This is a genomic window from Methanogenium cariaci JCM 10550 (genome assembly GCF_001315945.1).
Lineage (GTDB): Archaea > Halobacteriota > Methanomicrobia > Methanomicrobiales > Methanomicrobiaceae > Methanogenium > Methanogenium cariaci.
Window position 1 is genome coordinate 166,552 of sequence record NZ_BBBG01000002.1, and the last position, 55,079, is coordinate 221,630.

General features: G+C 53.2%; 69 protein-coding genes and 6 pseudogenes (1 of these 75 running past the window's edge). 50 read left to right on the forward strand and 25 right to left on the reverse strand.

From position 1 onward, the window contains the following. Positions 1 to 416, forward strand: the 3' portion of a protein-coding gene (locus JCM10550_RS03140; protein ID WP_218185089.1) for a hypothetical protein. Its footprint begins 109 nt before the window's first position; 416 of the gene's 525 nt are visible here — the last part of the coding sequence; the start codon falls outside the window, past its left edge; its stop codon occupies positions 414 to 416. 61 nt (positions 417 to 477) lie between these two features. Here the strand turns inward: JCM10550_RS03140 and JCM10550_RS03145 are convergent, their stop codons facing one another. From JCM10550_RS03145 to JCM10550_RS21690, 14 genes and pseudogenes are all read right to left on the reverse strand, one after another. Beyond that, the gene (locus tag JCM10550_RS03145; RefSeq protein ID WP_062396899.1) at positions 478 to 897 is read right to left on the reverse strand and encodes a hypothetical protein; all 420 of its coding nucleotides are present in this window, start codon (positions 895 to 897) and stop codon (positions 478 to 480) included. After that, positions 894 to 1,091, reverse strand: coding sequence for a hypothetical protein (locus JCM10550_RS03150; RefSeq protein WP_062396902.1), 198 nt, complete (start codon positions 1,089 to 1,091; stop codon positions 894 to 896). Before JCM10550_RS03150 ends, JCM10550_RS03145 begins: the two co-directional genes overlap by 4 nt. Beyond that, the gene (locus JCM10550_RS21675; protein WP_245618657.1) at positions 1,072 to 1,257 is read right to left on the reverse strand and encodes a hypothetical protein; all 186 of its coding nucleotides are present in this window, start codon (positions 1,255 to 1,257) and stop codon (positions 1,072 to 1,074) included. Before JCM10550_RS21675 ends, JCM10550_RS03150 begins: the two co-directional genes overlap by 20 nt. Further along, on the reverse strand, positions 1,254 to 2,528 hold the full coding sequence (locus JCM10550_RS03155; protein WP_245618658.1) for an aldo/keto reductase: 1,275 nt from the start codon (positions 2,526 to 2,528) through the stop codon (positions 1,254 to 1,256). Before JCM10550_RS03155 ends, JCM10550_RS21675 begins: the two co-directional genes overlap by 4 nt. A gap of 54 nt (positions 2,529 to 2,582) precedes the next feature. Beyond that, positions 2,583 to 2,807 (reverse strand): hypothetical protein, encoded by a 225-nt coding sequence (locus tag JCM10550_RS03160; RefSeq protein ID WP_062396904.1) that lies wholly within the window; start codon positions 2,805 to 2,807, stop codon positions 2,583 to 2,585. An 89-nt stretch (positions 2,808 to 2,896) separates the two neighbouring features. Next, positions 2,897 to 3,205, reverse strand: a complete 309-nt coding sequence (locus JCM10550_RS03165) for a proline dehydrogenase family protein (protein ID WP_245618684.1) — start codon at positions 3,203 to 3,205, stop codon at positions 2,897 to 2,899. Next, positions 3,202 to 3,417 carry a hypothetical protein gene (locus tag JCM10550_RS21680; RefSeq protein WP_062396908.1) on the reverse strand — a complete coding sequence of 72 codons (216 nt, stop codon included), beginning with the start codon at positions 3,415 to 3,417 and terminating at the stop codon, positions 3,202 to 3,204. Before JCM10550_RS21680 ends, JCM10550_RS03165 begins: the two co-directional genes overlap by 4 nt. A 7-nt stretch (positions 3,418 to 3,424) precedes the next feature. Beyond that, positions 3,425 to 5,002, reverse strand: a complete 1,578-nt coding sequence (locus JCM10550_RS03175; protein ID WP_157199882.1) for an aldehyde dehydrogenase family protein — start codon at positions 5,000 to 5,002, stop codon at positions 3,425 to 3,427. 163 nt (positions 5,003 to 5,165) lie between these two features. Further along, positions 5,166 to 5,474 (reverse strand): arginine deiminase family protein, encoded by a 309-nt coding sequence (locus JCM10550_RS21685; RefSeq protein ID WP_245618659.1) that lies wholly within the window; start codon positions 5,472 to 5,474, stop codon positions 5,166 to 5,168. A gap of 43 nt (positions 5,475 to 5,517) precedes the next feature. Beyond that, complete coding sequence (locus JCM10550_RS16755; protein ID WP_083475258.1) at positions 5,518 to 5,775, reverse strand: arginine deiminase family protein; 258 nt, start codon at positions 5,773 to 5,775, stop codon at positions 5,518 to 5,520. Next, on the reverse strand, positions 5,762 to 6,445 hold the full coding sequence (locus JCM10550_RS16760; RefSeq protein WP_172673746.1) for an arginine deiminase family protein: 684 nt from the start codon (positions 6,443 to 6,445) through the stop codon (positions 5,762 to 5,764). The genes JCM10550_RS16755 and JCM10550_RS16760 overlap by 14 nt, the downstream gene beginning before the upstream one ends. Then, positions 6,438 to 7,388, reverse strand: a complete 951-nt coding sequence (locus JCM10550_RS03185; protein WP_062396912.1) for a carbamate kinase — start codon at positions 7,386 to 7,388, stop codon at positions 6,438 to 6,440. The genes JCM10550_RS16760 and JCM10550_RS03185 overlap by 8 nt, the downstream gene beginning before the upstream one ends. Positions 7,389 to 7,439: 51 nt before the next feature. Then, positions 7,440 to 8,216 (reverse strand): ornithine carbamoyltransferase, encoded by a 777-nt coding sequence (argF, locus tag JCM10550_RS03190; RefSeq protein WP_245618685.1) that lies wholly within the window; start codon positions 8,214 to 8,216, stop codon positions 7,440 to 7,442. A 74-nt stretch (positions 8,217 to 8,290) separates the two neighbouring features. Then, positions 8,291 to 8,524: pseudogene (locus tag JCM10550_RS21690) on the reverse strand (ornithine carbamoyltransferase subunit F); the annotation flags it as partial. A 90-nt stretch (positions 8,525 to 8,614) separates the two neighbouring features. Here JCM10550_RS21690 and JCM10550_RS21695 point away from each other — a divergent pair. The 15 genes and pseudogenes from JCM10550_RS21695 (at position 8,615) to JCM10550_RS03250 (ending at position 16,068) form a co-directional block, all read left to right on the forward strand. After that, positions 8,615 to 8,914 (forward strand): HDIG domain-containing metalloprotein, encoded by a 300-nt coding sequence (locus tag JCM10550_RS21695; RefSeq protein WP_245618660.1) that lies wholly within the window; start codon positions 8,615 to 8,617, stop codon positions 8,912 to 8,914. After that, positions 8,898 to 9,314, forward strand: coding sequence for a hypothetical protein (locus tag JCM10550_RS03195; RefSeq protein WP_245618661.1), 417 nt, complete (start codon positions 8,898 to 8,900; stop codon positions 9,312 to 9,314). Before JCM10550_RS21695 ends, JCM10550_RS03195 begins: the two co-directional genes overlap by 17 nt. Continuing rightward, complete coding sequence (locus JCM10550_RS18050; RefSeq protein ID WP_157199883.1) at positions 9,314 to 9,451, forward strand: hypothetical protein; 138 nt, start codon at positions 9,314 to 9,316, stop codon at positions 9,449 to 9,451. The genes JCM10550_RS03195 and JCM10550_RS18050 overlap by 1 nt, the downstream gene beginning before the upstream one ends. Further along, positions 9,448 to 9,774, forward strand: a complete 327-nt coding sequence (locus tag JCM10550_RS24285) for a hypothetical protein (RefSeq protein WP_062396914.1) — start codon at positions 9,448 to 9,450, stop codon at positions 9,772 to 9,774. The genes JCM10550_RS18050 and JCM10550_RS24285 overlap by 4 nt, the downstream gene beginning before the upstream one ends. Next, positions 9,761 to 10,138, forward strand: a complete 378-nt coding sequence (locus JCM10550_RS24290; protein WP_062396917.1) for an SAM-dependent methyltransferase — start codon at positions 9,761 to 9,763, stop codon at positions 10,136 to 10,138. The genes JCM10550_RS24285 and JCM10550_RS24290 overlap by 14 nt, the downstream gene beginning before the upstream one ends. A 570-nt stretch (positions 10,139 to 10,708) precedes the next feature. Continuing rightward, positions 10,709 to 12,538 (forward strand): MASE3 domain-containing protein, encoded by a 1,830-nt coding sequence (locus JCM10550_RS03210; RefSeq protein ID WP_062396919.1) that lies wholly within the window; start codon positions 10,709 to 10,711, stop codon positions 12,536 to 12,538. Next, entirely contained in the window at positions 12,531 to 12,962 is a 432-nt protein-coding gene (locus JCM10550_RS03215; RefSeq protein ID WP_172673747.1) for a sensor histidine kinase KdpD, read from the forward strand. Before JCM10550_RS03210 ends, JCM10550_RS03215 begins: the two co-directional genes overlap by 8 nt. A 46-nt stretch (positions 12,963 to 13,008) precedes the next feature. Then, positions 13,009 to 13,620: a hypothetical protein gene (locus JCM10550_RS21705; RefSeq protein ID WP_062396923.1), complete on the forward strand. Its 612-nt coding sequence runs from the start codon at positions 13,009 to 13,011 to the stop codon at positions 13,618 to 13,620. Positions 13,621 to 13,647: 27 nt separating this feature from the next. Beyond that, entirely contained in the window at positions 13,648 to 13,926 is a 279-nt protein-coding gene (locus tag JCM10550_RS03225; RefSeq protein ID WP_062396925.1) for a hypothetical protein, read from the forward strand. Between the two features lie 61 nt (positions 13,927 to 13,987). Beyond that, a pseudogene (locus JCM10550_RS03230) lies at positions 13,988 to 14,330 on the forward strand (cupin domain-containing protein). A 216-nt stretch (positions 14,331 to 14,546) separates the two neighbouring features. Continuing rightward, positions 14,547 to 14,738: a hypothetical protein gene (locus JCM10550_RS18055; protein WP_157199884.1), complete on the forward strand. Its 192-nt coding sequence runs from the start codon at positions 14,547 to 14,549 to the stop codon at positions 14,736 to 14,738. Further along, on the forward strand, positions 14,675 to 15,046 hold the full coding sequence (locus JCM10550_RS03240; RefSeq protein ID WP_062396930.1) for a metal-dependent hydrolase: 372 nt from the start codon (positions 14,675 to 14,677) through the stop codon (positions 15,044 to 15,046). Before JCM10550_RS18055 ends, JCM10550_RS03240 begins: the two co-directional genes overlap by 64 nt. Positions 15,047 to 15,114: 68 nt before the next feature. Then, positions 15,115 to 15,255 (forward strand): hypothetical protein, encoded by a 141-nt coding sequence (locus tag JCM10550_RS18060; RefSeq protein WP_157199885.1) that lies wholly within the window; start codon positions 15,115 to 15,117, stop codon positions 15,253 to 15,255. A gap of 144 nt (positions 15,256 to 15,399) precedes the next feature. Further along, positions 15,400 to 15,738 carry a cupin domain-containing protein gene (locus JCM10550_RS03245; RefSeq protein WP_062396932.1) on the forward strand — a complete coding sequence of 113 codons (339 nt, stop codon included), beginning with the start codon at positions 15,400 to 15,402 and terminating at the stop codon, positions 15,736 to 15,738. A gap of 57 nt (positions 15,739 to 15,795) precedes the next feature. Next, complete coding sequence (locus JCM10550_RS03250) at positions 15,796 to 16,068, forward strand: hypothetical protein (RefSeq protein WP_062396935.1); 273 nt, start codon at positions 15,796 to 15,798, stop codon at positions 16,066 to 16,068. Positions 16,069 to 16,271: 203 nt separating this feature from the next. Here JCM10550_RS03250 and JCM10550_RS03255 read toward each other — a convergent pair whose 3' ends face one another. Then, positions 16,272 to 16,607, reverse strand: a complete 336-nt coding sequence (locus tag JCM10550_RS03255) for a multidrug efflux SMR transporter (protein WP_062396937.1) — start codon at positions 16,605 to 16,607, stop codon at positions 16,272 to 16,274. Between the two features lie 122 nt (positions 16,608 to 16,729). On the opposite strand from JCM10550_RS03255, the gene JCM10550_RS03260 reads away from it, so the two are divergent. After that, positions 16,730 to 17,137 (forward strand): carboxymuconolactone decarboxylase family protein, encoded by a 408-nt coding sequence (locus tag JCM10550_RS03260; RefSeq protein ID WP_062396939.1) that lies wholly within the window; start codon positions 16,730 to 16,732, stop codon positions 17,135 to 17,137. 147 nt (positions 17,138 to 17,284) lie between these two features. Here JCM10550_RS03260 and JCM10550_RS21710 read toward each other — a convergent pair whose 3' ends face one another. The 3 genes from JCM10550_RS21710 to JCM10550_RS03275 all read right to left on the reverse strand — a co-directional run bounded on the left by JCM10550_RS21710 (position 17,285) and on the right by JCM10550_RS03275 (position 19,385). Continuing rightward, a complete protein-coding gene (locus tag JCM10550_RS21710) occupies positions 17,285 to 17,464 on the reverse strand; it encodes a ChaB family protein (RefSeq protein ID WP_245618662.1) in 180 nt (59 codons plus the stop codon). Positions 17,465 to 17,591: 127 nt separating this feature from the next. Beyond that, complete coding sequence (locus JCM10550_RS03270; RefSeq protein WP_062396941.1) at positions 17,592 to 18,560, reverse strand: hypothetical protein; 969 nt, start codon at positions 18,558 to 18,560, stop codon at positions 17,592 to 17,594. A gap of 162 nt (positions 18,561 to 18,722) precedes the next feature. Continuing rightward, a complete protein-coding gene (locus tag JCM10550_RS03275; RefSeq protein ID WP_062396942.1) occupies positions 18,723 to 19,385 on the reverse strand; it encodes a phosphoribosyltransferase in 663 nt (220 codons plus the stop codon). A 279-nt stretch (positions 19,386 to 19,664) separates the two neighbouring features. Between JCM10550_RS03275 and JCM10550_RS03280 the strand changes: the two genes are divergently transcribed. Genes JCM10550_RS03280 through JCM10550_RS03305 form a run of 6 tightly spaced genes read left to right on the forward strand, consistent with a single transcriptional unit; the run spans position 19,665 to position 22,799 of the window. Continuing rightward, complete coding sequence (locus tag JCM10550_RS03280) at positions 19,665 to 19,973, forward strand: FeoA family protein (RefSeq protein WP_245618663.1); 309 nt, start codon at positions 19,665 to 19,667, stop codon at positions 19,971 to 19,973. A gap of 11 nt (positions 19,974 to 19,984) precedes the next feature. Then, on the forward strand, positions 19,985 to 20,593 hold the full coding sequence (locus tag JCM10550_RS03285) for a FeoB small GTPase domain-containing protein (RefSeq protein ID WP_062396944.1): 609 nt from the start codon (positions 19,985 to 19,987) through the stop codon (positions 20,591 to 20,593). Then, positions 20,574 to 20,795: a hypothetical protein gene (locus tag JCM10550_RS03290; RefSeq protein ID WP_062396946.1), complete on the forward strand. Its 222-nt coding sequence runs from the start codon at positions 20,574 to 20,576 to the stop codon at positions 20,793 to 20,795. Before JCM10550_RS03285 ends, JCM10550_RS03290 begins: the two co-directional genes overlap by 20 nt. Next, positions 20,792 to 21,823 (forward strand): nucleoside recognition domain-containing protein, encoded by a 1,032-nt coding sequence (locus tag JCM10550_RS03295; RefSeq protein WP_062396948.1) that lies wholly within the window; start codon positions 20,792 to 20,794, stop codon positions 21,821 to 21,823. The genes JCM10550_RS03290 and JCM10550_RS03295 overlap by 4 nt, the downstream gene beginning before the upstream one ends. Position 21,824: 1 nt before the next feature. Beyond that, the gene (locus JCM10550_RS03300; protein ID WP_062396950.1) at positions 21,825 to 22,298 is read left to right on the forward strand and encodes a hypothetical protein; all 474 of its coding nucleotides are present in this window, start codon (positions 21,825 to 21,827) and stop codon (positions 22,296 to 22,298) included. 51 nt (positions 22,299 to 22,349) lie between these two features. Continuing rightward, a complete protein-coding gene (locus JCM10550_RS03305; protein ID WP_062396952.1) occupies positions 22,350 to 22,799 on the forward strand; it encodes a metal-dependent transcriptional regulator in 450 nt (149 codons plus the stop codon). Positions 22,800 to 22,899: 100 nt separating this feature from the next. On the opposite strand, the gene JCM10550_RS03310 is transcribed toward JCM10550_RS03305, so the two are convergent. After that, positions 22,900 to 23,187, reverse strand: a complete 288-nt coding sequence (locus tag JCM10550_RS03310; RefSeq protein ID WP_218185092.1) for a CGGC domain-containing protein — start codon at positions 23,185 to 23,187, stop codon at positions 22,900 to 22,902. Positions 23,188 to 24,384: 1,197 nt separating this feature from the next. Here JCM10550_RS03310 and JCM10550_RS16770 point away from each other — a divergent pair. The 8 genes from JCM10550_RS16770 to JCM10550_RS21720 are packed head-to-tail and all read left to right on the forward strand — an operon-like array spanning position 24,385 to position 26,889. Continuing rightward, positions 24,385 to 24,492: a FeoA domain-containing protein gene (locus JCM10550_RS16770; RefSeq protein WP_083475267.1), complete on the forward strand. Its 108-nt coding sequence runs from the start codon at positions 24,385 to 24,387 to the stop codon at positions 24,490 to 24,492. After that, a complete protein-coding gene (locus JCM10550_RS03325) occupies positions 24,492 to 24,725 on the forward strand; it encodes a FeoA family protein (RefSeq protein ID WP_062396955.1) in 234 nt (77 codons plus the stop codon). Before JCM10550_RS16770 ends, JCM10550_RS03325 begins: the two co-directional genes overlap by 1 nt. Before the next feature lie 60 nt (positions 24,726 to 24,785). Further along, on the forward strand, positions 24,786 to 25,121 hold the full coding sequence (locus JCM10550_RS24295) for a FeoB small GTPase domain-containing protein (RefSeq protein WP_062396956.1): 336 nt from the start codon (positions 24,786 to 24,788) through the stop codon (positions 25,119 to 25,121). Next, positions 25,094 to 25,369 carry a FeoB small GTPase domain-containing protein gene (locus tag JCM10550_RS24300; RefSeq protein ID WP_157199886.1) on the forward strand — a complete coding sequence of 92 codons (276 nt, stop codon included), beginning with the start codon at positions 25,094 to 25,096 and terminating at the stop codon, positions 25,367 to 25,369. The genes JCM10550_RS24295 and JCM10550_RS24300 overlap by 28 nt, the downstream gene beginning before the upstream one ends. Beyond that, positions 25,370 to 25,567, forward strand: coding sequence for a hypothetical protein (locus tag JCM10550_RS03340; protein WP_062396958.1), 198 nt, complete (start codon positions 25,370 to 25,372; stop codon positions 25,565 to 25,567). Continuing rightward, a complete protein-coding gene (locus tag JCM10550_RS03345) occupies positions 25,564 to 26,280 on the forward strand; it encodes a nucleoside recognition domain-containing protein (RefSeq protein WP_062396959.1) in 717 nt (238 codons plus the stop codon). The genes JCM10550_RS03340 and JCM10550_RS03345 overlap by 4 nt, the downstream gene beginning before the upstream one ends. After that, on the forward strand, positions 26,277 to 26,600 hold the full coding sequence (locus JCM10550_RS03350) for a nucleoside recognition domain-containing protein (RefSeq protein WP_062396961.1): 324 nt from the start codon (positions 26,277 to 26,279) through the stop codon (positions 26,598 to 26,600). Before JCM10550_RS03345 ends, JCM10550_RS03350 begins: the two co-directional genes overlap by 4 nt. 1 nt (position 26,601) lies before the next feature. Then, complete coding sequence (locus JCM10550_RS21720) at positions 26,602 to 26,889, forward strand: hypothetical protein (RefSeq protein WP_245618664.1); 288 nt, start codon at positions 26,602 to 26,604, stop codon at positions 26,887 to 26,889. A 59-nt stretch (positions 26,890 to 26,948) separates the two neighbouring features. Here JCM10550_RS21720 and JCM10550_RS21725 read toward each other — a convergent pair whose 3' ends face one another. Then, positions 26,949 to 27,110, reverse strand: coding sequence for a hypothetical protein (locus tag JCM10550_RS21725; protein ID WP_245618665.1), 162 nt, complete (start codon positions 27,108 to 27,110; stop codon positions 26,949 to 26,951). A 44-nt stretch (positions 27,111 to 27,154) separates the two neighbouring features. Here JCM10550_RS21725 and JCM10550_RS03360 point away from each other — a divergent pair, with 44 nt between their 5' ends. The 14 genes and pseudogenes from JCM10550_RS03360 (at position 27,155) to JCM10550_RS03415 (ending at position 44,035) form a co-directional block, all read left to right on the forward strand. Then, positions 27,155 to 27,604 (forward strand): metal-dependent transcriptional regulator, encoded by a 450-nt coding sequence (locus tag JCM10550_RS03360; RefSeq protein ID WP_062396963.1) that lies wholly within the window; start codon positions 27,155 to 27,157, stop codon positions 27,602 to 27,604. Between the two features lie 234 nt (positions 27,605 to 27,838). After that, entirely contained in the window at positions 27,839 to 28,720 is an 882-nt protein-coding gene (locus tag JCM10550_RS03365) for a radical SAM protein (protein WP_245618666.1), read from the forward strand. Between the two features lie 143 nt (positions 28,721 to 28,863). Further along, the gene (locus JCM10550_RS18065; protein WP_157199887.1) at positions 28,864 to 29,163 is read left to right on the forward strand and encodes a hypothetical protein; all 300 of its coding nucleotides are present in this window, start codon (positions 28,864 to 28,866) and stop codon (positions 29,161 to 29,163) included. 206 nt (positions 29,164 to 29,369) lie between these two features. Continuing rightward, a pseudogene (locus JCM10550_RS03370) lies at positions 29,370 to 29,781 on the forward strand (pyridoxamine 5'-phosphate oxidase family protein). A gap of 608 nt (positions 29,782 to 30,389) precedes the next feature. Continuing rightward, on the forward strand, positions 30,390 to 30,797 hold the full coding sequence (locus tag JCM10550_RS21730) for a ParA family protein (protein WP_245618667.1): 408 nt from the start codon (positions 30,390 to 30,392) through the stop codon (positions 30,795 to 30,797). A gap of 38 nt (positions 30,798 to 30,835) precedes the next feature. Beyond that, positions 30,836 to 31,174, forward strand: coding sequence for a hypothetical protein (locus tag JCM10550_RS21735; RefSeq protein ID WP_245618668.1), 339 nt, complete (start codon positions 30,836 to 30,838; stop codon positions 31,172 to 31,174). A 44-nt stretch (positions 31,175 to 31,218) separates the two neighbouring features. Next, the gene (locus JCM10550_RS03380) at positions 31,219 to 32,340 is read left to right on the forward strand and encodes a PAS domain-containing protein (RefSeq protein WP_062396965.1); all 1,122 of its coding nucleotides are present in this window, start codon (positions 31,219 to 31,221) and stop codon (positions 32,338 to 32,340) included. Beyond that, complete coding sequence (locus tag JCM10550_RS03385; protein ID WP_062396967.1) at positions 32,340 to 34,247, forward strand: hypothetical protein; 1,908 nt, start codon at positions 32,340 to 32,342, stop codon at positions 34,245 to 34,247. Before JCM10550_RS03380 ends, JCM10550_RS03385 begins: the two co-directional genes overlap by 1 nt. Beyond that, positions 34,207 to 34,851, forward strand: coding sequence for a hypothetical protein (locus JCM10550_RS03390; RefSeq protein WP_062396969.1), 645 nt, complete (start codon positions 34,207 to 34,209; stop codon positions 34,849 to 34,851). Before JCM10550_RS03385 ends, JCM10550_RS03390 begins: the two co-directional genes overlap by 41 nt. 17 nt (positions 34,852 to 34,868) lie before the next feature. After that, positions 34,869 to 36,056, forward strand: a complete 1,188-nt coding sequence (locus JCM10550_RS03395; RefSeq protein ID WP_062396971.1) for a methyl-accepting chemotaxis protein — start codon at positions 34,869 to 34,871, stop codon at positions 36,054 to 36,056. A gap of 18 nt (positions 36,057 to 36,074) precedes the next feature. Next, the gene (locus JCM10550_RS03400; RefSeq protein WP_062396973.1) at positions 36,075 to 36,554 is read left to right on the forward strand and encodes a chemotaxis protein CheW; all 480 of its coding nucleotides are present in this window, start codon (positions 36,075 to 36,077) and stop codon (positions 36,552 to 36,554) included. 1,080 nt (positions 36,555 to 37,634) lie between these two features. Then, positions 37,635 to 38,486 carry a ParA family protein gene (locus tag JCM10550_RS03405; RefSeq protein ID WP_245618669.1) on the forward strand — a complete coding sequence of 284 codons (852 nt, stop codon included), beginning with the start codon at positions 37,635 to 37,637 and terminating at the stop codon, positions 38,484 to 38,486. 113 nt (positions 38,487 to 38,599) lie between these two features. Further along, complete coding sequence (locus JCM10550_RS03410; RefSeq protein ID WP_172673748.1) at positions 38,600 to 43,534, forward strand: methyl-accepting chemotaxis protein; 4,935 nt, start codon at positions 38,600 to 38,602, stop codon at positions 43,532 to 43,534. A gap of 17 nt (positions 43,535 to 43,551) precedes the next feature. Beyond that, positions 43,552 to 44,035 (forward strand): annotated as a pseudogene (locus JCM10550_RS03415) (chemotaxis protein CheW). Positions 44,036 to 44,351: 316 nt separating this feature from the next. Here the strand turns inward: JCM10550_RS03415 and JCM10550_RS24305 are convergent. Next, complete coding sequence (locus JCM10550_RS24305; protein ID WP_281175246.1) at positions 44,352 to 44,582, reverse strand: zinc ribbon domain-containing protein; 231 nt, start codon at positions 44,580 to 44,582, stop codon at positions 44,352 to 44,354. Between the two features lie 170 nt (positions 44,583 to 44,752). Between JCM10550_RS24305 and JCM10550_RS03425 the strand changes: the two genes are divergently transcribed. The 5 genes and pseudogenes from JCM10550_RS03425 to JCM10550_RS03445 all read left to right on the forward strand — a co-directional run bounded on the left by JCM10550_RS03425 (position 44,753) and on the right by JCM10550_RS03445 (position 49,419). Further along, positions 44,753 to 44,989 carry a hypothetical protein gene (locus JCM10550_RS03425; protein WP_157199888.1) on the forward strand — a complete coding sequence of 79 codons (237 nt, stop codon included), beginning with the start codon at positions 44,753 to 44,755 and terminating at the stop codon, positions 44,987 to 44,989. 312 nt (positions 44,990 to 45,301) lie between these two features. Further along, positions 45,302 to 45,817, forward strand: a complete 516-nt coding sequence (locus JCM10550_RS03430) for a PAS domain S-box protein (protein ID WP_172673749.1) — start codon at positions 45,302 to 45,304, stop codon at positions 45,815 to 45,817. Next, complete coding sequence (locus JCM10550_RS20015; protein ID WP_175020531.1) at positions 45,780 to 46,661, forward strand: hypothetical protein; 882 nt, start codon at positions 45,780 to 45,782, stop codon at positions 46,659 to 46,661. The genes JCM10550_RS03430 and JCM10550_RS20015 overlap by 38 nt, the downstream gene beginning before the upstream one ends. After that, positions 46,640 to 48,922 carry a methyl-accepting chemotaxis protein gene (locus tag JCM10550_RS03440; RefSeq protein ID WP_062396987.1) on the forward strand — a complete coding sequence of 761 codons (2,283 nt, stop codon included), beginning with the start codon at positions 46,640 to 46,642 and terminating at the stop codon, positions 48,920 to 48,922. Before JCM10550_RS20015 ends, JCM10550_RS03440 begins: the two co-directional genes overlap by 22 nt. A gap of 17 nt (positions 48,923 to 48,939) precedes the next feature. Beyond that, positions 48,940 to 49,419 (forward strand): annotated as a pseudogene (locus JCM10550_RS03445) (chemotaxis protein CheW). A 139-nt stretch (positions 49,420 to 49,558) separates the two neighbouring features. Here JCM10550_RS03445 and JCM10550_RS03450 read toward each other — a convergent pair. The 4 genes and pseudogenes from JCM10550_RS03450 to JCM10550_RS03470 all read right to left on the reverse strand — a co-directional run bounded on the left by JCM10550_RS03450 (position 49,559) and on the right by JCM10550_RS03470 (position 54,460). Next, complete coding sequence (locus JCM10550_RS03450; RefSeq protein WP_062396989.1) at positions 49,559 to 50,224, reverse strand: MBL fold metallo-hydrolase; 666 nt, start codon at positions 50,222 to 50,224, stop codon at positions 49,559 to 49,561. Next, positions 50,221 to 50,724, reverse strand: a complete 504-nt coding sequence (locus JCM10550_RS03455) for a CheR family methyltransferase (protein ID WP_218185093.1) — start codon at positions 50,722 to 50,724, stop codon at positions 50,221 to 50,223. Before JCM10550_RS03455 ends, JCM10550_RS03450 begins: the two co-directional genes overlap by 4 nt. Before the next feature lie 395 nt (positions 50,725 to 51,119). Then, positions 51,120 to 53,305 (reverse strand): annotated as a pseudogene (locus JCM10550_RS03460) (adenosylcobalamin-dependent ribonucleoside-diphosphate reductase). Positions 53,306 to 53,998: 693 nt separating this feature from the next. Next, positions 53,999 to 54,460 (reverse strand): flavin reductase family protein, encoded by a 462-nt coding sequence (locus tag JCM10550_RS03470; protein WP_245618670.1) that lies wholly within the window; start codon positions 54,458 to 54,460, stop codon positions 53,999 to 54,001. Positions 54,461 to 55,079: the final 619 nt, after the last annotated feature.

Genomic DNA, 55,079 nt, shown 5'->3' on the forward strand with positions numbered 1-55,079 from the left:
AGACGGCTGTTAGGTATGATATGGATCATTCAGTCTGCTTTGCGATACATAAAATTTCAAATTTTTGGAGGGAATCCCCCCCTCTGCTCCCATTAGCACTTCCCAATTTTAACATTGCAATGAGTGCAATAGAATCTCATTCTCCATTGGCAGATAATTATGTAAATTTGGTTATCTCGTCGATAGATGACCTGAGTGAATCCTTCTTGGAAATCGGGAATGAAGGTGCGGTTGAAGAAATATTGGACGCATTGCATCTATTTGCACATTTTGCCAACGAAAAGAGAGAAAAAGAAACTGTCGTCAAATCTTTAGATGTTATATCCAAAATTCGTGAAAGTGCACCTCCTGGAAAACTGAAGAATCTCGCAGAAATTTATCTGAATCAGTTCGGTCTTCAATATCCCGAAGCCTAACCATCATATTTTGTCGACATCCCCCCCATGGAATGTCCCGCTTCCCCCCTCAAAATAAGAATTATTCCGGAAGTAGAGCCCGGTCAACGCCGAGATGATCCGTCCAGTTTTTCAGATCCGTCAGGTTGATCTCATCTTTGCAGGTTGTATAGATATACGCCGCCTCTTCGGGTGTGCCCCGGTCGCCAGGCATCAGGATGAAGGGGGGGATGAGCAGTTCAAGGGGGGGTGCGACAAAGAAGCGTTTCCCGTTCACGATGAGCTTCAGGCGCTTTAAGTAGGCGTAGCGATCACTCTCCTGCGGGTTTGCCCGGATGTGCACATTGGGGGGGAAGAACTTTTCATCCCGTGCGATACGCACACCGCGCCGGTGATAAAGAGACGGTACCACGCCGCCCCCCCGTCTCCCCGGACTCATCACCGTAAACCCGCTCTCTAGGAGGGCTTCCATCATCTCGAAGAAGCGGTCACGGCAGATCACGGCAGGGTGAACTCCACCTCCTCGCACGGCCCGGTATGACCGAAGAGCGAGGCCGCGTATCCGCTGGTGATGGTATACCCACTGTAATTCCATATCTCATCTGCGAGTGACTCAACAAACCGGTCGGTATCTGTCTGCACCTTGCCGTCCACGGTCACGTTCCTGCCGTTCCATTCAATCTGTAATTCCTGCATTATTTGTCACGTTCCTGGTGTGCCCGGTGCGCCAGTATGCGTGTTGCAATCCCGGCGGCATGGGAGACAATCGTCCTTTTTGCCCCCCCCACAACGGGCCTTCGTATATCTGCTGCATCTCTTTGAGTGCATCAATGATGGGGATCTGCTGCGGGCAGCGTGTCATACATTTCCCGCAGGCCTGGCAGAGCCCGGCGTTTCCGGGAGCATCCCCCAGCGCCCCTCCGAGGCGGACTGCATACTCGATTTTGGCGCCCCGCCTCTGTACCTGAGAGAGTGGTTGTTCCAGAGATTAAAACACTCCGGGATATTCACGCCGTAGGGACAGGGCATGCAGTAGCCGCATCCGGTGCAGGGCACCTGCATTGCCTGCCGCCAGGCATCCCGTGCCGTTGCCATCATGATTTCCTCATCCGGGCTGAGAATGTGGGGTGTTGTCTCACGGGCGGTCTGCAGGTTTTCCGCGAGATGCCCTTCGTCATTCATGCCGGAGAGCACCACCGTCACCTCGGGATGGTTCATCACCCAGCGCAGGGCGTGGGCGGCAGGGCTTCGCTGCACGACGGCAGCGGCGTAGCTGGCCTCTGCTGCAGGCGGGACAGCGTTTGCAAGCATCCCGCCCCCGGAGGGTTCCATCACCACCACGGCAAGGTCGTTTTTGGCGGCATAGCGGAGTCCCGCGGTGCCTGCCTGATGCTCTTCATCCAGAATATTATACTGAATCTGACAGAAGGTCCAGTCCCGGGCGTCCACGATTTCGCGGAAGGTCTCCGGGTCGCCATGAAAGGAGAACCCGGCATTTTTAATCCGGCCCGTTGCCTCTGCCGTGTCAAGGAAATCCATCACCCCCCCCAGATCAAGGAGTGTGTCCCAGTTATTCCGATCCAGACTGTGCAGCAGGTAGTAGTCAATGGAACGGGTTTGCAGGCGGGAACACTGGGCGGATAGTGTCCTATCCATATCATTGCGGCTGTGTGTGGTCCACGGTGGCAGTTTGGTCGCCACCTTCACCCGTTCTCGGTATTTCCCGGCAAGCGCCCGGCCGACGAATGCCTCCGAGGCGCCCATGTGGTAGGGCACCGCGGTATCGATATAGTTCACTCCGGCATCGAATGCTGCATGGATGAGGACTGTTGCCCGCTCCTCATCAATGGCATGCCCCCCCTTCATGGGGAGGCGCATCGCCCCCCCAAACCCCCCCAGGAGCGAGAGGCGGTCGCCGGTTTTGGGGACGGTGCGGTACTGCATGTCGGGGGTGCTCCTCGGGCTGCATATGGAGAGTCTGGCAGTGATGGGATAATTATCTTTGCCGCATCTGCCGGTGTGACAATATCTCCCCCCCGGAGGTACTGCCTTGTTTCTCTCCTCCGCCCACCTGCGTTTGCCTCCGACGGACGGTGTATCTGCATGATGACCCTGTGGGGGGATACCTGCCAAATGGTTCAGATGAACCCGGGGGGGCAGGTCATGATCCCGATGACCAGTCCCCTGTCATTCAGGCGGACGTGTCCGGGCACTTGCAAGGGAGGCGAGATAGATCTCACGCCTGCGGTCGTACGAGCCGTGGTCGTTTCCATAGGGCAGGTATTCATCCACCTTCCATCCGGCGTTGGCCATCCCGATCATTGTTTTGGTTCCGAGGCCTTTCAGAAACCCGAAGGTGATGCGTGTGCGTGCCTCAGGGATAGAGTCCTGCAGCCATTGGATCAGATCCATGTCATGGGTGCCGACAGAGAATTGTGGATGCCTGCGTGAGAGAAGGAATGCCTGCGTTCGGAATGCTGCAGTAATTTCATTGCGCTGGTTCAGGTCACCGATATAGGCCCCCCCTTCACCAGGCGGACGGAGATTCCTTCGTCTGCCGCCCGGTTGAGATCCGCCGGAGTTCGTTTCAGATATGCCTGCAGGGTGAGGGTAAAGGTATATCCCTGCTCTGCTGCCTGAAAAGCACCTCCTAAGGTGTCATGTACGAGAGACATGCCCTCCATGTCGACTCCTACGGGCACACGTTTCGCCATAGCGTGGGAGAGGATCTGCTGGAGGTATTCATTATATGCCTCCGGCTGTAGGGTCACACCGATGGCAGAAGGTTTGACTGCCACTGAGGCGTTCAGGTTATGGCGGTGGATGGAAGAGATGGCATCCTCATATTCTCGGACAGCCGTCTCTGCTGCCCCCCCTGATCTTCTGCAAACTCCCCCAGGGGGGGGTGCAGCCTGCAGGTGATGCCCCCCCGTTCATTGCAGGCCCTGCACCAGGATATCGCTTCATCCAGTCCTGCGAGATGCCATCGGTTCTTTTTTTGTATCTCTATACTCTTCATCATGGTTTTCTCACCCTCTGAGTCTCGTCTGTGCCTGTTCACGCATGTAGGAGAGGAGATAATATGGGCCACCCACTCCCCGTCCGGTTGAACCACTGCTGTTCCACCCGCCGAATGACTGGTACTCCGGCCATCCACCGGTTGTCGCCCCCCCGTCCTTTCGGTTGGCATAACAGACACCGAACCGGATCCGGGAGAAGAATGCCTCCACCTCTGCCGGGTCTTTGGAGAAGATGCCCGCGGTCAGACCGTAATCGGTCTCATTTGCAAGTCTGATGCCCTCATCGATCCCGTTGTACATGGCCAGCACCACCAGGGGCACAAAGAGTTCGTTTTTCATCACGGGGTGGTCATGCGGAATGCCGGTTACGATGGTGGGTTCTGCAAAATGGGCATAGTGTGTCTCTTTTCCGGAATAACTTTGTCCACCGATGAGAACCTCACCTCCGGCAGAAATGACGGATGCAACCGCTGCATCAAAACGTTCCTTTGCTTCACGGTTGATGAGCGGGCCGGTGAATACCCCTTTTTCCCGTGGATCGCCGGTGGTGCAGCGTGTCACCCGCTCGGTCAGTATGTCTGCAAAGGTTGGGAAGACCGCTTCTTCGACGTACACCCGTGAAGTGGCGCTGCATTTCTGCCCGCTGAATCCGAAGGCACCCCGGCAGACTCCTTCTGCTGCCTGCTTCAGGTCAGCCTGTGCGGTTACAATACAGGGGGGGTTTTTGCTGCCCAGTTCAAGGATCATTGGTTTCGGATACGGCTGGTGTGTGGTAAACTCCTGCCGCAGCCACATGCCGGCGTCCCGTGACCCGGTAAAGGTCACCCCTGCAATTCCCGGTGACTGGGAGATGATCTTTCCGAATGCGGGGGGGCCACTGCCGGTGATGCAGTTCGCCGCCCCCCCTGCAGGCACCCCCCCTGATTCTTCAAGGATCTGGCAGAAGGTGAGCATCGAGAGCGGTGCCGCAGAGGCCGGTTTCATGATGGCCGTGTTACCGGTGATAAGAGCTGCTGCCGCCGCCCCCCCCGCCCCCCCCAGAACAAGCGGGAAGTTAAACGGTGAGATCACCGCCCATGCACCGTGTGGGCAGAGCACGCTCTCGTAGCGGTCGGTTTTGGTATCAGCCGGCATTGACCGACGGAACCCTTCATTGTCCCGGATAACGCTGGTATGGTATCGCAGGAGTGCCACGGCCTCGCCGACCTCGGCAAGTGCCTCATTCCGTGTCTTTGCGCATTCAAGGGTGATCAGTGCCGCAAGCTCGAATATTTCCTCTTCCATACGGTCGGCTGCTTCCCTGATGCAGGCACAATGTCTTTCCCACGGGGTTTGTGACCAGTCGGAATATGCTTCCCCCCCTGCTGCTAGTATTGCAGCCTCGGTCTCTGCCATGCCACACTGCGAGAACGTGCCGATTTTTAGTGTTGGCTCAATAGGTGACCAGACCGTGAAGGTCTCCGGTGCATGAATCTCCTTTCCTGCCACCCGTGCCGGATGGACCCTGCCCAGTTGTGATTCTGCCGCGACCAGTGCCTCTTCGTATTTACGGTCAATGGCAGGATCCTCTGGCCGTGATGTGTACATAATCTGTTCTTTCAGAATTCATCCCCCCCCGTGGAGATCTTTACTGGTCCCCCCCCGGAGACCAGATGCTACGCTTTATCACCCGCCCAGACTATTTAGCCCTTTGCCAGACAGAGGGAGAGTCCTTATCGGGATTATATCGGGTCCCGCCTGAGCGGGCAGGTCATACAGTGGGTGCCACCGCGTCCCCCCCGGCAGAGTTCTGATCCGGAGATCTCCAGCACCTCAATTCCTTCCTGTTCCATACTGCGGTTGGTGTGGGTATTGCGGGCGTAGGCGACGACGACCCCCCCGGCCGGAGGGCGACCACGTTGTTTCCGTCGTCCCACTGTTCCCGTTCTGCTTCATAGCGGTCGCCGCCGGTGGGGGGGATGAGCGTCAGCTGCTTTTCCCCCCCGAGGCGTCTGCCACCGCCCCCCCGGTGAAACTCTCCTCCCGCTCCACCGTGAAGGTTGTCCCCCCCTCGTTGCACCTCTCTTCTCCGGGATAAAGGGAGAATGCCGGGGATGTTTCGATCACCGGCGGGTAGATGGTGGCCGTGCCGGGGTCAAGGAAGGTGAACACCGTGTCAAGATGCATGTGGGCACGATTGGGCTGAGGCGGCAGACGATGATGCGGTCAGCGGCATCTGTGGCAAAGAGACGGGATGCGGTGGTCTCGATGGCCTGCGGACCGGTGCGTTCGCTCATGCCGAAGAGCAGGTTCTTGCGCCGGCATGCATGATGTCCCCCCCGCCTTCCAGAGATGTATTGGTGGCTGTCACCGGCGGGCAACCGTCACCTGCCGTCTCTCCCCCCCATACCAGAGGGGAATATCGCTCCCGGCAAAGTGGGGGGGATGGTGGCGGTAGACTGCCGCAGCGTTCGCCGTCTCTCCCCCCCGCCGAACCGGCCAGTGCATCGGGTTCAGGGTGAACCCTCCGCAGAACCATGAAGACGCGTCACGGGTATACATCGAATTCGGGAGCGGTGGGATGACAAAATTGTCCGGCTCGGCGGCCGCCACCAGGGACTGCCTCTGCAGCTTTCCTGCCTCTGCTCCTGCGAGTTCAGCGAGCTGCAGGCCTGCGATCAAATGGTGCACCAGCGCCGCGGGGGGGTCACTTTCCATGAGATATGCATACAGTATCTCTGCAAGAGGTGTGCCACTGCCCGCTGCCTGCAGAACGGAGGCGGCGAGTTCCCTGCGGCATGCGGGACTCTGTCGGATGCTCTCTTCGAGGAGGTCGGCAAGGTAACAGACCCTGACCCCCCCTTCCTCTTTCATGAGGCGGGTGAACTCGTCATGCTCAACGATTGCCCGGTCGACCCAGAGAACGTCGTCAAAGAGGAGTGCGTGCCGGTTTGAGGGGGGGGTGAGGCGGCGCAGTTCGTCGCCAGGACGGTGTACCAGTACCGTGCGCAGCCTGCCGGTCTCCGAGTACACTCCCCCCCGGTCAGGCATGCTCATCCTCTTCCTCTTCTCTGCTGATTGACCGATAGCGGGCGCCGGTGAAGATCTGGGTGCCGCCGGTGCCTGCCACCATTTCAGGAATATCTCCCAGTGCGCCTATCACGGCCCGTTTTCCGGGAATGCGGGCAAACCGGCAGGCCGCTTCGACCTTCGGCCCCCCCATCGATCCGGCGGGGAAGTCCCCCCCTGCGCTGAGAAGATCCGGTGAAGCAGAGACGATGCGCCGGGCGGTGGCGGTCGCCCAGTCTTCGTATATGCCGGTTACATCGGTTGCCATGATGAGGAGGTCGGCCCCCCCGGTCTCACGGGCGAGGAGGGCACTTGCCCGGTCCTTATCGATGACCGCCTCCACGCCGGTCAGAACCGATCTCCCGTTCGGGGAGTACATCGTCGGGATACCCCCCCCGCCGCCGGTGCAGATGACGACGGTTCCCCCCCGCTCCAGCAGCCAGCGGATTGGGCGGATCTCGAAAATCCGTTGGGGGGGTTCGGGTGAGGGGGGGACGACCCGCCGCCAGGCTGCCCCATCCTGTCGGAACGTCCAGGTATGGGATGCCGCGAGCCGGTCCGCCTCATGACGGGTATAGACCGGCCCGACGAACTTTGTCGGGCTGCTGAACGCGGGGGGGTCATCCGCATCGACCTCCACCATGGTGAGGAGGGTGGCGAGCGGTTGGTCTTCCGGGAGGAGGTTTCCCAGCTCTTGTTCAATGAGGTAGCCGATCATCCCCCCCTCGGTCTCGGCACCGAGGACGTCCAGGGGGGGAAAGACGCCGTCCTCTCCTTTACCGGCGGCTTCCGCTGCCTGAAGGGCAAGAAGGCCCACCTGCGGGCCGTTTCCGTGGGAGAGCACGACTTCGTGGGTGGTGGCAACCGGGGGGGCAATCGCCTCTGCCGCCTTGCGCACATTCCCGCGTTGTGCCGCCGCGGTCATCGGTTGCCCCCGTTGCAGGAGGGCGTTTCCCCCCGAGGGCGATGACGATTCTCATCGGTTCTCTGTTTCCCCTCCCTTTTCCCTGCAGGCATCATCTGCCAGTGTCGCCACCATGATCGCCTTGATGGTGTGCATCCGGTTCTCTGCCTGATCAAAGACGATGGAGTAGGGCGACTCAAAGACCTCGTCGGTGACCTCCAGTTCCGAGAGGCCGGTGGCACGGAACAGTTTCTCGCCCACCTCGGTCTCCCGGTTGTGCAGGGAGGGCAGGCAGTGCATGAAGCACACATTCGGGTTGCCGGTGGCCCGGATGAGATCCATTGTCACCTGATAGGGCAGAAGCAGTCTGATACGTTCGTTCCACACCTCTGCCGGTTCTCCCATTGAGACCCAGACGTCGGTATAGATGAAATCCACTCCAGAAACTGCCTCTGCGACGGACTCGGTGAGGGTCAGCGAAGCCCCCCCGGTTTGGGCTGCGATTTCCCGGCAGGTCTCTGTCAGTTCCTCGTCCGGCCGGAGTGCGGCAGGCCCGCAGATACGGATGTCCATGCCGAGTTTCACCGCACCGACCATCAGGGAGTTACCCATATTGTTGCGCCCGTCCCCCCCGAGGTAGCAGAAGGAGACTTCCTTTGGCGGGCGGTCTGTGTGTTCGGTCATCGTGAGGACGTCAGCGAGGATCTGGGTCGGGTGAAACTCATCGGTGAGGCCGTTATAGACCGGTACACCAGCATATGCGGCGAGCGTCTCGACATTCTCCTGAGAGTAGCCGCGGAACTCAATCGCGTCGTAGAGACGCCCGAGGACACGGGCGGTGTCTTTGATGGACTCCTTGTGGCCGATCTGTGATCCTTCCGGCCCGAGATAGGTGACATGCGCCCCCCCTGATCCCGTGCCGCCACCTCAAACGAGCAGCGCGTTCGGGTGGAGTCCTTCTCAAAGATGAGTACGATCTGCCGGTCTTCGAGGTATTTATGTTCCGTCCGGTTCTTTTTTGCCGCCTTGAGGCGTCCGGCAAGAGCGAGGAGCGCCTGCAGTTCTTCTGCCTCAAAGTCAAGGAGTTTCACAAAGTTTCGGTGGCAGACGATGTCGGTGACTGCCTGTCGGGATAGGGATAGTGATGCCTGTTTCATGAACATTATCCTCCGGTTTCATCTGCCCGCCCTTTTTGTATCATCATTTTTGAGCAATAAAGGAATATTGCGGCTGAAACCGGGATGTTGATGATAGGCGAAATTTCTCCTGTGATCATATATGGTTTATCCCATTGTCAGCCGTTTTCGATGGCCGGGTTTTATCCCTTCTGCCGGACATCCTCTTTTCATGGAGAGGCTGATGCCATTCTGCTCCTGCAGGAGCACGTGGTAAAGGAGAGTCTCATGGCCCATTGCCGTGCAACCGCGGCCATTATGCGTGCAACGGCCGGGGCACTGGATGAGGATGCCGACCTCTGGGAAGTAATCGGCATCCTGCATGACATCGACTATGAAGAGGTGGATGGGGGATATGCAGTGCCATGGTAACGCGGGTGCCGCCCTGCTTCTTGCGGCAGGACTGGGGGGGGAGGAGGTGGCAGGCCCGGTGCGCCGGCACAATTTTGAAACATACGGCGACACCGACACCCCCCCGGTGGATACTGCCCTCACGGCAGCAGACAATATGTCTGGCCTCGTTATCGCCTGTGCCATGGTGAAGGGTGGCCGGTTGAGTGAGGTTACGGCAAAGACGGTGAAAAAAAAGGTGAAGGATAAGGCGTTTGCCGCCGGCTGCAATCGTGACCGGATCCGAAGGATTGAGACATATATGGAACTGCCTGCCTACTATGCCCTCTCGGTCGCCGCCCTGCAGAATATCAAAGAGGATCTGGGGGCTTTCATGATCGTTTTGTCTCCCTGCGGCTCTGTGGGGGGGGATATAACCTGATGTCCCTCTCATCTCGCTGTGCCGTTTGTATGCCCCCCCCGGAAGCGGCCCGCCGTGTGCCCGATCGCTATGATGTCATCGGTGATGTGGCCGTTGTCACCCTGCCCGACGCCTGTTGCCCTATTGTGGGGGGGTGATCGGCCGGTGCATCACCGAAGAGCACCGCAGCGTCCGGTCGGTCTGTCTGCGCACGGTTTCGGTGGAAGGCACCAGCCGGACGGAGGAGTATGTGGTTATTTATGGCCGAAAGGAGACCGAAACCCTCCATCGCGAATACGGCTGCAGCTATCATCTGGATGTGAGGTCGGCTTTTTCTCATCCCTCCCTTGCCTCTGAACGTCACCGGGTGAGGGGGGGCTGTGTGCGGAAGAGTGAGCGGGTGCTGGTGCCGTTTGCCGGTGTTGGCCCGTTTGTGGTGCCTGCCGCACAGCGAGGGGGGGGCGGAAGTGACTGCCATTGAGATAAACCCGGATGCATGCCGCTATCTCCGAAAGAATATCCGGGAAAACGGGGGGGTGGAGGATGTGGTCACCGTCTTTGAGGGTGATGCGATGCAGCTGCTCCCGTCATGCGGAGGGGGGGGATTTGACCGTGCGATTGTTCCCACGCCATACGGGATGAATACCGCACTTGATGAGGTTATCCCACTGGTCAGCAGAGGAGGGGGGGTGATTCATTTCTCTACCTTCACTGTCCCCCCCGAAGAGACGGATATCCTCGCGGCGAAATTCCGGGGGATGGGATGTGTGGTCAATGCAATGCGCCGGTGCGGTGATGCGGGCACCGGCGTATCACGTTGGGTCTTTGATCTCCGTCGGCGGTAGCTGTTATTCGATAAACAACATCGAATCAGCACCTCATCCCTTCGGAGACGGGGGAAAATCGGACTTTTTTATCCGTGAAAATCCGTTTTGAGAATGAAGGAATGAATCACCCGAACCTTTCGTTCAGGTCTTGTTCACTGTTTTTTGTCTAGTGCGGGGCACCGGTGTCATATGCCAAATGACGGGATGATATATGCAACACTGCATATCAAAAGAATGATCACCAGAATATAATGGATTAATCTTTGCATTTTTATCACCAGATATGGGAATTTATTATAAGCTGTGGGCCTGAGGACTTTCTATGGTAATGTTCTTGTGTAGGAAATATTTATGTCTTACTTCGTTATGGCTTGCCTCAGTTTGTCATCTGTATACAACACCGTCCGCATCCGTATGACGGGAGATTCCCTGTCATCATGGCCTGCAGATCCCGCGTATTCTTCCTGAATTTTTGTGGGGTGGGGTGTGTGTTCTGATTCTGATAATGCGACACTATCCCGGAGAAAGTATCTTTTAGGTGTTGGTAATGGTAGTCAGTGAAAGTCAGCAGTAAGGGAGGGTGAAGAAATGAACCGATCAGGCACACATGATCCCGGCACTCCGGGAGAGGTATTTTCAGAGAACCGGCACTTTATTGCGGTTCTTGTTTTGATCATTGCAGGGGTGTGGCTCACTTCCCTTTACCGCTTCCTGCTCTTCCATGTGATCGCTGAGATCTGTTCCATTCTTATCGCGGGGGTCATATTTCTCATTGCGTGGAATGCACGCCGGTATCTGCAGAACAATTATCTGCTCCTGTTGGGGATCGCCTATCTCTTCATCGGCGGTATCGATTTCATTCACACACTGGCCTATGCGGGAATGAATATCTTCATTGGCTATGGTGCCAATCTGCCGACCCAGCTCTGGATTATCGCCCGCTATATGGAAGCGGTCACTTTGCTTGTTGCACCCCTGATGTTTGGCCGGACGCTGAGGCCATACCGGGTGTTCGGCCTCTATGCAACGGCGACAGCCGTGCTCGTTACCGCTGCATTTGTGCCCGGTCTCTTTCCTGCATGCTATGTGGAGGGGTCAGGTCTCACACCCTTCAAGATCATGAGTGAGTATGTCATCTGTATCCTCCTTGTGGGGGGCATTGTTTTGCTCTGGCGGAATCGTGACCACTTTGAAGAGGACACCTTCCGGCTGGTCGTGGCATCCATCGTCTGCACCATCTGTGCCGAACTGGTATTCACCTTCTATACCAGTGTCTATGGGTTTCCGAATCTGGTGGGACACCTCTTTAAGCTGGCATCCTTTGCGCTGATCTATCAGGCACTCATCGTTTCCGCATTCCGGCGTCCGTTTGATACGGTATTTCGTGAACTCCGGCAGAGCGAAGAAGAGGTCAGAAAGGAGCGTGACCACCTTCAGCAGTATCTGGACATCGCGGCGGTCATCTTTATCGTCATTGACCGGAATGGTAACGTACAGCTCATCAACCGGAAAGGGGGGGTGGAAATTCTCGGGTATCCCCCGGAGGAGATCATCGGGAAAAACTGGTATGCCACCTTTCTGCCTTCCCCGGTCAGAGATGAGGTGAGTCGCCGCCTCGGGCACCTGATGGCAGAAGACATCCGGCCCGGTGACGAGATTGCCGAGAATCTGGTGCTCACGAAGGAGGGAGAGTACCGGAGAATCCTCTGGCACAATACGGTGATACGCGACGCGGGGGGGGATGATCACGGGCACCTGAGTTCCGGCGAGGATGTCACCGACATTCGTGAGGCAGAACGCGATCTTCATCTGAAGAATGCGGCGATCGAGGCGACACAAAGTGGCATTGCCCTGCTTTCGATGGATGGCACCGTGCGCTATGCGAATGCGGCACTCACAAAGATGATCGGGTATCAGGATGAGATTGCGCTGGTGGGGGGGCGCTCCATCACTGATCTCGGTGAGAACCGGGACCAGATTGAGGCCGCGTTCAATGAGCTCATCAGGACCGGGAGCTGGTTCGGGGGGGAACAGCACGGAAAAAAGGCAGATGGAGAACCGATTTATCTGCTGATCTCAGCCACGGTCATATCCGACAATCGTGGAGAACCGGTACATATCGTGGTATCGTTCATGGACATCACGGAGATGCATCGCTACCGGGTGGCATTGGGAGAGGTAAACAGGAAACTGAATGTCCTCTCATCTCTGACCCGGCATGATATTCTGAACCAGCTGCAGGTGCTGCTCTCCTACACCGAACTGCTTGAGGAAATTACGCCGGATGACACACCGGGTCATGCGTATATCGGGGGGGAACTGTTTGAAGCGACCAGACGGATTTACTCACAGATTACGTTCACCCGTGATTACCAGGACCTTGGTGTTGAGGCACCCCCGGTGGCAGGTGGTGCATGATGTCTGTGAAGAGGGCGCCGATGGCATTGACCGCGATGCAATACGGGTATCCTGCAACACGGGGGGGTTGCTGGACATCTATGCCGATACGATGTTTGTAAAGGTATTCTACAACCTCTTTGACAATGCGGTCCGGCATGGTGATACCGTCACCGAAATTGACGTTACGTTCACTGAAGAACCGGACGGTTCCGGCATTCTCTCGGTTGCGGATAACGGGGGGGTAGGGGGGGTGCCGGAGAACCAGAAGGAGCGGATTTTTGAACGGGGCGTCGGGTCGAATACTGGCCTTGGTCTCTTTATCATCGGTGAAGTGTTGGGTATCACGGGGGGGTGCTCGATCACCGAGACCGGGAAAGAGGGTGAGGGCGCTTGTTTCTCGATTCATATTCCGGCAGGCACCTGGCGCTATGGGCAACCCTGACCGGTGGTCTTTTCCGGGAGGGGGACAGGAATAGGATCGGGGGGTCATGATTCAGGAGAATGTACTGGAAAAGCGGGTGGTGCATACGGCACAGGGTGACTTTACCTTCACCCTGTTCAGTGGAGATCTCACTCATCTCTATCCCGGCATGGTGCGGTATCGGGTGTGCGTCACTGATGCAATGGACCGGACGGTGACAGAGTATTTCTCAAATACGTTTGAGTATACACCGGTAATGGAGCTGGATGCAAAGACCGCCGCAATAAACGTATTAAATGAGTGGGAGCGAGGATTTTCCCGTCACCCTGTTGACATGCTGGAGTATTTCAGCCGTCTGCATCCCCGCTGCCTGCCTGCCGCAGAGGCAACGGATGTCGTTGTCATACAGGGAAGTCCCCCCCGGCCTGACGCAACTGCGGTGAGATTGCACGGTGGATTGCAACGGAAACAGCCCGGATGGGGGGGGCTACTGTGCAGGTCATATACCCGGATGATATGGACATCCGGTCCTGTATCGGGTGTTACCAGTGTTATAATTCTGGGTTCTGCACCTTTGCTGATGATATGGATGAGGTCTTTGCCATGGTGCAGCGCTGCCGGGTGCTGGCGGTCTGTGCCCCCCCTGTCTACTCCTGCAGTGTCCCCCCCGGTGCCCTGAAGATTCTTATCGACCGGTTTCTGGCATATGATGCACACCGGCACGTCGTTGAAGAGGTTGCGGGTCATCAGGCGGGCCTCTTCTTTGGTGTATGTGGCCGGGACGGGGGACGCGAATTTTATTCCCCCCCTGCGTGAGATTGCAACGGCGTTTTTTGCGATGGCGGGTATGCCGCTCACCGGCACGGCATGGGCGGACGGGATGGATCAGAGACGGGACGTCCGGCAGGTATCCGGGTTCACCCATGAGGTGCAGGAGACTGTGCGCCGGGCACTGGAACAGACCGGAAGCAGTGAGAAGGAATAATTCCGGAGATATCTGTCAGGGATCGTTTACCTTTATTACCTCCCGGAACATCTGGAATCGTATGAAGGTCACAGATATTGCCACCCTGCCAATAGGCAAAAACCCGCACCATGTGGATGCCCGTGTAGCATATGACACCGAACACGCAGTGGCGGTGGTCATCACCCTGCAGCCGGGTGAGGAACTCAAAAAGCACATCACCCCGGTCGATGTATTCTTCTATGTCCTCGAAGGAACCGGAGTCGTTGAGATTGGGGGGGATGAGGAGGAAGAGGTGGGAAGGGACATGCTCGTTGAGAGTCCGGCACACATACCCCCACCGCTGGTTCAACCGGAGCGATGCTCTCTTTCGGGTGCTGGTTGTGAAGGTGCCGAAACCTACAAAAGGGACTCAGATGCTCTGACAGATCTTGAAGAACAGGAAATCGGGGGGGATTTTTTGACGGGAACCGTCAACCCTATTGTTTCAGGCCAAAATCATCCTCTTTATTTTCCCTCCGCATCAACCATAATGCAATGTACCTTTTCCGCACTCCGGTGTGTATGTCTGCTCTGACAGGGCTATATTTGCCGTTAACCGGCAGAGAGATGAGGATATCCGGGTTTTCGGTGATTGGCAGGTGATCGGTAAAGACCATGCCATGCTCTCTATGGCAGCAGCACTGCTCTGTGTTTCTCCGTTTTTATCGGTAGATGTCACGATGGAATATCTTGAGAGCTGCATCTATTTTCTGGCGGGGGGGTCTTTGTGGGCAGTTATCTGCCGGATGCCGATGTTGCCGCCGCAAAAGAGCTTCGTCCACGGAAGGTGAAATGGTTTAGCTATTCTATTCTCAGCATCGTCATGATGCGGGTGATGGGTATCGTCTACCGGTTAATGGGGATGCGGTTTAACGGGCACCACCGGCGTTCCTTTCATACCATATTCGGGATTACTATCGCAGTGGTGCTCCTTGCAGCGCCTGCATGGTTTATCCTCACCAGTCTTGGCTGGTGGTCAGATGTATTCATCTTCATATATGTGGGGGGGCTGCTCTGCGGAGCCCTTTTCCATCTGGCAGAGGACTGCTGCACCGTAAATGGCCTGAAGCTTTTCTGCCGTTTTTATCCCTGCACCTGAGGGGCGGCATCACTACCGGCGATTACAAAGACAAGCGACCGGAATGGTATACAAAATGTCTGGTAGGCATGGCATCACTGGTCATCGCAGCGGAGTATGTGTATCACATCCCGGCAGGCAGTCTCTTTCTCCCGGTGCTGGGTGTGGTTGCTCTTTCCGGAATCATCTTCTATATCATCTCGCAGCGTCCGCATGCCCGAAGAAAGTGAGCCGATTTTTTTGGCAGACTACGATGACGATGGAATCTTTCCTGTGGATGGGCCCCCATCCCCGTGCAACCATTTATTGCAGGCCTGAGCCAAATACCGGGTATCACGGTATGCATGCAGGCATACAGTAGGTGGAATATTTTTATGACAGGGAATAATCGGGATGAACTCAAAGGCAGGGTTCTGCACCTCGCGGACCTCGTGGAGTATCAGGATGGTGCGGTCGCGAGCCGGATGGTCGTAAACAAGCCGGTGGGTACAATCACCCTCTTTTCGTTTGATGAGGACGAGGGACTGAGTGAACATACCGCCCCCCCCTACGATGCGGTGGTTACGATTCTGGACGGAGAGTGTGAGGTCTGGTTGTCCGGGGAGACCTATGCCATGAAAACGGGTGACACGATCATCTTCCCGGCCAATGCACCACATGCCCTCTCTGCGGTGACACAGTTCAAGATGATGCTGGTGATGATCCGGGAGTAGATGAGAGGATCAATTGTGACGGGACAAAGAATGAGGTGAGATAGGATATGCCAGACGATGAAGGGGGAATACTGTACCGTCTGCGGCGGGATGGTTCCGAAGGCAGGCGATGTGCAACAGATCACGGTGGATGGAAAGGCTGTCGGTATCAGCGGGCTTGACCAGATCCTGAAACAGGTGGCGGAGATGGAGTTTTCCGGTCCGTTGCAGGTGAAAGCGGCCCTCCTTACGGCAGTGAAGGCGGCGAACTATGTCCCGACAAAGAAGGCGGAAGCGTATCGGGATGCCCTTTACGGTGAGTACCTCCGGTATATGGAGTCGGTTAGGTGATTGGATGGAGGGCAGGGCACTCCTGAAAAGCTTTTGTTCTGTCCTCTGGAAGTCGGTAATCACCCTGCACGGATGTTCCTCTATTTCCTGCAGCCGATTACGTTCAATGAGTCGGTGTTCCGGAACTGGTTTGAGGAAAAAAATAAACGGTGATGAGTTGCCTTTCTCATCCCATTCCTGAAACCCACAGATTTTTCAGATGTTCATTCGCCGCTGACCACTTTTAGTCCGATAATCCCTGATATGATGAGAAGCAGGCAGAGTATTCGCAGCAGATCCCGTGATTCCCCCCCGAAGAGATATATGCCTAAGATGACCGTCCCCCCCACTGCGCCGATTCCTGTCCAGACGGCATAGGCAGTGCCGATGGGAAGGTCTGTGAGCGATTTTGAGAGAAAATAAAAACTGCCTGCCATCAGGGCGATGGTGACAACAGACGGTACAAGGCGTGAGAACCCTTCGGTATATTTGAGACCGATGGCCCATCCGGTCTCCATGGCACCTGCCACCAGAAGGGAGATCCATGCATTTACTGTCATGCCCTGTTTATCTGTTGTGTGGGTGGATGGAGCTTTTCATTCTTCTGAAATACTGGCAGGGATATGCAGAACTGAGTGGGTGCATCTATGGTGGAGTATGATAAAAATCTACAGGATATCATATGAATCCAGAGACACAGACAACAATTGACGAATTCCTCGGCAAAAAAGAAGACGTGTGCGACGGTATCATGGATGATTTTAAGCAGACCCTCGGGCTTGTCCCCCCCTTTATCCTGCCCATCCTCAGGGAACGACCTGATTCCTTTGCATTCAATGGACTTGGGGATTTATATACATTTAACCCGGAGTCAATGGATCGCAAAACTGCAGAGCTGGCTGCGGTATCTGCCGCTGCCGCTATCGGTGCGGATGCCTGCCTGAAGGTGCATATCGGTGCTGCCCTTAGTGAGGGTGCCACCCGTGAACAGATCCGGGATACCATCAGCATTGCAGCACTCATCGGCAAGACCGGCATCCTCGGCGCATCGTTCCGGGTGATGAATAAGGCCATTCCCGACGAGGAGTAATCCGGGAATCATCGGTGCTTCAGCCGGATTGATTCCTAAACTGGCCGTTTGCTGTCCGTGGATGCCTGACGGCGGGCGGCCTTCCTTTTACCCTGCTGTCTTCTCCTCCCACATGCCGGTTCGGGGGATTTTTTCTGTAGCACCGTTTTACTGCGGCCCAGGCGACGCGGTGGGCGGTCTCTTCTTGGCTTTCTTCTCCCTGGCGTTTTTTGGGTCTGCATACTCCTTCCAGGCGTTGTCGAATGCAGCCAGGTAAATTTCCTGTGCATGCAGCGGCAGGTGTGACTTTACCCGTGTCGGAAGCTCTGTTATTTGTTCATACGGCATTGTATTGTCCTCTCTCTCTCTGGTATCTCAGGAGATGGATGAACCGGAATAATAAAACATCTTTGCCGTGCACTATGTTTCCCACCGGGTGGCCGGTGGCAGAAAGGAATTATACGTTCCTCTTTTCTCACCACACGAAGGAGAGGGCGGCCACGATGGCAATCATGACAACGACCCGGAGGCCGGTGGAGAGACCCTGAATAACGGCACCCGTCCGCGGGCCGAATATCGCTGCATAGGAGGTGCCGTACCAGCGTATGGCCCGGGTGACACTGGAGAGAATATTTCCCACAAGGAGGGTGAGGATGATCTCCTGCGGGGAGAGGGTACCTGCGACAAGAAGGGTCGAGGCGACGCTGGCGCCTGCAATGAACGAACCGAACTGGGCGGCGATGATCGCAAAACCTGCCGCAGGAATGGGGAAACAGGCACCAAAACCCTGCATCACGTCTGCCACCGTGTCAAAGAACCCGAGGCTGATGAAGACGGCCACAATAATAATCGTGGGCACACTGATGATGAGGATGTGGCGCAGCGATGTGGCGGATGTTTTCATGGCCTTCTGTACTCCCTCTTTCCAGCCAGGCCGGGGGGGTGGTGGCGTGTTTGTCTCCTCTTCCGGTGTAGCGGGAACGGGTAGCATCCATCGCCCGGCGACCATGACGATGACAGTCTTGATGATGCCGACCACAACAAGGATGGCAAAGTAGACGAGGCCGGTGAGACCCAGGAGGGGGGGGACATACACCGGGAGAAGATAACGCCAGTGCATCATCACATTGGGAAAGGAGTTCATCAGGGCGGCGACCACCATCTCGCGACGGGTGATGATCCCGTCCCGGTGGTATTTGGCAAGCATCGCGTTTGCAGCCTTGGGGGGGGAGATGAATACCATCATGAAGGATATGCCGCATTCGTGGTGGAGGTTGGACCAGATGGTGAGGGGGGGCCGGGAGACACGGGATATCCGGGCGGTCGCATTGAATGCCATGATCAGCTCCGCTGCAAAGACCCCCCCTGCCACCATCATGGGGGGGATGGTGCGGATGAGGAGGTCAAGGGCGAGAAGGGCGGTCTCCTGGAGAAATGCGTTCATGGTTCACGTCCGCTTGCAGTCATTTTTCCGGCTGGAGACGGGATGGTGATTTCTCTGTTGATCAGGTTAACACATCGTTCTGAATAATATCGGCATTTTACATACTTAATTTTACGATATTGGATGGTTGCATTACAATTGGGCAAAACCGGGGGTGAACCGTCAACTATCTATCCGCAATATTCCGCCTGTCTCCTCTGCCTTGCCCCCCCTTTGGACAAGGTCAGTACAAATCTCTGTGAACATCTCTGCATCAACAGTGATACAAAAGTCCTCTGTTAAGGCGGAAAGAATCTCTTCCACTGTGGCTGGGCCTTTTTTAAGGATTCGGATTACAAACCCGGAAATGTCCTCATAAACTGCCCACGGGTATATGATCCAGCGCCATTCTGTGATCAGCTCTGCGTAATAGTCCGGCCGGTATCCGGATGTTTGCTTGTGCTGGAGCACAGCCGTCCTGACCTCGGCGGCACCGCATTTCATGAGATAGGAGATAGCCACAGTCAGGGTGTCTCCGGTGTCAGTCACATCATCGACCACCAGCAGGCGGGCACTGGCGACATCAACTCCGAGGGGGAACCGGATGACCGTCTTTGATCTCTCTTCGGCAGCCACGCCCCAGTGCTCGATTTTGATGCTCGTGAGTATTTCATGCATAAGGTGGTCGCAGACTATCCGTGCCGGTACATACCCGCCCCCCCTCCCGATGGCAACCACCAGATCCGGCTGGTAGCCGGAGTCCCGGACTGCGTATGCAAGCCGCTGTGCCAGTGCACACGAATGTTCCCAACTGATGAGTTCGCAGGGGAAGGTGTCGGGCATCATTGATTGGGGATATGTGGTGGATGTTCAAATGTATTTGGGCGGGTGAATGGGTAGCGTGCAGGTGCATTTGATATTCGGTTATTCTGAAAAATCCGAGGTTTGTGGTAATTTTGAAAAATAATCGAAATTGTTTGGGCATTTGTTGATACCTACCAAAATGCAGAATTGATCATGGATACGTAAGAAATGGTCATGTGTCATCTGCACCCGGCACCATCCCGGTGGGAATGGTGGGGATGTTCATGACTATGGCATCACACGGACTGCACCGGTGCTGAAGTGCGGGGGGGCGGTAACGCCCAGCCGTTGTGTGTGCCGGCAGTCCGTCATCATATGTTCATGAGGATACATCATGCAAAAAAGTTATTAGATCTTGAATTCGGCGACATGGCTGTCGTCCGTGAGATCCACACGCCACCCCATGACCTGAACTGTATGGGGGGGCTTCGGGTAGGCAAGGAACTGAAGATGGTTACCAAACAACCCATCAAAGGGCCGGTGGTCGTCCTGCTCGGTGAGGTGGAGATTGCCATGGGCCCAGATATGGCAGCAGAGATTCTCGTTGACGTCATCGGGAAGGATGCATAACGGAGACCAATATGGCAGATGCGACAAAGAACAAAAGAACGGTTCTCATGGTCGGCAACCCGAACGTTGGTAAGAGTGCTCTTTTTAACCGTATGACCGGATCAAATGCCGTGGTTTCAAACTATCCCGGTACGACCGTTGACTTTACCAGAGGTACGCTCATCGAGGGACGACAGGAATACGAGATCATTGATGTGCCCGGCACTTACTCGCTGGAACCAAGGGACGCAGCAGAGGAGGTGGCAGTCCGGATGCTCAGGGATTATCCGGATGCCATCGTGATGATCGTGTTTGATGCAACGAAGATTGACCGGGGGGGTCTCTACATCGCCCTTGAAGTGATGGAACGGGGCATGCCCTGTATTGTCGCGGTCAATATGATGGACGCTGCCCATGACAAGAAGATCACGGTGGACACCGCAGGTCTCCAGCGGGTGCTGGGTGTGCCGGTCGTTTCGACAACTGCCATCAGCGGCGAAGGCGTCCGCGAACTGGCGGAGCAGATGCGTAAGGCGCAGACAGCAGATCTTGATTCTGTTGTAAAACGGCTAAAGGGTGAAGAACCGGCAAAAAAGTCCGTTGGCGGATGTGGTGGCTGTGGTGGCTGCGGGGGGTGCTGAACCTATGGTGCTTTCTTCTGACGCCCGCTGGGAGATCGTTGATCTCATTACCCGCAGGACTGTGACATATGGCACATATAAACAGACCCTCGGTGATGTGCTGGGAGAACTGACGGTCAAACCGCTCACCGGTATACCGGTCGCGGTGGCGGCCCTCTTTGCCTTCTGGAGTATCTTCGGATCCTTTGCAGGCGCCTCGTGACAGACGGGTTCATGGTGAAACTCTTCGATGCACACTGGCTGCCGTGGCTGCAGTCCATATGGCCGGATCCTGCAAGCTGGCATTACTTTGTGTTTGTCGGAGACCCGCTGGCAGATAACTGCTTTGAAGCGTTTGGCGTGTTGACGTCGGGGGGGCTGTTTGTCTCCATTGGTGTGGTGCTTCCGGCGATTCTCATCTTCTATTTGATGATGACCGTTCTGGAGGATTCTGGATATCTCCCACGGCTTGCTGTCCTGGTTGATTCTGTCCTCCACCGGATCGGGCTGCACGGATACGCCATTGTGCCCGCCATTCTCGGTCTGGGATGCAATGTGCCGGCGGTGACTGCCACCCGTATCCTGGAGACGCGGAAACAGCGGTTCATCATGATGTCCCTCCTTGCTATCTTTATCCCCTGTGGGGGGGCGCAGCTGGGTGTCATGCTGGAGGTCATCCCCCGATATGGTCGGTATGGTCTTCCTCTGTCTGATTGTGGGCTTTTGCCTCTTTGGATATATCTTAAACAAGGTGATTCCGGGAGAAAATCCCGAGATACTCGTGGATGTGCCACCCTACCACTGGCCGGTGAAGGAGAATGTGGCAAAGAAACTCCTGAACCGGACAAAGAGCTTCCTGAAAGAGGCTGTGCCCTTTGTGCTTTTCGGTGTGCTCCTTGTGAACCTTCTCTATCTGGGGGGGGAGTCATTCAGGCGCTTGCGGCCTTCTTTGAACCGCTCTTTGTCACATGGTTTGGCGTGCCCAAGGAGACCGTCGGGCCGCTCATTGCAGCGTTCCTGAGAAAAGACCTCGCCATCGCACAACTGTCGGTCATCCCGATGACAGCATACCAGATGTTTGCGTCAGTGGTGCTCATCTCCATCTACTTCCCCCCCTGTGTGGCCACCTTTGTGGTGATGTTGCGGGAGGGGTGGAAAGAACTCTGTGCGGCTCTCGCCGTGCTCCTTGTCGTCGTATTTGCATACGGCGGCCTCATACACGCCATCGGCATCCTTCTGGGAGTGGCCTAATATGGAACAGAAAAACAGTATATCAGGTATTTACATCGGACTGCTTGGCCTTGTGACACTGGCATGTGGCCTTGCGGACATCTTCGTCTGGGCCGGCATCACTTCCGGATTCCAGGTTGGCATTCTCGAAATTGCGGGGGGGGATGACTTCTTCCGCTGGGCATGGGGGGGCGGCTTTATTATGGTCTGTGCCGGCCTCTTCATGCTTGCGGGCAGCAGAAATGCTCTTTCCCTTCAGCAGTTTGGGAAAGTGACTCTGGGAGCAGTCCTCGTCTGGGTCATCGGAGGTACAGATATCTTTGCACGACTCTGTGAGAATATTCCTGCAGGGGGGGAAGAGGCACCGGAGTTTTTTAACTCCTTCTCCGGATTTATTGGTGGGTTCGCCCCGCCGTATCCGCCTGCCGTGATTCTCCTGCCATTTACGCTGGTCATCCTCTACCTGCTGTATATGCGGGCCTATGATACGGATTAACCAGGTGTGTCACCAACACACGATATTTTTTAAACCGGTTATGTGGTAGAAATGGAGGATGGACATATTGCAAAACACCTCAGCAGAAAGGCTGAGGATTATCTGGAAGCAATTCTCAATGTCACGCTTGAGAAGGGATATGCCCGGACAAAGGACGTGGCGCATGAGCTGGGGCTCAGCCCCCCCTCAAGCGTTGTCGAGATGTTCCGGAAGCTTGACGCTATGCACCTCGTCTGTTACCGGCGGTATGAGGGGGGGGTGGTCTTTCTTCCGGAAGGACGGCAGATTGCAGAGACGATTAAGTACCGTCATGACACGCTGAAGAAATTTTTATTGCTCATCGCGGTGCCGGAGGATATTGCTGATGCGGATGCCTGTTTCATGGAGCATGAACTGCATCCTGAGACTGTGCGCCGGATACACCATTTTATTGATTGTATGGAGGAAAATCCTTCATTTCGCCAGCAGATTCAGCATCGTCAGGATCTCTCTGTTCGCTGAGCGGTGAAAATAGATCATCGGGATGTGTGGAATGGTATGGATTGTGAAAAAGATATTTTTGTTTTTATTGTATCGAGTGCCTGAAATACCCGTTTCATACCTATTTTGTCAAAATAGAGTGCCGGAGTTCACTTGGAAGTCCGTTCTCAGTGCGTCCACTCGATGATTTTAATATCCGGGCCGACTGCTTGATGACGGCGTCCCGCATGTTTGCATAATGTGGGCAGGGATAGCCAATGGGGTTGCCCTTTGAGATGCAGGACGCAAAGACAATCGCCTCGGCACCCCCCCGTTCGACAAGCATCTTTGCACGTGGGATGGCCCGCTTTCCCGGGCAGCCGCCACAGGTGATAAAACCAACGATATTGACGGGGGCCTGTCTCTGCAAAGGCGCCTTTTCCTTCTGCTGTTACTTTAAAGTCTGTTGTCCCCGGGCAGATATCTTCTGTCATGAGGCAGCGGATGATGCCTACGTTCATAGTAATCATGGAATCTGGGCGGCTTGCCTGCTTAAATATATGGGGGCACATATCAGACGGAGATCATGACCGCTGACTTTGATGATCTTCGGAAATGATGGCAATATCCGAACACTATTTGTAATCCAACCAATATCAGAGATTTTTGCGGGCAGAGTACATCTCTACCGAAGGGCATATACTGTGGTATGATACGAACGATATCAACCAGCATTCCGAGACGATATCAGAACAGTTGTTCACCGGTTAGCCGGGGGGGGAGACAGTGGTAAGATGAGTTGCCGAAGTGGTATACGGGGGGGAATTTCATCACCTGACCATCTACCTGATATTCTGCAGGGGGGGTTGCTCTTTCCTGTTTCCTCTGAGATCCATGCACGAACCCGTGCTGAAATCTCTGTGAAAGAGTGTCCTCTGTCGGTGCGGGTATGAACGCCGGTATTTGCATGGCTGCCCCTGGTCTCCTCTGTAAGAGAGTGCACAAGACAATTCCGGGGGGGTTTTCCTCTTCAGACGGAGGTGGAAGTATGTGACCTGATGTCCAGCTGCAAAGGGAGCACTGTTCGGGCACGTGCCCCCGTGGACGGCACCATGGAATTTTGTTCCAAATAATTTCCACACCTATGCACACACGTATACACGCCCATATCATACCTTGAATGCTCTGTAAATACCAGGGTATTTGAATAATCCTTTCGCATAACATACCTTCACACCCGGAGGTTCTCCTGGCTGGCCTCGTATGCATATCATATGTATCTGTGGCGTACTGGCCGGGTCAATATCGTTTATATTCTGGGGAATTCCCCTGTTTTTGGTAAATATTTTCTTCTGCGATGGTTTCCTGTTGTGTGCGCTATGGGGGGGGAGTATGTTTCGGTTTTCCAAATCATTTCCGAATCAATTACGCATTCCAGGAATAATCCGAAATTCTTTCGGCCCCCCCTCTTGATACCGACCGAATTGCAGAGAATATATCAGACAATTATGATCCTGAATGAGTTGCATCCCGGTGAGCGCGGACGTGTCATAGGGATAGAGGGCGGACATCGTCTCCAACAAAAACTTGCCTGCGGGGGGGTGTTGCGGAAGGGTGTACGCTTACCATGGTATCATCATCGTGCGGGCCGGTGGCAGTGGAAGTGAGGGGGGGTAGTACACTGGCCCTCGGCCGCTGTATGGCCCGACAGATACAGGTTGTGAAGGTGGACTGATGCGGGTCAAACTCTCAGATTTGTCTTTTGACACAACAGCAGTCGTCCGGGAAATTCAGACCCCTGCACATGACCTGAACTGTATGGGACTCCGGGTAGGTAAGGAACTAAAAATGGTCACCAAACAGCCCATCAAAGGCCCGGTGGTTGTACTTATTGGTGAGCTGGAAATAGCCATGGGTCTTGAGACGGCTGAACTGATCGTGGTTGAGACCGGGGGGGCTGATGCATGACCGGGGGGGGAGAACAGAGGGGGGGGTGCAGTTCCTCCGAAGGAAGGGACTACAGTCCTGATGCTTGGCAACCCGAATGTCGGCAAGAGTGCACTTTTTAACCGGATCACGGGTGCCGATGCTGTGGTATCGAACTATCCCGGCACAACGGTTGACTTTACCCGTGGCACTTTTATCGAAGGTGGCCATACCTATACCATCATCGATGTGCCCGGCACCTATTCCCTTGAACCACGGGACGCGGCCGAAGAAGTGGCTGTCAGGATGCTCCGTGACTATCCGGATGCAACCGTGATGATCGTGCTTGACGCAACCAAGACTGACCGGGGGGGCCTTTACATCGCTCTTGAGGTGATGGAACGGGGGGGGTGCCCTGTATTATCGCGGTCAATATGATGGACGCCGCTCATGAAAAGAAGATCACGGTCGACGTCGCCGCACTCCAGCGTATTCTGGGTGTGCCGGTGGTCTCGACGACGGCGACCAGCGGGGGGGAAGGGGGGGTTCGTCACCTCGCAGAGCAGATCCGAAAAGCGCAGGTTGCTGATCTTGAGGCCATCGCACAGCGCCTGCGGGGGGGTGAAGAGCCACAGAGAGAACCGCTCCGCGCCTGTGGTGGTTGTGGCGGATGTGGGAAGTGCTGAATGGTCATATCTTCTGATTCCCGCTGGGAGATGGTGGATGCCATCACCCGACAGACGATCACCTATGGTACCTACAAACAGACGCTGAAGGATGTGCTGGGTGATCTGACCGTCAAACCGCTCACCGGGATACCGGTGGCAGTGGCGGCACTCTATGCGTTCTGGAGTATCTTCACCTCGTTTGCGGGCACCTCGTGACCGACGGGTTCATGGTGAAGATATTCGACGGCTACTGGCTGCCGTGGCTGCAGTCGGTCTGGCCGGATCCCACGAGCTGGCACTACTTCCTCTTTGTGGGGGGGAACCCCGCAGCAGACACCTGTTTTGAGGCATTCGGGATGCTCACATCAGGTCTCTTTGTCTCGATCGGTGTGGTGCTTCCTGCGGTTTTTATCTTCTATCTGATGATGACCATCCTGGAAGACTCCGGATATCTGCCCCCCCGGCTTGCCGTTCTCATGGACTCGGTGCTCCATCGTATCGGGCTGCACGGCTATGCGATTGTGCCCACCATTCTCGGCTTGGGGTGCAATGTGCCGGCGGTGACTGCCACCCGTATTCTGGAGACCAAAAAACAACGGTTCATCATGATGACCCTGATTGCCCTCTTCATTCCCTGCGGGGGCGCAGCTGGGTATCATGATGAGTGTGCTGCCCGGCAACCTGATGGGAGTGGTGATGCTCTGCCTTGTTATCGGCTTTGGCATCTTTGGGTTTGTCTTAAACAAGGTGATCCCGGGGGGGAGAATCCTGAGATCCTCGTGGATGTACCCCCCCTCTACCACTGGCCGGTGAAGGAGTATGTGGCAAAGAAACTCTGGAACCGGACCAAAGGCTTCCTGAAAGAGGCAGTGCCCTTTGTGCTCTTCGGTGTGCTGGTGGTAAACCTTCTCTACCTCGGGGGGGCGTGATTCAGGCACTGGCGAACCTCCTGGAACCGATCTTTGTCATCTGGTTCGGCGTTCCCAAAGAGACCGTCGGGCCGCTCATTGCGGCATTCCTGAGAAAAGATCTGGCAATCGCACAGCTCACAACCATCCCGATGACCACCTACCAGATGGTCGCTTCGGTGGTTTTGGTGACGATTTACTTCCCGTGTGTGGCCACCTTTGTGGTCATGCTCCGTGAGGGCTGGAAAGAGCTGTGTGCGGCCATTGCCGTGCTCTTTGTGGTCGTATTCATCTATGGCGGTATCATTCACGCCGTCGGTATCCTGTTGGGAGTCGCATAACATGGAACAAAATGTTCAGAAAATCACGCCCGTTGGCGTCTATATCGGTCTGCTTGGTCTTGTGATCCTTGCGTTCGGCCTCGCAGACATCTTCGTCTGGGCCGGTGCCAGTCCCGGTTTACAGGCAGGTATCCTTGGAATCGCAGGTGATGACTTCTTCCGATGGGCATGGGGGGGCGGGTTTATTATGGTCTGTGCCGGCCTCTTCATGCTCAGTGGCTGCACCCGGGTGACTACATTGCAGCAGTCTGCAAAGGTGGTTTTGGTGGAGTCCTTGTCTGGATTATAGCGGGAACGGATCTCTTTGCCCTGCTCTGTGCGGCAATTCCCGCAGATGCCTCATCTCCGTCATTCTTCAACTCCTTCTCCGGCTTTCTGGCCACGTTTGCCCCCCCACCCTATACACCAGCCATGCTTCTCCTGCCATTCACACTGGGTATCCTGTATTTGATCCATGTCCGGGATACTGATGATGCCTGACAGACCCGGATACCGGATTGCCCGGGTCACCTATTTTATCATCTTTTGCAGATGAGTACCTGTGCAGGAATAGTATGGAGGAAGGATACATTGCAAAACACCTCAGCAGAAAGGCTGAGGATTATCTTGAAGCGATCCTCAATGTCACCCTTGAGAAAGGCTATGCCCGGACGAAGGATGTTGCTGACCAGCTGGGCTCAGCCCCCTCCAGTGTAGTTGAGATGTTCCGGAAGCTGGACAGTCTGGGCCTTGTTGAATACCGGCGGTATGAAGGAGTGGTCTTTCGGCCCGAGGGACGGAAGATTGCCGAAGTGATCAAGTACCGCCACGATACCCTGAAGAAATTTTTACTGTTGATAGGCGTGCCTGACAAAGTGGCTGAGCAGGATGCCTGTTTTATGGAACATGAGCTTAACCCTGAGACGGTGCGCCGTATCCGGCTCTTTCTTGAAGCCATGGATGACGACTCCTCCTTCCGTCAGCAGATCCAGCAGGAAATTTCCCGGCGGATTTTGGACAAATAACCGTTTTTTTGGTAAAATTCCTCTTTTCAGGCCCGGATGCCGGTGGAGGTGCGGAGGTGACTGCCGGTTTTGTTCCGGGGGGGAGGTATCCCTGCACCCCCCCTTGCATTGTAACAGAGCTTAGGTTAATGCTCTGTTACCTGCTACTTCACTTTCAGTTATGGGATATCAGTATCTCTTCGGCCCCCCCGTGCCGTCACGTCGGCTGGGGGGGTCTCGCTCGGCATTGACCTTGTGCCCCCCCACAAGACCTGCAGTTACAACTGCATCTACTGTGAGTGCGGAAAGACAACCTGCCTCACGACGGAACGAACCGAATTCTACCCAACGGATGCCATCATCCGTGAGATTGATGATTACCTTTCAACCGGTCCTCAACTTGATTTTATCACCTTTTCCGGTTCCGGGGGGGAGCCAACGCTCCACTCCGGCATTGGCAGGATTGCCCGCCACATACGGGAGACGTTCCCAGACTACCGGATGGCGCTGCTCACGAATGGCAGCCTCTTCAATGATCCGGAGGTGCGTGCGGAGGCGGCCGATGTGCATGTTATCGTGCCATCTCTGGACGCGGTATCGGAATCTGTTTTTGAAAAAATAGATCGGCCTTGTGCGTCCATCACGGCAGCAGACGTTGTTTCAGGTCTGGTCTCTCTCAGAAAGGAGTTCACCGGTGAAATCTGGTTGGAGATCTTCATCATCCCCCCCGGCCTGAATGACACGGATGAGGAGTTGCTCTTCCTGCGGGATGCGATTGCAGAGATTCGCCCCGACCGGGTGCAGCTGAATGCACTGGACCGGCCGGGCATCGCAGACTGGATCACCGTCCCCACCGTTGAGGAGATGGACCGGATTGCTGCCTCACTCGGATTTCCCGGAGTGGAAGTGGTGGAGGGACTTCCTTCCCGCTCAGATATTGCCTCGTTCTCACAGGATGTACGTGAGTCCATACTTGGGACCATCCGGAGGCGGCCGTGCACGATGGATGACCTCGGCCGGATACTGGGGGCTGCACCCGAACGAGATTCGCAAATACACGGATACGCTCATCGCAGATGGGCAGATTGGGGGGAGAAAAAGGAAGATCGTGGCACGTTCTTTGTCGCTCTCTCCTGAGTGGTCTCTTCGCAGGCCACGTGCAGCCCGGACAAAAGACATGGTGATACAGCTGATGACTCTGGACGTATACCTGCAGGCAGATTCGAAGTCAGAGTAAGATTTATCCAATCATTCCGCCATTCATCTGTTGTGATCTGATAATGGCCCGATACCAGTTTCCTTTGACTGTTCTTCTCTGTCTCGTTGCAGTTGCCGTTCTTGCATGCGGCTGCACCGACGGGGGGACAGATAATCCTGATGCCGTGAGCGGCACCGGAACCGTAGTGTATAATGACCTTGAGGGTGGATTCTACGGGATTGTCACCGATGACGGCACCCGGTACCTCCCATCAACATGCCGGATGAGTTTAAACAGGACAAACTCCCGGTCACCTTTACGGGAATCGTGCAGAAAGATGTGGTCACCATCCAGCAATGGGGCACGCCCCCCCTTGAGCTGAGCGAGATCTCATCCGGTGATCAGGTGGTGAAGATAGAATCCACTGTTTGAACTGCCCTTCTCCCCCCCCACTCCTGATCTTTCTCCAGCATATGAAAAGAGACATTCATAGCCCACAAATCCGTATTGTTCCCTATCCCCCCCGGGATGTCAATCTGACAATTGAATTTATCACCATATACACAAATAGGGGCAGTGGTGAGACCCATGACAGCACTCACAGAAGAGATGAAAGCCGCCTTTGCGACGATGAAGGCATTTCCGGTTGCCACCGCCTCAAAGAACGGATGGCCGAACGTTGTGCCCATAGGATTTGTAGAGCTCGTTGATGACGAGACGATCTGGATTGCGGACAATTTTATGAAAAAGACGCTTGCAAATATCCGGGAGAATCCGAAAGTCTCCATCTATGTCTGGGGGGGCCGGATACAAAGGGCTGTTTCCAGATCAAAGGCGATGTCAGACTGAAGACGTTCGGTGCGGATTTTGAAAAGATGCAGCAGATTGTCTGGGCAAAGATGGCGAAGGCACCTGCAAAGGGGGGGCTTATGATCGTAAAAATTCGTGAAGTGTTCCAGTGTGCCCCCCCGGTCCGGGTGCTGGGGAAAAACTTCTCTGATTTCTTTAATCCTTCTCATTTTCGCAGGTGTGATTCCGCAGGTCCGTCTCCGTACATCCGCGGCATCTATGTAATACAGAATATGTGATTTCTCTGGTCTTTAGCCAAAGGAATGCACGCATACACTCACCGGTATTTGATATGCAAATGTATATTAAATTTCACTTTGGGGGAAATTTGCTGTGACCTGGGAATATGGACTAATTGTGGTGTGATTGATTATAATTTATCTAAATTTATTTTTTATTTACAATGTTTTGTGCGATTGTAATTGTGATATAGTTACTGTAAAAATCATTAAAACAATTATATGTCCTGTTGGTTTTGTTTATTAACTTAATTGTTCATTTTTGTGTATGTAATTACAATAAATCACATGCGAATACGAAAACCCGATGTGAATATTATATTATTGTTTGTTAATTTGATCAAATTTAACGTTCAATAATGATGTAAATTAAATCGTTTAAACTATATGCTTGCTCCACCAAACCCAATATAAATACTTGTTTGTATGCAGAGGTGTAAATAATTTTGATTGTAACATTTGCCCACCATAAGGGGGGGGTACTGGAAAAACAACGTCATGTTTAAATATTTCCGGATTTTTGCATGAATATGGTAAGCGTGTGCTGGTCATCGACTGCGATCCGCAGGCAAATGCAACATCCGGTCTTGGCATTGATCCGTGTTCCGATCGGCTGAGTATGTATGATGTGTTCATGTCATATGCGGGAGATTATCCTGACGTTGGCTTGGCGGATATCATTACGGAGACAAAATCCGGTATTTTTCTGGCGCCTTCATCCCTTGATCTCGTCGGGGGGGCCGAGCCGTACCTCTATACGATTGACAACCGTGCTGCGATACTGAAAGATGCGATCGCAGAGCTTGGCGATGCGTATGGCTGCATCCTCATCGATACCCCGCCGAGTATGGGGGGGCAATTCGTTCTCAACGGGCTTGTTGCCGCAGACCGGGTTGTTGTTACCTTTGACAGCGGCATCTTTGCCTGAAAGGGGGGGCCGAGGCGCTCTCGACGATCATGGGTGATGTGGAGACCTATGTTGGTGATACGGTAGTCGCCGATGTGGCTGTTCTCACGCAGTGGGATAAAGCTCCTGCCGCACCTGTATCAGCTGAAGGATTTGGAGCACGGCTGAAACAACTCTTCTTTGGAACGCCTGATTCTGGTGATAATGGCGGAGAAAAAGAACGACTGACTGCATTTGAGAATGACGTGAAGAAATCATTTGAGACGGTATACACCGTCCCGTTCGACACAAACATACAGAAAGCGCAGGAGAATGGGATTCCCCTCCCGCAGTTTGCACCAGAGTGTGAGGCTGCCTGTGTCTATCGTAAAATTGCAGAACAATTAAACTCGCAGTGAAACCGGCTGAAAAATATTGAAATAATTCTAAGAGGTGTGTAAATATGGAAAAAACAGGAAGAAAAGCATTATTTCAGGCGGCCCCGTCAGATAACGGAAATACTGGCGGAAATGAAATCCTGAACGATTGGGTAAAGATACTGAAATCTGCCGTTGAGGGAGACGCATCCGCGAGGATTGATCTTGATTCCGTTGACGGTTCACTGAAACCACTCGGTGAAACACTCAATCTGGCAATCGAAAAAATATCAACTGATTCTGCAGATATTCAAAATAAAAAGCGACTGATCGGAAACGCGCAGAAGCGCTACCGGGAGATTATTCAGCAGAATCCGATGCCGATGCTCCTTATAAATAAGAATCTGAAGATTGTCGTTACTAATCCTGCCTATGAGGAGATGAGCGGATATACTACCAACGACCTCCGTACAATGAATATTCGTGATTTTCGCGTTGTGGAGAGTGATGGAGATGGTATCAAAAAGGCATTCTCAGAGGGTATTCGTTCCGCCGGAGAGATGGTGGTCGATCTCCCGAGCGGAACACGTATCCTTGAACAGCACAGTATTCCTGTCAGAAATGATGCCGGAGAAATAACAAATGTTCTTCTGGCATTCCAGGACCTTACTGATCTCAGGCGGGAAATGGGTGAGATCAATCTGCTGAACAAGAAGGCAGAATCGTTCATCAAACAGAACCCGCAGGCGATTGCGGTGCTCGGTCCTGACAAGTCCCGTATTGACCTCAATAAGGAGTATGAGCGTGTCTGGCGGGGGGGAAGCTACGAGGAGCTGATGAGAAAGAAGCTCTACGACTTTGACATCACGATGACTGGCGGCGATGACTTCTACGCTTCCTATGAGACAAAAAGGCTTGCCGTAAGCGATATGGAGCTGAAGTGGCCGAACGGTGATAAGACGTATGTGACACTCTACCAGGTGCCGATTCTTGATGATAATGGCGACATTCTCATCAACTACTACATCTATCAGGATCGCACTGCTGAAGTCGAGGAAAAGGGAGCGATTCAGCTCTTACAGAAGCAGTCAGAATCGTTCATCAAACAGAACCCGCAGGCGATTGCGGTGCTCGGTCCTGACAAGTCCCGTATTGACCTCAATAAGGAGTATGGGCGTGTCTGGCGGGGGGAAGCTACGAGGAGCTGATGAGAAAGAAGCTCTACGACTTTGACATCACGATGACGGGCGGTGATGACTTCTACGCTTCCTATGAGACAAAAAGGCTTGCCGTAAGCGATATGGAGCTGAAGTGGCCGAACGGTGATAAGACGTATGTGACGCTCTACCAGGTGCCTATTCTCGATGATAATGGCGACATTCTCGTCAACTACTACATCTATCAGGATCGCACTGCTGAAGTCGAGGAAAAGGGAGCGATTCAGCTCTTACAGAAGCAGTCAGAATCGTTTATCAAACAGAACCCGCAGGCGATTGCGGTGCTCGGTCCTGACAAGTCCCGTATCGACCTGAATAAAGAGTATGAGCGTGTTTGGCGGGGGGGAAGTTACGAGGAGCTGATGGCAAAGAAGCTCTACGACTTTGACATCACGATGACCGGCGGCGAAGATTTCTATGCCTCCTACGAGACAAAAAGGCTTGCCGTAAGCGATATGGAGCTGAAGTGGCCGAATGGCGATAAGACGTATGTGACGCTCTACCAAGTGCCTATTCTCGACGATAATGGCGACATTCTCGTCAACTATTACATCTACCAGGACCGCACTGCTGAAGTTGAAGAGAAAGGAGAGATCGAGCAGCTTCAGAAGAAAGCAGAATCGTTCATCAAACAGAACCCGCAGGCGATTGCGGTGCTTGGCCCTGACAAGACCCGTCTTGATATCAACAAGGAGTATGAGCGTGTCTGGCGGGGGGGGAGCTACGAGGAGCTGATGGCAAAGAAGCTCTACGACTTTGACATCACGATGACGGGCGGCGAAGACTTCTATGCCTCGTTTGAGACAAAACGTCTTGCCGTAACCAATATGGAGCTGAAATGGCCGAACGGCGATAAGACGTATGTGACGCTCTATCAGGTGCCGATTCTTGATGATAATGGCGACATTCTCGTCAACTACTACATCTACCAGGACCTCACGAAGGATGTCTCGGTGGAGAAGTATCTCAATAATGAGGTAGAGAAATTGAAGGCCAATCTCGAGATGTTCTCCCACGGTGACCTGACATTCAACTCTGTTGTTGATGAGGGCAACGAATACACCACGGTGGTGCGTGACAACTTCGCTCAGATCAACGGCAGTATTGACGGGGTGAGGGACGCTGTTGGTTCACTCCTCGCAGATGTGGGTACGCTTGCCGAAGCCACCGTTGAAGGAAAACTTGACACCCGTGTGGATGCGAGTTTCCACAGTGGAGAATTTGCAAAGGTTATCGGAGGTGTCAACGATATCATTGATGCAATGGTCGGCCCCCCCTTAAATGTGACCGCAGAGTATGTGGACCGTATCTCAAAGGGTGACATTCCTGAGAAGATTACTGATGCATATGCAGGTGACTTCAATGAGATCAAGAACAACCTGAATGCGTGCATCGACGGTCTTGGCGGTCTTGTTGAAGCCAATGCAGTGCTACAGAGGATGGCGGACAACGACTACACTGTGAAGGTTGAAGGTGATTATGTCGGTCTCTTTGCTGATGTTGCCACTGCTACCAATGCAGTCACCGAACGTCTGCTCCACCTTCAGGACACCGCCCAGAATATCGCTGTGGGTGACCTGAGTGACCTTGGGGGGGCCTACAAAGCAATTGGACAGCGGTCAGAAAACGACAGGCTGGTCCCATCTTTCGTCTCCATGATGGAGAACATCGAAGCTGTGGTTGACGATGCCAATATGCTTGCAGAGGCGGGTGTGAACGGGCAGCTCGACGTGCGTGCGGATGCCACGCGCCATGCGGGTGCGTATGGCGAGGTAATTTCTGGGATCAACAACACGCTCGATGCAATGGTCGGTCCGCTGAATGTGGCTGCTGAGTATGTGGACCGTATTTCGAAGGGTGACATCCCCCGAGAAGGTTACAGACGCGTGGAAGGGTGACTTCAATGAGGTCAAGAACAACCTCAACCAGTGTATCAATGCGGTTAACCTGCTTGTCGCTGATGCCGGTCTGCTGGCACAGGCCGGTGTTGATGGCAGGCTTGATGTCCGGGCTGACGGCTCGAAGCACCAGGGTGACTTCCGCAAGATCGTGGATGGTGTCAACGGTACGCTTGATGCCATCGGTGCTCCGCTTCAGGAGACGATGGCGTTGCTTGAGCGGATGGCCGTCAACGACTACACCACAAAGATTGAGAACACGTATCCCGGCGATTACGCGAAGGTAACACAAAATCTGAATGAAGTGCTGGGGAGGCTGGTTAATGTCCAGGATACACTGCAGAATATTGCGGCAGGTGATCTGAGCGATCTCCATGATTACAAAACTCTGGGCCAGCGCTCAAAGAACGATAAACTCAACCCGTCATTTATCGGCATGATCGAGAGCCTTCAGGCCGTGGTAGATGATGCAGAGATGCTCGCGCAGGCCGGGGGGGTGAACGGTCAGCTCGATGTGCGTGCGGATGCGACCCGCCACAAAGGTGCATATGGTGAAGTGATTGGCGGCATCAACAACTGTCTGGACGCAGTGTTGGTCCGCTGAATGTTGCTGCGGAGTATGTGGATCGTATTGCGAAGGGAGACATCCCGGAGAAGATCACCGATGTGTATGCGGGTGACTTCAATGAGATCAAGAACAACCTCAACGAGTGTATTGATGCGGTCAACCTGCTTGTGGTGGACACCAATATGCTGGTAGACGCCGCAGCAGCAGGCAAGCTCACCGCCCGTGCCGACGTTTCCCAGCACGCCGGGGGGGACTTTGCAAAGATTGTGGGTGGCATCAACCAGACCTTTGATGTGATTAACGAGCCGTTCCGTGAAGTGAACGCCGCGATTGCACAGCTGGATGTCACTGCCGATGAAACGACCCGGGGGGGTGCTGACGAGATTGCAAAGGCGGCCGAGCAGGTTGCGCTGACCAGTCAGCAATGTGCCGATCTGGGCAACTCGCTTATTATCCAGATAGAGGAAGTGGACCGGCAGGTTGCCGATCTCTCGGCAAGCAACGAGGAGATTGCAAGTACCTCACAGGAGGTGCACGAACATGCGGTGCAGACCGCTGAGATCGGTGAAAAAGCCCAGAAACTCGGTGCCGAGGCGAACGCCAAGATGACTGTCGTCGAAGATATTGCAAAGCAGAGTGTGGATGGGATCGAGGATCTCAACAGCCGGATGCAGGAGATTGACAATGTCGTCAAGCAGGTCAATGACATTACCAACCAGATCAACCTGCTCGCACTCAACGCGGCCATTGAAGCAGCCAGAGCAGGTGAACACGGCCGTGGATTCGCGGTGGTCGCAGGAGAAGTGCGAAATCTTGCCGTGGAAGCCAAGGCGGCAACCGGGCAGATTGACCAGGTGATTGCGGGCGTCCAGACGATCAGTGCAAAGACGGCCGAGGCGATCGGTTCTGCCCATACCGAGATCGGTTCCGGTGTGGCAAGTGTGAACGCGACGATTGGGGGGGCACTTAACGAGATCGTGAAGGGTTCTCAGGATATGAAACTGAATCTGGACGAGATTGCCAAGGCGATTGAGGATCAGGCGAACATGGCCAATCGCATCGTCGAGGCGATGGAAGAAAGCAGCCGTCTGACCCGTGAGAACCAGGGGGGGCAGGTGGAGGAACTGGCCTCGCTTGCCGAAGAAGCGAGCGCCTCGACCGAGGAGATTGGCAGCTCCATATACGAGGTGAAGAACATGGCCGGTGACCTCAAACAGACTATGGACAAGTTTGAGGTCTAAAATCCAGGTGAGAAGAATATGGCAACAATTGATGTGGTTGAATTCGAGATCGGGGGGGGCGAGCATTATGCCTTCGATATTCACCTTGCGCGAGAGATTGTGGAGATGATACCAATCACCCCTATCCCCCCCGGCGCACCACCGTATATCGCAGGGATCATCAATCTCCGTGGTGAGATCACCAATGTCATCCGGATAAACGAACTCCTCTCGCTCACCGAGGGAAAGAAAGTCGAGGATCAGAAGATCATCGTGCTTGTCTCCAACGGGAACGAAGGCTCAGGTATTGGTATCATTGTTGACGAAGTGCATGCTGTCAATGCGATCTCAGAGGATGATGTCGAGCAGATTGGAGAGAATATATCATCTGATATCAACGGATTTATTAAGGGGATTATTATGGTCCGGGATGTCGAAAACAGCGGGAAAGAAGGACTGGTGATCTGGCTTGATATGGAAAAGATCCTCGGTGACCTTATTACGAGACATCAGGGATAGTTGCGCATCGGAATGATTTTCCAAAATTTATTGGGAGCATTGACATTCTTCTTCGGAACCAGTGCTCTCCAATAGAATGAAAATTATGTTGGGTGCGTATTACCACACAGATGTGCCTTGGGGGGGATGCTGCAGGCTGGTAAGGGATAATAGTATATTTTTTGGCTCTGTAGGAATACTGCGAAGCGAGAGAAAACGTGTCTGAGGGTGAAAATCAGAAAACCGATATCATACCCTTATTTTTGATCCCTTTGTTTCGTCTCTTTGGTCCCCCCTGTATGGGGGGGAATCGGAGGGAGATATGGGCGTGTTTTCCGCTCTTTTTTCCGATCCGGAAAATACGGCTGTAATGCCTTTTATTTGCTATAAATTCGGTTGATTGCGGAATACCATGCGGCCGCTATTGGCAGATATTTTGAGAGGATGTATGGGTAGTCTTTGGTTGAGATCAGCCCACTCCAGGCTTCTGTGTGGACACGTTTTTCCGCGGCAGATATGTTTCAGATTTGTTATTTATGTGCGATATTGTCTTGGATTCTGGGATACTGTCCGAAATGGTGAGAATGATGTCCTGCAGCTGCAGGAGAAAGATCGCACAGCAGATCCGAATGCCAGTCATTCAGAAGAATTACCTGTATTTCATGGTTAAAATGGGGGGGGTGAGGGCAATCAATAAGGCAGCAAAATAAGTGTGGGTCATCATTCTGCCGTTCACTTGCACTATGAAATGCTGTGTACATTACTTATGACAAATAAAAAATATACTATTCAAAAAATTGTTATATGTGTATTTATCCTTCACCAAACAAGAGGTTTATTCTTTACAGCATAAATCTATTGATATTTTGGGATTGTATTTAGCTCTTGTGTTGGCAATATTTATTGTTATACTTTAAATTTTTGTATTTTTTTGTAATGTTGAATACAAAATAATTAAAGATAAAAAATGATTTTTAGCGGATATATGTCAATTCTACTTATTTTAAACAATTTAAATAAATGCATCAAACCTATGGATTATATAGGTCCTCCACCATATCCTAAAAAAGTATGGAATATTATGCTGTGGAGTGAATAATTTTGATTGTAACATTTGCCCACCATAAGGGTGGTACCGGAAAAACAACTTCCTGCTTAAATATTGCCGGATTTTTGCATGAATCCGGTAAGCGTGTGCTGGTCATAGACTGCGATCCGCAGGCAAATGCGACATCCGGTCTTGGCGTTGATCCGTGTTCTGATCAGCTGAGTATGTATGATGTGTTCATGTCCTATGCGGGAGATTTTCCTGACGTTGGTCTGGCAGATATCATTACGGAGACAAAATCCGGTATTTTTCTGGCATCTTCATCACTTGATCTCGTCGGGGCCGAGCCGTACCTCTATACGATTGACAACCGCGCTGCGATACTGAAAGATGTGATCACAGAGATCGGTGATGCGTATGATCACATCCTCATTGATACTCCTCCGAGTATGGGGCAGTTTGTCCTCAATGGGCTCGTTGCCGCAGACCGGGTTGTTGTTACCTTTGACAGCGGCATCTTTGCCCTGAAAGGGGGGGCTGAGGCGCTCTCGGCGATCATGGATGATGTGGAGACATACACGGGCGAAAAAGTGGTCGCCGATGTGGCTGTTCTCACACGCTGGGGCCAGACGCCCGTGATCCCTGTGCCGGATGAAGGGTTTGGAGCACGGCTGAAACAACTCTTCTTTGGAACACCTGAATCTGGTGATAATGGTGAAGAAAAGGGACGACTGGCTGCATTTGAGAATGACGTGAAGAGATCGTTCGAGATGGTATACACTATCCCGTTCGACACGAATGTCCAGAAAGCGCAGGAGAATGGGATTCCCCTCCCACAGTTTGCACCAGAGTGTGAGGCTGCCTGTGTCTATCGTGAAATTGCAGAACAATTAAATTCGCAGTGAAACTGGCTGAAAAATATTGAAATAATTCTAAGAGGTGTGTGAATATGGAAAAAACCGGAAGAAAAGCATTATTCCAGACCGCTCAGTCAAATACAGGGAATAGTGACCTTAATTTGACACTGGAAGAATGGGCAAACATTGTTGAATCCGCCGTTGAGGGAGATGCATCCGCGAGGATTGATATTGATTCCGTTGACGGTTCACTGAAATCACTCGGTGAAAAGCTCAACCGGGCAATTGAAAAAATATCGAATGATTCTGCTGATATCGAAAATAAGAAACGACTGATCGGAAATGCGCAGAAGCGCTACCGGGAGATTTTACAGCAGAATCCCATGCCGATGCTTCTTGTCAATAAGAATCAGAAGATTGTTGTCACCAATCCTGCCTACGAGGAGATGAGTGGGTATACCAAAAACGAACTCCGTACAATGAATCTCCGTGATTTCCGTATCGAAGGAAAAGAGGGAGACGGTATCAGGAAGGCATTATCAACAGGTGTCCGTACTACCGAAGAGGTGGTGGTCAATCTTCCGAGCGGAACACGCACCCTTGAACAGCACTGTATCCCGGTCAGAAATGATGCAGACGAAATAACAAATGTCCTTCTGGCATTTAGTGACCTTACTGATCTCAGGCAGGAAATGGCGGAGATTCATCTGCTTACCAAGAAGGCGGAATCGTTTATCAAACAGAATCCTCAGGCGATTGCGGTACTCGCGCCTGACAAGTCCCGTATTGACCTGAACAAGGAGTATGAGCGTGTCTGGCGGGGGGGAAGTTACGAGGAGCTGATGGCAAAGAAGCTCTACGACTTTGACATCACGATGACGGGCGGCGACGACTTCTACGCCTCATTTGAGACAAAGCGGCTTGCCATAAGTGATATGGAGTTGAAGTGGCCGAACGGTGATAAGACGTATGTGACACTCTATCAGGTGCCGATTCTCGATGATAACGGTGACATCCTCGTCAACTACTACATCTATCAGGACCGTACTGCTGAAGTCGAGGAAAAGAGTGAGATCCAGCAGCTCCAGAAAAAGGCGGAGTCGTTTATCAAACAGAACCCGCAGGCGATTGCGGTGCTCGCGCCTGACAAGTCCCGTATTGACCTGAACAAGGAGTATGAGCGTGTCTGGCGGGGGGGAAGCTACGAGGAGCTGATGGCAAAGAAGCTCTACGACTTTGATATCACGATGACGGGCGGCGACGACTTCTACGCCTCATTTGAGACAAAGCGGCTTGCCATAAGTGATATGGAGCTGAAATGGCCGAACGGTGATAAGACGTATGTGACGCTCTATCAGGTACCGATTCTCAACGATAACGGAGATATCCTCGTCAACTATTACATTTACCAGGATCGCACAGCAGAAGTCGAGGAGAAGTGTGAGATCCAGCAGCTCCAGAAAAAGGCGGAGTCATTCATCAAACAGAACCCGCAGGCGATTGCAGTGCTCGCGCCTGACAAGTCCCGTATCGATCTCAACAAGGGGTATGAGCGTGTCTGGCGGGGAAGCTATGAAGAATTGATGGCAAAGAAGCTCTACGACTTTGACATCACAATGACCGGCGGCGACGACTTCTATGCCTCCTTTGAGACAAAACGTCTTGCCGTAACCAATATGGAGCTGAAATGGCCGAACGGCGATCATACATATGTGACGCTCTACCAGGTGCCGATTCTCGACGAGAGTGGTGAGATCCTTGTCAACTACTACATCTACCAGGACCTTACGAAGGATGTCTCGGTGGAGAAGTATCTCAATAATGAGGTCGAGAAACTGAAGGTCAATCTTGAGATGTTCGCACGCGGTGACCTGACATTCGACTCTGCTGTCAATGAGGGCAACGAATACACCACGGTGGTGCGTGACAACTTTGATCAGATCAATGGCAGTATTGACGGGGGGGTGAGGGATGCTGTTGGTTCACTCCTCGCAGATGTGGGTACGCTTGCCGAAGCCACCGTTGAAGGAAAACTTGACACCCGTGTGGATGCGAGTGTCCACAGTGGAGAATTTGCGAAAGTCGTCGAAGGTGTCAACGATACCATTGATGCAATGGTTGGTCCACTGAATGTGACCGCGGAGTATGTGGACCGTATCTCAAAGGGTGACATCCCGGAGAAGATCACTGATGATATGCAGGGTGACTTCAACGAGATCAAGAATAACCTGAATGCGTGCATCGACGGTCTTGGCGGTCTTGTTGAGGCCAATGCCGTGATGCAGAAGATGGCTGAGAACGACTATACCACAAAGGTCGGAGGGAATTATCAGGGCATCTTTGCGGAGGTTTCCGATGCGACAAATAAGGTGCTCAATAACTTGAACAAGGTGCTGGATGTTGTCGAAGCGATCACGGGTGGTGATCTGTGTTACCTGGAAACTTACAGGGCCGTCGGAAGGCGCTGTGAGAATGATCGGTTAATTCCGTCGTTTGTTGTCCTGATGGAGAATATCCAGGCTCTGGTCGATGATGCCAATTTGCTTGCGGAAGCGGGTGTGAACGGCCATCTCGATGTGCGTGCGGATGCAACGGGCCACCGGGGGGGTGCGTATGGTGAGGTAATTGGCGGGATCAACAACACACTCGATGCAATGGTCGGCCCCTTAAACGTGACCGCAGAATATGTTGACCGTATCTCTAAGGGTGACATCCCTGAGAAGGTCAGCGATGATATGCAGGGTGACTTCAATGAAGTCAAGAACAACCTGAACCAGTGTATCGATGCGCTCAACCTTGTCACGGAAGATATTGTGCTTCTGGCAGATGCGGGAGTCGCGGGTGAACTGAGTGTACGTGCAGACCCATCCCGTCACCAGGGGGTATTCGCCGACTACATTATGGGCTTAAACAAGACGCTCGATGCATCCGGTGTTCCGCTTCAGGAGACGATGGGACTGCTTGAACGGATGGCTGTTAACGACTACACGACAAGAATTGAGCACACGTATCCCGGAGATTATGCTAAGGTGACAGAGAACCTGAATCAGGTTCTGGAACAACAGATCCACATTCTGGACGCAGTGCAACATATCGCTGCTGGTGACCTGAGCATAATTAAGAATTATAAAAATGTAGGGCAGCGCTCAAAGAACGATCAGATCATCCCGTCGTTTATCAGCATGATCAAGAACATTCAGGCTGTGGTCGATGATGCAGAGATGCTCGCCCAGGCAGGTGTGAACGGCCAGCTCAACGTGCGTGCGGATGCGACACGCCACGTGGGTGCGTATGGTGAGGTTATCGGTGGTATCAACAGCTGTCTGGATGCGTTCGCTGGTCCAGTGAATGCCGCCGCTGAGTATGTGGATCGGATCGCGAAAGGTGACATCCCTGAGCGGATTACACAGGAGTATGCAGGTGATTTCAACGAGATCAAGACCAACCTGAACGAGTGTATTGATGCGGTCAATCTGCTTGTTGCTGATACAGCAATGCTCGCAGAAGCGGGTGTGGAAGGCAGGCTTGACACCCGCGCCGATGCCTCAAAACACAAGGGTGATTTCCGTAGGATCGTGGACGGTGTCAATGACACAATGGATGCGGTGATTGGTCCGCTGAATGTTGCTGCAGATTTCATTGACGATGTTGCAACAGGGTCTCAGTTTGATCCGATCACCGATGATTTCCGTGGTGATTACGCACGGATTAAGAACAGCGCCAGCAAGTGCCGGGATGTCCTGACGGGATTGGTGAATGATATTATCGGGCTCACTCAGGCAGCCGGGGGGGAAGGCAGACTTGACACTCGTGGAAATGTTGAAAAGTACGATGGCGCATGGTCCATGATTGTTGGCGATATCAACAACTGTCTGGATGCGATTGTCGATCCGCTGAATGTTAGTGCTGAGTATGTGGATCGTATTGCGAAGGGAGACATCCCGGAGAAGATCACCGATGTGTATGCGGGTGACTTCAATGAGATCAAGAACAACCTCAACGGGTGTATTGACGCGGTCAACCTGCTTGTCGTGGACACGAATATGCTGGTGGACGCTGCCGCGGTAGGCAAGCTCACCGCCCGTGCCGACGTTTCCCAGCATGCCGGTGACTACGCAAAGATTGTAAAAGGCATTAACCAGACCCTCGATGTGATCAACGAGCCGTTCCGTGAAGTGAACGCCGCGGTTGCGCAGCTGGATGTCACTGCTGATGAGACGACCCGGGGTGCCGAAGAGATTGCAAAGGCAGCCGAGCAGGTTGCGCTGACCAGTCAGCAATGTGCCGATCTGGGAAACTCGCTCATAATTCAGATAGAGGAAGTGGATCGACAGGTGAGCGATCTCTCGGCAAGCAACGAGGAGATTGCGAGTACCTCTCAGGAGGTGCATGAACATGCGGTGCAGACCGCCGAGATTGGTGAGAAGGCCCAGAAACTTGGTGCCGAGGCGAATGCCAAGATGAATATTGTCGAACATATCGCGAAGCAGAGTGTGGACGGGATTGAGGATCTCAACAGCAGGATGCAGGAAATTGACAATGTCGTCAAGCAGGTCAATGACATCACCAACCAGATCAACCTGCTTGCACTCAACGCGGCCATTGAAGCGGCCAGAGCGGGAGAACATGGCCGGGGGGGATTTGCGGTGGTCGCAGGAGAGGTAAGAAACCTTGCCGTGGAGGCCAAGGCAGCAACCGGGCAGATCGATCAGGTGATTGCGGGTGTCCAGGCGATCAGCGCAAAGACGGCTGAAGCGATTGGTTCTGCTCACACGGAGATCGGTTCCGGTGTGGCAAGCGTGAACGAGACCATTGAAGCGCTCAACGAGATCGTGAAGGGGGGGTCCCAGGATATGAGGATGAATCTTGACGAGATTGCCAAGGCGATTGAGGACCAGGCGAACATGGCCAACCGCATCGTCGAGGCGATGGAAGAAAGCAGTCGGCTGACCCGTGAGAACCAGGGCCAGGTGGAGGAGCTGGCCTCGCTTGCCGAAGAAGCGAGCGCCTCAACCGAGGAGATTGGCAGCTCTATCCGCGAGGTAAAGAACATGGCCGGTGACCTCAAACAGACCATGGACAAGTTTGAGGTCTAAATTCAGGTGAGGAGAATATGGCAACAATTGATGTGGTTGAATTCGAGATCGGGGGCGAAAATTATGCCTTCGATATTCACCTTGCGCGGGAGATTGTGGAGATGATACCGATCACTCCTATCCCTGGCGCACCACCGTATATCGCAGGTATCATCAACCTCCGTGGTGAGATCACCAATGTCATCCGGATAAACGAACTCCTCTCGCTCACCGAGGGAAAGAAAGTTGAGGACCAGAAGATCATCGTGCTTGTCTCCAACGGGAACGAAGGCTCAGGTATCGGGATCATTGTTGATGAGGTACACTCTGTCAACGCGGTCTCCGAAGATGATGTCGAGCAGTTAGGAGATACGATCTCATCCGGTATCGACGGGTTTATCAAGGGGGGGATCATTAAGGTCCGGGGATGCCGCTGAAGACGGCGGGAAAGAGGGGGGGCTGGTAGTCTGGCTTGATATGGAAAAGATCCTCAGCGACATTATTTCGAGACATCTGGGATAGTCGCGTATTGGAGTGATCTCCGGCACCTTATCGGGGGGGGCATTGACGTGGTTCTTTCCATCCAATGTCAAATATCATGGAAATTACCTCCGGCGTCCTGCAGGCACAGCGGATTCGGGGGATACCTTTTCCTGATCCGGATGTTTTGCCTGCCGTCTGCTGCATTTTTGTCTCTTTTTGCATTGGCTGGGTCTGATGATCCTGATGTATGGAACGGTTCCGAAAGCCCTGGTTCATGCTGTGCCCGGATGAAGCGGGTCATTTTGATATATGATCTGTCACTCCTTATTTGCCTATGGTCAACTACCCCCCCAGCCTAAAGACCGGGGCTTGGGCCTCTATCCATAGATAGTTCCCGTATGGGTGGTTGACTGCACCCCCCCTGCACTTCCAGGTTATACCTGACAGTGCGTGCTCTGGACTCAATGTTCCGAGCACCAATAAGATCGGCGTGAAGAGCAAATCCACAACATTCACAAACAAATGATTTCCTGTGTCTGTTGTTTTTGCTAATATGTTTACATCGAGGGCATGGGGGGTGTTGCATTTTGGCATAATATTTATATTCGAATGGGCTGGCAAAATGTGGATTTTTCATTGATATGTACCATGATTGTTAACTAGATTGGATTATATTTTGCCAATAGTTAAGATTAAATCGAATATTAGATATGTAGCATTTGTCAAATTATATATGTTCATGGCATATGTGGCGAGGTGTACATAATTTTGATTGTAACGTTTGAAAAAGGCAAATTTACCATGAAAGGGGGGGTTGAGGCGCTCTCGGTGATCATGGATGATGTTGAGACATACGGAGGTGAAAAAGTGGTCGCCGATGTGGTTATTCTCACGTGTTGGGATCAGTCCCCCCCGGCATGCCTGTCCCGGATGAAAGGTTTGGTACGGTATACAAGGTCCCGTTTGGTACGAATGTCCAGAAGGCGCAAGTGAACGGTGTTCCCCCCCTCCCATAGTCTGCACCAGGATGTGAGGCTGCCCGTGTCTATTGTGAAATTGCAGAAAAAATAAATTCACATTGAAATCTGCTGGCAGACCATATGAAAACTGTTGCAATAATTTAATAGACTTGCTTTTCAAAGTAATACTAAAATCACAATATATTTGAATTTTTCAGACAAAATGAGTTATGATGTAGCAATTGTTCTGTTTAAATTGTTAATAATTTAATACGAATATTGCAACTGTGTAGTGTATCTGGGAATGTCAGTGGTTACTGCTGAAAGTGAAAAGAGGCGTATAAATATGGAAAAAACCGGAAGAAGAGTATTGTTCCAGGATTCTCTGTCCAATTGTGGAAATAACGGCGAAAATGAAATCCTGAACGATTGGGCGAAAATACTGAAATCTGCCATTGAGGGAGATGCATCGGCAAAGATCGATATCGATTCCGTCGATGGTTCACTGAAACCACTCGGTGAAACACTCAATCTGGCAATAGAAAAAATATCGAATGATTCTGTGGATATTGCAAATAATAAGCGGCTGATCGGAAATGCGCAGAAGCGCTACAGGGAGATAATTCAGCAGAACCCGATGGCAATGCTTCTTGTGAATATGGATTTCAAGGTTGTTGTTACCAATCCTGCCTATGAGGAAATGAGCGGATATACCCGGAACGAACTCTGTAGAATGAACCTCCGTGATTTCCGTATCATGGAGAAGGAGGGGGGGAGGGTATCAGGAAGGCATTCACAGTGGGGGGGTACGGGCCACCGGAGAGGTGGTGGTCGATCTTCCGAACGGAATGCGTACTCTTGAACAGCACTGTATTCCCGTCAGAGATGAGGCGGGGGAAATAACGAATGTTCTCCTGGCATACCGTGATCTTACCCGGGAAGTCTCGGTGGAGAAGTATCTCAATACTGAGGTTGAGCGGCTGAAGGTCAACCTCGACATGTTCTCACGCGGCGATCTGACATTCAACGCCTCTGTTGATGAGGGCAATGAATATACCACAGTGGTGCGTGACAACTTCGTCCGGATTAATGGCAGTATTGATGGGGTGAGGAATGCAGTCGGTTCCGTGCTCGCAGATGTGGGTCAGCTTGCTGAGGCCGCAGTCGAAGGAAAACTTGACACCCGTGTGGATGCACGTGCCCATGAAGGAGAATTTGCAAAAGTTGTCGAAGGTGTCAATGACACCCTTGATGCGGTGGTCGGTCCGCTGAATGTGGCCGCCGAGTACATCGACCGTATCTCTAAGGGTGATATCCCCCCCGAGAAGGTCACCGACGATATGCAGGGTGACTTCAATGAGATCAAGAACAACCTGAACGCGTGCATCGACGGTCTCGGCGGGCTTGTTGAAGCCAATGCAGTGCTGCAGAAGATGGCAGATAATGATTACACTGTGAAGGTGGCGGGCGATTATCAGGGTGTCTTTGCTGAGGTTGCCACCGCGACCAATGGTGTCCAGGAACGGCTGGTTCATATCCAGGATATCGTGCACAACACTGCCGAGGGTGATCTGAATGAACTCGATCTCCTTAAAACTGTGGGAAAACATTGTGAAAACGACCGAATGGTTCCTTCAATGATTGGCATGATGGAGAATATCCAGCTCTGGTTGACGATGCCAATATGCTTGCCGAAGCTGGTGTGAACGGTCATCTCGATGTGCGTGCGGATGCGACACGCCATGCGGGTGCGTATGGTGAGGTGATTTCCGGGATCAATAATAACCTGGATGCCGTGGTCGGTCCGCTGAACGTGGCTGCCGAATACATCGACCGTATCTCTAAGGGTGATATCCCTGAGAAGGTCACCGACGATATGCAGGGTGACTTCAACGAGATCAAGAACAACCTGAACCAGTGTATCGATGCACTCAACCTTGTCACGGAAGATGTTGGGCTCCTGGTAGAGGCAGGCATCGCAGGTGAGCTCAGTGTACGTGCGGATCCCACCCGCCACCAGGGAGTCTTTGCCGGATATATCAAGGGCTTCAATGATACCCTTGACGCATCCGGTGCCCCCCCGCTGGGGGAGACGGTGACTCTGCTTGAGCGGATGGCCGTCAATGACTACACGAAAAAGATTGAAAATGAGTATCCCGGCGATTACGCACGGGTGATACAGAGCGTGAATGAGGTCATGGGGGGGCGGCTGGTTAACATTCAGAACACGGTGCAGCATATCTCAGCGGGTGACCTGAGTGATTTGGATGATTATAAGGTTCTGGGGGGGAAACGCTCTGATAACGATACACTCAACCCGTCGATTATTGGCATGATTGAGAGTCTCCAGGCCGTGGTGGACGATGCGGAGATGCTCGCAAATGCGGGTGTTGCCGGTCAACTTGATGTGCGTGCTGATGTGAAGCGGCATGCGGGTGCGTATGGTGATGTGATCGGCGGCATTAACAACTGTCTGGATGCGATTGTCGGTCCGCTGAATGTTAGTGCTGAGTATGTGGACAGGATCTCTAAGGGTGATATCCCGGAGAAGATCACCGATGCGTATGCGGGCGACTTCAACGAGATCAAGAACAACCTCAACGGTTGTATTGACGCGGTCAACCTGCTCCTCGCTGACGCCAATACGCTTGCCGAAGCGGGTGTAGCCGGTCAACTTGATGTGCGTGCTGATGTGAAGCGGCATGCGGGTGCGTATGGTGATGTGATCGGCGGCATTAACAACTGTCTGGATGCGATTGTCGGTCCGCTGAATGTTAGTGCTGAGTATGTGGACAGGATCTCTAAGGGTGATATCCCTGAGAAGATCACCGATGCGTATGCGGGTGACTTCAATGAGATCAAGAACAACCTCAACGGGTGCATCGATGCAGTCAATATGCTTGTCGTGGACACGAATATGCTGGTGGACGCTGCCTCGGCCGGCAGACTCACTACCCGTGCTGATGTATCACAACACTCCGGGGATTACGCCAGAATTGTGCAGGGCATTAACCAGACCCTTGATGTGATCGTCGGGCCGTTCCGTGAAGTGAACACCGCGATTGCGCAGCTGGATGTCACCACCGACGAGACGACCCGGGGCGCCGATGAGATTGCAAAGGCGGTCGAGCAGGTTGCGGTGACCAGCCAGGTGTGTGCTGACCTGGGCAATTCGCTGATTACCCAGATTGAAAGAGTGGATCGGCAGGTGAGCGACCTCTCGGCAAGTAACGAGGAGATTGCCAGTACCTCACAGGAGGTGCACGAACATGCGGTGCAGACTGCTGAAATTGGTGAAAAGGCCCAGAAACTTGGTGCCGAGGCGAACACCAAGATGAGCATTGTCGAAGGTATCGCCAAGCAGAGTGTGGACGGCATTGAGAATCTCAACAGCCGTATGCAGGAAATCGACAATGTTGTCAAGCAGGTCAACGGCATTACCAACCAGATCAATCTGCTTGCGCTCAACGCAGCCATTGAAGCGGCCAGGGCAGGGGGGGAACACGGGCGTGGGTTTGCGGTGGTTGCAGGAGAAGTACGGAACCTTGCTGAGGAAGCCAAGGCGGCAACCGGACAGATTGATCAGGTGATTGCGGGTGTCCAGGCAATCAGCGCAAAGACGGCTGAAGCGATCGGTTCCGCCCACACGGAGATTGGTTCCGGTGTTGCAAGCGTGAACGAGACCATTGAAGCGCTTAACGAGATCGTGAAGGGATCCCAGGATATGAGGATGAATCTTGACGAGATTGCCAAAGCGATTGAGGATCAGGCGAACATGGCCAATCACATTGTCGAGGCGATGGAAGAAAGCAGTCGGCTGACCCGTGAGAACCAGGGTCAGGTGGAGGAACTGGCTTCGCTTGCCGAAGAAGCAAGCGCCTCAACCGAGGAGATTGGCAGCTCCATACATGAAGTGAAGAACATGGCCGGGGATCTTAAACAGACCATGGACAGGTTCGAGGTCTAAATTCGGGTGAGGAGAATATGGCAACAATTGATGTGGTGGAATTCGAGATCGGGGGGGCGAACATTACGCCTTCGATATTCATCTTGCACGGGAGATCGTGGAGATGATACCGATCACCCCCCATACCCGGCGCACCACCGTATATCGCAGGGATCATCAACCTTCGGGGGGGTGAGATCACCAATATCATCAGAATAAACGAGCTCCTCTCACTCAAAGAGGGAAAGAATGTCGAGGATCAGAAGATTATTGTGCTTGTCTCCGGTGGGAACGAAGGTTCAGGTATTGGCATCATTGTCGACGAAGTGCACTCTGTCAACGCGGTTTCTGAAGATGATATCGAACAGATCGGGGATAATATATCATCCGATATCAACGGGTTTATCAAAGGGATCATTATGGTTCGAAACACCGAAAATAGCGGGAAAGAAGGCCTGATTATCTGGCTTGATATGGAGAAGATTCTTGGTGACCTTGTTGCAAGACATCAGGGATAGCTGCGTATCGGGGGGGTAATTTGCAGTATCTTTCCGGGGGGGTATGGGAGGATGTGGCTTGTGCACACAGCTGATTATAAAAATAGAATTCCATTTTTCAGAACGATTGAGGATGAAGAAAAATCGTTCCTGCTCTTCATTATTGTCTGTAGAGAGGTCTGACAAAAAAGGAGCGTGTTGCATCATCTTCCGGGTCACGCCTGTCTCTGCATGGCTGACTTTGCATTCCGGAGTGATTTTTGCAGGAGTTCTGTGCAGTTGTGGCGCAGGGGGGGTCGCCGTGTCCCGGATAGATGGCGTCAACCTTTTTTCTGCAAATTTTTTCAAGCGCCAGAATAAATTCCTCCTCATAGGTACCGTCATCCGATCTGATCACAAGTGGTGTGTCTCCGGCAAAGAGCGTGTGACTTTCACGGCAATAGATGCATATTGAATCGGAACTGTGGCCGGGTGTATGGATGATTTCGGCTGTTTCATCACCGACTCTCAGCAGATCCCCGTCCCTGACCACGGTGTCGATATATTTGATATATTTCGAGAAGGCATAGACTTCCGGTTTATAGGCCTCCCGGATACGGGGGGGCAGAAGGGATGCATGGTCAAAGTGACTGTGGGTGATGATGACCTGATCCACCTTGTGCTTGCCCACGCCGGTGGAGGCACGATCGATCCTGTCGAATACTGCAGGGTCTCTTCCGACATCAATCAGGGTATTTTTATCCTTTAATGCGTTCCACGAACCCGTAACCAGATACACATTTGACGTGTAGACCGTGGTGCCTTCGGTCAGGTTTACAATCTTCATTCTTTGACGGAAATCTTTCGGTATACATGAGCATTGGGAACAATTTGCTCAAAGAGATGTTCGACATCTTCCGGCATTTTCTGGGTGTGTTCTGTTAAAAAGAATCCGCCGTCACCGAGTGAACTATGAAACATCCTGATGACTTTGCTCCTGTCTTCCTCAGTAAAATGGAGAAGCACGTTTTTACAAACTATAAGGGAGAAATTGTCTCTGAACGGCTCGAACATGAGGAGATTGTGTTTCTGGAATTCAACGCGCTTTTTTATTTCATCGGAGACCCGGTAGTTGCCGGGTTTATTTTCATCCGGCAGGAAGTATTTCTCGAAGATATCTTTGGGCATTCTCTGGAGTTCGTTTTTCGGATAACTGCCTTCTTTGATGATCTTACCAAAGGTGTCTGATGGATCGAGATCGCTTGCGAATATTTTGACATTCCTGAAGATCATCTGGCCCATATTCTCCCTCAGGAGCAGGGCGATGGTATAGGGCTCCTGGCCCATTGCGCTCCCGGCACTCCATATGTTGATGTAGCGCCGTGACCGGAACAGGGGGGGAGCATATGGTCGATGATTGTCTGCAGTGTCTGGAGATCCCTGAAAAAGAATGTAAATGCCATGTTAAATCACGTTATGTTGATAAATGCCTGCTTGGGGAGGAAACTGTAATTATGTAACCCTACTATTCCCAATTAAGGTTATGTATGTGGATCATCCACACTGCCGGTTTCCGCCCGGATTTCGGCAATTTCTGACCATTGTTGAATCGGTGTGGAATCTGTCGTTTCCGTCTGTTTCAAAATGGTCTCCTCTTTGGAGATGCTGTGCTCTCTGAAAAAAAGAACGTGTTTTTGCGGGGGTATGTCTGTATCCCGGTTTGGACTGATTTCCAGACCTGGTTACGAGCATCCGCTCCATCCGCAATTCTTGCAGATGCCCTGGTTGCAGCCTTCTCCGAAGTCCAGTTCCGCGTCGCATTCGGGACAGCGGTTCTGTTTCTTTCCGGTTGCCTCGGTGATGTTCCAGTTATCAAGGGTGGTTATTGTCTCCATGCGTGCTGCAAGTTCGATGCACCTCCCCACGACATCCGCACAGGAGTAGCCTTCGGACTCTCCATTCTTCATCCCCGACAGGCAGTTCACCTTCCGGAACTGTCTGACGTATTTCGTGTAGGGAACGCCGCTCTGCAGACCGGTTGATATCGCCCGTCCGAGGGCGTTGGAGTTTGCTTCGCATCCTCCGCTTCCCACCGTCCGAATAAATACTTCCCAGGGAGTTCCTTCAAAGAGGTTGACGGTCACATAGAGGCGGCAGCACCCGGACTGGCAGAGGTAAGTCTTGCCGAGGAGTTCCTTCGGGCGGCAGCGCTCCGGTGTCTCCGGTGTAGTCAGTTCCTTTTCGCTGAGGGCCAGAACCACCTCGTCCCGGCTGCCGGTACGGTAGATGGTCATTCCCTTGATGCCGTTTTTCCATGCCATCATGACCGCTGCGGCCATATCGTCCCGGGTTGCCTCCTCGGGCATATTGATGGTCTTTGATATGGAGGCGTGGACATGTTTCTGGAAGACTGCCTGCATCATGATGTGGTCCTTCCAGTCGATGTCCATCGCGGTCCGGAAGACCCGGCGGAATGATTCCGGAAGCCATGCGATGTCCTGCACCGTGCCGGTTTTATGGACATGGTCAGTCACGTCACGTATTTGGCGTTCCCGTTCTTCGGGGGATGTACCGGGGGTGGCAAGGGCCCTGCGGAGTTCGGCTGCAAAGATCGGGTGAAGAATCTCAAACGATTTCCCCACGGTGTTATTCCGGGTATAGGCAAAGGAGAAGACCGGTTCGATGCCGCTGGAACAGTTCGCCATGAGGGAGATGGTTCCCGTCGGGGGGGCGATGGTGGTCAGGGCGGCATTCCGTATTGGATATTCACCCAGGTGCTGCCTTCCCATGCGGGGGGGAAGACGCCGCGTTCCTCTGCGAGATGGTGTGACTCGTCGACCGCGGTTGTGGTGACCAGCTCCATCACGTGTTCACAGAATGCCCGCCCTTCCTCTGAGTCATAGGGAATGCCTAAGAGGAGCAGTGCGTCGTGAACACCCATGAGGCCCAGGCCGGTCTTCCGGGTCTTCTCGGTGGCCTCTTTGATCTGTGGGATGGGGGGGAAGGAGTTGTTGTCAATCACCGCGTCAAGGAATCGGACGCCGATGCGTGCGGTCTTTGTGAGCTTTTCTTCATTGAGTTTCCCGTCTTCCACAAACTTTGACAGGTTAATCGATCCCAGCACACAGCTTTCGAAGTGCAAAAGCGGCTGTTCCCCACAGGGATTGGTGGTGTCGATGTCTCCGAGCTGAGGGGGGGTGGGGGGGTTGTAACGGTTTATTTCGTCATAGAAGAGGACTCCCGGTTCTCCATTCTTCCAGATGCCGTCAATCACCGCGTTCCAGATGGCACCGACCGTGATCTCTTCGTTGGAATAGGGATGGGTCATCCAGATTTTCTCCATCTCGCCTTTTTCGACACATGCCATGAACGCGTCGTTCATCATGACGGAGATGTTGAAGTTTTTGACCTTCCCCCCCTCCTCGGTCTTTGATTTGATGAACTCCAGGATATCCGGGTGCCAGACATTGAGAATGCCCATGTTTGCGCCGCGGCGTCTGCCACCCTGTTTGATGACCTCGGTCGCTTCATTGAAGATGTTCATGAATGAGACCGGGCCGGATGCAACGCCCTCTGTCGAGAGAACGGGTGCATCCTTAGGGCGGATATTTGAGAAGTTATAGCCGGTGCCGCCTCCGCTCTTGTGGATGAGGGCACCCCATTTGAGGGCGTCAAAGATTTCCGGGAGTGAGTCACCTACCCGCAGGGTAAAGCAGGCGGAGAGCTGGTTGATGTCTGTACCTGCGTTCATCAGGGTTGGTGAATTGGGGAGGAATCGGAGTGATTCCATTTCTTCGAAGTATTCGGCGGTTTCTGCCTCATTGTTCCCCAGGGCGGCAGCGACACGCCTGCACACATCCTCAAATGTGGTCTCCCCGTTACGGAGATAGCGGGCGCTCAGTATACTGTCAATGATTGAATCTGTCATATGTCTCTTTGATCCATTGTGCTAAAAATGCAGAAAGCGGATCTGGTGATCCTGTTCCAGGGGGGGTTGAATGTGTCCCCGGTACCGGCGATGCATCGGACGCCATTCTTTCTGCAGGTCCCCCGGTTTCGGAAATGGATCATTTCGCGTCATTGGGGGCCTTTTTGTCTGGTCAGATACGTTTCTTTGTTGTTCTGTGTCCCTGGCCTGTTTGAGTGGGCCGCACCTTTTTTCCTGCCGGGTGCGGCCGGTCCTGAACCGGTAGCGGTCTCTTCCGACCGGTCTTCCAGCCCTCTCTTTGAAGGTCTCAGGGAGGGTTGTCTCATTCTGTTTGTCGGGCATTATAAAAGATACGCGGGTAGCAGAAAGTGTCGGATCCCCCCCCTGCCGGGGGGGAGGGGGGGTTATCTGTAGTATGTTTTGTTCCGGTGCATTTCTGTCCCGACTATTGTATTTCTGAGGGCAGCAGGGGTGTCTGTATCGTGCACTGATCTGCATGCAGGCGGATTCTTTCCCCTGTTTATCCTGCCATACCGCGCCGGGGGGGCAGGGCCTGCCGGGGGGGTAGTGGCCGGTACTCTTTTTATCCATCATCGGCCAGATGCGTTCCTTCCGACCACGCCTTGCCGACACACCTTCCCAGGGCCCAGTAATGGTTGTCGGGCATCGTGAGAAACAGGGGTTTTATTGACCTCATATCCGGTCTGCCCCCCCGCTTAGCGCCCCCCCTTCACTTGCATAGCCTCCGATGATCTCGCCGATGAAGAGAAGATGTGTGGGCAGCTCCATGGTGTCGACGAGCCGGCACTCCATCACCAGCGGGCAGTTCAGGATCATCGGGGCACCGGTGAGGGTGCCCTGGAAGTGGTCAAAGATGTTTGATTTGTCCGTATATCTGCAGGATACCAGTCCACAATAGTCGGTCTCCTTCACCATCGCTGCGGTGGGCAGGTTTATGCTGAAGGCCCCCGTTCTCCTGGATACCTTTGGCGTGGCGTTGGCCCGGCTGATACTGACAGCAATCATCGGTGGGTCGGTATTTACCCGTGAGACCCACCCGGCCGTCAGAAAATTCGGCCGCCCCCTGATCTCCGTGCCCACAATGACCACCGGCATCGGCAGGAAAACATTTGTTGTGATCCTGGTCTTTTTCATATGCCTAACTGCACCGGATCTTTTATGAATGTTGGTACAACACAGCTGCTGGTTGGTGTTGAGAATATCTTCAGGACTTGCTGGATTTTTTTCAGTGGTAGAATTAGGGTTGTATACGAAATATCGGACAGGTGTCGGTGCAGGATCCCGGGGGGGGAGGCCCTGACTTTGAAGACCGGGATATCGCAATCTTTCTGCCCGGTTTTATATCTCTGCATCACGCCTGACAGCTGAAATACATTTCTGAAGAAATCATCCGCTGGCATCAGCAGGTACTTTCCAGTATGCTGCTGTCCTGTCAGGCACCTGTGTAAACTACCCATGAGTAAAGTCGTGGGCTCCCCCCGTCCATTTTGATCCTGATTGGCGTCTGGGATCCGGAAAAAAGGGATGTATTATTGTTTCCGCTTTGCCAGCAAAATGACTCCGGCAAGACCGATAATCAACATCGCAGGGACAGCTAATGCTGGAAATTCAGGCGTATTTGTTGGTTTAGTGGGTTCCGGAGTCCGGATGGCGGTTGGTATGGGTGTTTGGGTAGCGGTCGGTGTTGGTGTCTGTGTTACGGTTGGTTGGGGGGGAGTCTGGGTAGCAGTTGGTGTTGGTGTCTGTGTTACGG

Coding starts and splice junctions, on each gene's coding strand:
- JCM10550_RS03150 (WP_062396902.1), bottom strand. CDS start 1,091: ATGCAGGAATTACAGATTGAATGGAACGGCAGGAACGTGACCGTGGAC.
- JCM10550_RS21675 (WP_245618657.1), bottom strand. CDS start 1,257: ATGACACGCTGCCCGCAGCAGATCCCCATCATTGATGCACTCAAAGAG.
- JCM10550_RS03160 (WP_062396904.1), bottom strand. CDS start 2,807: ATGGATCTGATCCAATGGCTGCAGGACTCTATCCCTGAGGCACGCACA.
- JCM10550_RS21680 (WP_062396908.1), bottom strand. CDS start 3,417: ATGATGAAGAGTATAGAGATACAAAAAAAGAACCGATGGCATCTCGCA.
- JCM10550_RS03175 (WP_157199882.1), bottom strand. CDS start 5,002: ATGTACACATCACGGCCAGAGGATCCTGCCATTGACCGTAAATACGAA.
- JCM10550_RS16760 (WP_172673746.1), bottom strand. CDS start 6,445: ATGCCTGACCGGGGGGGAGTGTACTCGGAGACCGGCAGGCTGCGCACG.
- JCM10550_RS03185 (WP_062396912.1), bottom strand. CDS start 7,388: ATGACCGCGGCGGCACAACGCGGGAATGTGCGCAAGGCGGCAGAGGCG.
- JCM10550_RS21695 (WP_245618660.1), top strand. CDS start 8,615: ATGATAGGCGAAATTTCTCCTGTGATCATATATGGTTTATCCCATTGT.
- JCM10550_RS03195 (WP_245618661.1), top strand. CDS start 8,898: ATGCAGTGCCATGGTAACGCGGGTGCCGCCCTGCTTCTTGCGGCAGGA.
- JCM10550_RS18050 (WP_157199883.1), top strand. CDS start 9,314: ATGTCCCTCTCATCTCGCTGTGCCGTTTGTATGCCCCCCCCGGAAGCG.
- JCM10550_RS03210 (WP_062396919.1), top strand. CDS start 10,709: ATGAACCGATCAGGCACACATGATCCCGGCACTCCGGGAGAGGTATTT.
- JCM10550_RS21705 (WP_062396923.1), top strand. CDS start 13,009: ATGATTCAGGAGAATGTACTGGAAAAGCGGGTGGTGCATACGGCACAG.
- JCM10550_RS03225 (WP_062396925.1), top strand. CDS start 13,648: ATGATGCACACCGGCACGTCGTTGAAGAGGTTGCGGGTCATCAGGCGG.
- JCM10550_RS18060 (WP_157199885.1), top strand. CDS start 15,115: ATGGCATCACTGGTCATCGCAGCGGAGTATGTGTATCACATCCCGGCA.
- JCM10550_RS03245 (WP_062396932.1), top strand. CDS start 15,400: ATGACAGGGAATAATCGGGATGAACTCAAAGGCAGGGTTCTGCACCTC.
- JCM10550_RS03250 (WP_062396935.1), top strand. CDS start 15,796: ATGAAGGGGGAATACTGTACCGTCTGCGGCGGGATGGTTCCGAAGGCA.
- JCM10550_RS03255 (WP_062396937.1), bottom strand. CDS start 16,607: ATGACAGTAAATGCATGGATCTCCCTTCTGGTGGCAGGTGCCATGGAG.
- JCM10550_RS03260 (WP_062396939.1), top strand. CDS start 16,730: ATGAATCCAGAGACACAGACAACAATTGACGAATTCCTCGGCAAAAAA.
- JCM10550_RS21710 (WP_245618662.1), bottom strand. CDS start 17,464: ATGCCGTATGAACAAATAACAGAGCTTCCGACACGGGTAAAGTCACAC.
- JCM10550_RS03270 (WP_062396941.1), bottom strand. CDS start 18,560: ATGAACGCATTTCTCCAGGAGACCGCCCTTCTCGCCCTTGACCTCCTC.
- JCM10550_RS03275 (WP_062396942.1), bottom strand. CDS start 19,385: ATGATGCCCGACACCTTCCCCTGCGAACTCATCAGTTGGGAACATTCG.
- JCM10550_RS03285 (WP_062396944.1), top strand. CDS start 19,985: ATGGCAGATGCGACAAAGAACAAAAGAACGGTTCTCATGGTCGGCAAC.
- JCM10550_RS03300 (WP_062396950.1), top strand. CDS start 21,825: ATGGAACAGAAAAACAGTATATCAGGTATTTACATCGGACTGCTTGGC.
- JCM10550_RS03305 (WP_062396952.1), top strand. CDS start 22,350: ATGGAGGATGGACATATTGCAAAACACCTCAGCAGAAAGGCTGAGGAT.
- JCM10550_RS16770 (WP_083475267.1), top strand. CDS start 24,385: ATGGTATCATCATCGTGCGGGCCGGTGGCAGTGGAAGTGAGGGGGGGT.
- JCM10550_RS03325 (WP_062396955.1), top strand. CDS start 24,492: ATGCGGGTCAAACTCTCAGATTTGTCTTTTGACACAACAGCAGTCGTC.
- JCM10550_RS24295 (WP_062396956.1), top strand. CDS start 24,786: ATGCTTGGCAACCCGAATGTCGGCAAGAGTGCACTTTTTAACCGGATC.
- JCM10550_RS03340 (WP_062396958.1), top strand. CDS start 25,370: ATGGTCATATCTTCTGATTCCCGCTGGGAGATGGTGGATGCCATCACC.
- JCM10550_RS21720 (WP_245618664.1), top strand. CDS start 26,602: ATGGAACAAAATGTTCAGAAAATCACGCCCGTTGGCGTCTATATCGGT.
- JCM10550_RS03360 (WP_062396963.1), top strand. CDS start 27,155: ATGGAGGAAGGATACATTGCAAAACACCTCAGCAGAAAGGCTGAGGAT.
- JCM10550_RS18065 (WP_157199887.1), top strand. CDS start 28,864: ATGGCCCGATACCAGTTTCCTTTGACTGTTCTTCTCTGTCTCGTTGCA.
- JCM10550_RS03380 (WP_062396965.1), top strand. CDS start 31,219: ATGGAAAAAACAGGAAGAAAAGCATTATTTCAGGCGGCCCCGTCAGAT.
- JCM10550_RS03385 (WP_062396967.1), top strand. CDS start 32,340: ATGAGAAAGAAGCTCTACGACTTTGACATCACGATGACGGGCGGTGAT.
- JCM10550_RS03400 (WP_062396973.1), top strand. CDS start 36,075: ATGGCAACAATTGATGTGGTTGAATTCGAGATCGGGGGGGGCGAGCAT.
- JCM10550_RS24305 (WP_281175246.1), bottom strand. CDS start 44,582: ATGCAACACCCCCCATGCCCTCGATGTAAACATATTAGCAAAAACAAC.
- JCM10550_RS03430 (WP_172673749.1), top strand. CDS start 45,302: ATGGAAAAAACCGGAAGAAGAGTATTGTTCCAGGATTCTCTGTCCAAT.
- JCM10550_RS03440 (WP_062396987.1), top strand. CDS start 46,640: ATGCTTGCCGAAGCTGGTGTGAACGGTCATCTCGATGTGCGTGCGGAT.
- JCM10550_RS03450 (WP_062396989.1), bottom strand. CDS start 50,224: ATGAAGATTGTAAACCTGACCGAAGGCACCACGGTCTACACGTCAAAT.
- JCM10550_RS03455 (WP_218185093.1), bottom strand. CDS start 50,724: ATGGGCCAGGAGCCCTATACCATCGCCCTGCTCCTGAGGGAGAATATG.
- JCM10550_RS03470 (WP_245618670.1), bottom strand. CDS start 54,460: ATGAAAAAGACCAGGATCACAACAAATGTTTTCCTGCCGATGCCGGTG.